58 protein-coding genes and 2 pseudogenes (1 of these 60 only partly in view) are annotated in these 54,204 nt (G+C 63.4%); 18 read left to right on the forward strand and 42 right to left on the reverse strand.

The features are described 5' to 3' along the window. Nucleotides 1-363, forward strand: a 363-nt coding sequence (locus tag V6M61_RS19700; RefSeq protein WP_332778302.1) for a hypothetical protein, incomplete at its 5' end; no start/stop codon positions are given. Nucleotides 364-577: 214 nt separating this feature from the next. Here V6M61_RS19700 and V6M61_RS19705 read toward each other — a convergent pair. From V6M61_RS19705 to V6M61_RS19780, 17 genes and pseudogenes are all read right to left on the reverse strand, one after another. Next, the gene (locus V6M61_RS19705) at nt 578-2,008 is read right to left on the reverse strand and encodes a hypothetical protein (protein ID WP_332778303.1); all 1,431 of its coding nucleotides are present in this window, start codon (nt 2,006-2,008) and stop codon (nt 578-580) included. Between the two features lie 24 nt (nt 2,009-2,032). Further along, nucleotides 2,033-2,884, reverse strand: coding sequence for a hypothetical protein (locus V6M61_RS19710; protein WP_332778304.1), 852 nt, complete (start codon nt 2,882-2,884; stop codon nt 2,033-2,035). A 40-nt stretch (nt 2,885-2,924) separates the two neighbouring features. Next, the gene (locus tag V6M61_RS19715; RefSeq protein ID WP_332778305.1) at nt 2,925-3,395 is read right to left on the reverse strand and encodes a hypothetical protein; all 471 of its coding nucleotides are present in this window, start codon (nt 3,393-3,395) and stop codon (nt 2,925-2,927) included. 21 nt (nt 3,396-3,416) lie between these two features. Continuing rightward, nucleotides 3,417-4,046, reverse strand: a complete 630-nt coding sequence (locus V6M61_RS19720; protein ID WP_332778306.1) for a penicillin-binding protein activator LpoB — start codon at nt 4,044-4,046, stop codon at nt 3,417-3,419. Nucleotides 4,047-4,593: 547 nt separating this feature from the next. Then, nucleotides 4,594-5,244: a maleylacetoacetate isomerase gene (gene maiA, locus V6M61_RS19725; RefSeq protein ID WP_332778307.1), complete on the reverse strand. Its 651-nt coding sequence runs from the start codon at nt 5,242-5,244 to the stop codon at nt 4,594-4,596. After that, nucleotides 5,245-5,958: an ABC transporter ATP-binding protein gene (locus V6M61_RS19730; RefSeq protein WP_332778308.1), complete on the reverse strand. Its 714-nt coding sequence runs from the start codon at nt 5,956-5,958 to the stop codon at nt 5,245-5,247. A gap of 19 nt (nt 5,959-5,977) precedes the next feature. After that, a complete protein-coding gene (locus V6M61_RS21085; RefSeq protein WP_442957824.1) occupies nt 5,978-6,256 on the reverse strand; it encodes a hypothetical protein in 279 nt (92 codons plus the stop codon). A 9-nt stretch (nt 6,257-6,265) separates the two neighbouring features. Then, nucleotides 6,266-6,664, reverse strand: a pseudogene (locus V6M61_RS21090) (ATP-binding cassette domain-containing protein); the annotation flags it as partial. Nucleotides 6,665-6,732: 68 nt separating this feature from the next. Then, a complete protein-coding gene (locus tag V6M61_RS19740) occupies nt 6,733-7,785 on the reverse strand; it encodes a branched-chain amino acid ABC transporter permease (protein WP_332778363.1) in 1,053 nt (350 codons plus the stop codon). Between the two features lie 11 nt (nt 7,786-7,796). Continuing rightward, complete coding sequence (locus tag V6M61_RS19745) at nt 7,797-8,714, reverse strand: branched-chain amino acid ABC transporter permease (RefSeq protein WP_332778310.1); 918 nt, start codon at nt 8,712-8,714, stop codon at nt 7,797-7,799. Nucleotides 8,715-8,718: 4 nt separating this feature from the next. After that, nucleotides 8,719-9,903: an ABC transporter substrate-binding protein gene (locus V6M61_RS19750; protein WP_332778311.1), complete on the reverse strand. Its 1,185-nt coding sequence runs from the start codon at nt 9,901-9,903 to the stop codon at nt 8,719-8,721. 66 nt (nt 9,904-9,969) lie between these two features. Then, entirely contained in the window at nt 9,970-10,290 is a 321-nt protein-coding gene (locus V6M61_RS19755; protein WP_332778312.1) for a non-heme iron oxygenase ferredoxin subunit, read from the reverse strand. A gap of 3 nt (nt 10,291-10,293) precedes the next feature. Beyond that, nucleotides 10,294-10,782 carry an aromatic-ring-hydroxylating dioxygenase subunit beta gene (locus tag V6M61_RS19760; RefSeq protein WP_332778313.1) on the reverse strand — a complete coding sequence of 163 codons (489 nt, stop codon included), beginning with the start codon at nt 10,780-10,782 and terminating at the stop codon, nt 10,294-10,296. Continuing rightward, nucleotides 10,779-12,056 carry an aromatic ring-hydroxylating dioxygenase subunit alpha gene (locus V6M61_RS19765; RefSeq protein WP_332778314.1) on the reverse strand — a complete coding sequence of 426 codons (1,278 nt, stop codon included), beginning with the start codon at nt 12,054-12,056 and terminating at the stop codon, nt 10,779-10,781. Before V6M61_RS19765 ends, V6M61_RS19760 begins: the two co-directional genes overlap by 4 nt. A 57-nt stretch (nt 12,057-12,113) precedes the next feature. Beyond that, on the reverse strand, nt 12,114-12,809 hold the full coding sequence (locus V6M61_RS19770; RefSeq protein WP_332778315.1) for a fumarylacetoacetate hydrolase family protein: 696 nt from the start codon (nt 12,807-12,809) through the stop codon (nt 12,114-12,116). A 51-nt stretch (nt 12,810-12,860) separates the two neighbouring features. After that, the gene (gtdA, locus tag V6M61_RS19775; protein WP_332778316.1) at nt 12,861-13,907 is read right to left on the reverse strand and encodes a gentisate 1,2-dioxygenase; all 1,047 of its coding nucleotides are present in this window, start codon (nt 13,905-13,907) and stop codon (nt 12,861-12,863) included. A gap of 19 nt (nt 13,908-13,926) precedes the next feature. After that, the gene (locus V6M61_RS19780) at nt 13,927-14,910 is read right to left on the reverse strand and encodes a 2Fe-2S iron-sulfur cluster-binding protein (protein WP_332778317.1); all 984 of its coding nucleotides are present in this window, start codon (nt 14,908-14,910) and stop codon (nt 13,927-13,929) included. Between the two features lie 162 nt (nt 14,911-15,072). On the opposite strand from V6M61_RS19780, the gene V6M61_RS19785 reads away from it, so the two are divergent. Together V6M61_RS19785 and V6M61_RS19790 are read left to right on the forward strand one after the other, a co-directional pair. Then, entirely contained in the window at nt 15,073-15,978 is a 906-nt protein-coding gene (locus V6M61_RS19785) for a LysR family transcriptional regulator (protein ID WP_332778318.1), read from the forward strand. A 165-nt stretch (nt 15,979-16,143) separates the two neighbouring features. Continuing rightward, nucleotides 16,144-16,350 (forward strand): dodecin, encoded by a 207-nt coding sequence (locus V6M61_RS19790; RefSeq protein WP_332778319.1) that lies wholly within the window; start codon nt 16,144-16,146, stop codon nt 16,348-16,350. Between the two features lie 105 nt (nt 16,351-16,455). Here V6M61_RS19790 and V6M61_RS19795 read toward each other — a convergent pair whose 3' ends face one another. From V6M61_RS19795 to V6M61_RS19815, 5 genes are all read right to left on the reverse strand, one after another. After that, the gene (locus V6M61_RS19795; RefSeq protein WP_332778320.1) at nt 16,456-18,891 is read right to left on the reverse strand and encodes a spermidine synthase; all 2,436 of its coding nucleotides are present in this window, start codon (nt 18,889-18,891) and stop codon (nt 16,456-16,458) included. Between the two features lie 139 nt (nt 18,892-19,030). After that, on the reverse strand, nt 19,031-19,768 hold the full coding sequence (locus V6M61_RS19800; protein ID WP_332778321.1) for a protein-L-isoaspartate(D-aspartate) O-methyltransferase: 738 nt from the start codon (nt 19,766-19,768) through the stop codon (nt 19,031-19,033). Nucleotides 19,769-19,934: 166 nt separating this feature from the next. After that, on the reverse strand, nt 19,935-20,981 hold the full coding sequence (locus V6M61_RS19805) for an MBL fold metallo-hydrolase (RefSeq protein WP_332778322.1): 1,047 nt from the start codon (nt 20,979-20,981) through the stop codon (nt 19,935-19,937). A gap of 20 nt (nt 20,982-21,001) precedes the next feature. Further along, nucleotides 21,002-21,343 (reverse strand): zinc ribbon domain-containing protein YjdM, encoded by a 342-nt coding sequence (locus V6M61_RS19810; RefSeq protein WP_332778323.1) that lies wholly within the window; start codon nt 21,341-21,343, stop codon nt 21,002-21,004. Nucleotides 21,344-21,438: 95 nt separating this feature from the next. After that, entirely contained in the window at nt 21,439-21,912 is a 474-nt protein-coding gene (locus tag V6M61_RS19815; RefSeq protein ID WP_332778324.1) for an Lrp/AsnC family transcriptional regulator, read from the reverse strand. 180 nt (nt 21,913-22,092) lie between these two features. Here V6M61_RS19815 and V6M61_RS19820 point away from each other — a divergent pair, with 180 nt between their 5' ends. The 6 genes from V6M61_RS19820 (at nt 22,093) to V6M61_RS19845 (ending at nt 27,690) form a co-directional block, all read left to right on the forward strand. Beyond that, nucleotides 22,093-23,229 (forward strand): M20 aminoacylase family protein, encoded by a 1,137-nt coding sequence (locus tag V6M61_RS19820; protein ID WP_332778364.1) that lies wholly within the window; start codon nt 22,093-22,095, stop codon nt 23,227-23,229. Between the two features lie 23 nt (nt 23,230-23,252). Continuing rightward, nucleotides 23,253-24,491, forward strand: coding sequence for a diaminopropionate ammonia-lyase (locus V6M61_RS19825; RefSeq protein WP_332778325.1), 1,239 nt, complete (start codon nt 23,253-23,255; stop codon nt 24,489-24,491). A gap of 621 nt (nt 24,492-25,112) precedes the next feature. Next, entirely contained in the window at nt 25,113-25,781 is a 669-nt protein-coding gene (locus tag V6M61_RS19830) for a toll/interleukin-1 receptor domain-containing protein (protein ID WP_332778326.1), read from the forward strand. A 50-nt stretch (nt 25,782-25,831) separates the two neighbouring features. Beyond that, on the forward strand, nt 25,832-26,347 hold the full coding sequence (locus V6M61_RS19835) for a hypothetical protein (RefSeq protein ID WP_332778327.1): 516 nt from the start codon (nt 25,832-25,834) through the stop codon (nt 26,345-26,347). Between the two features lie 84 nt (nt 26,348-26,431). Beyond that, a complete protein-coding gene (locus tag V6M61_RS19840; protein ID WP_332778328.1) occupies nt 26,432-26,767 on the forward strand; it encodes a DUF6980 family protein in 336 nt (111 codons plus the stop codon). Nucleotides 26,768-26,865: 98 nt separating this feature from the next. Then, nucleotides 26,866-27,690, forward strand: a complete 825-nt coding sequence (locus V6M61_RS19845) for a hypothetical protein (RefSeq protein ID WP_332778329.1) — start codon at nt 26,866-26,868, stop codon at nt 27,688-27,690. A gap of 110 nt (nt 27,691-27,800) precedes the next feature. Here V6M61_RS19845 and V6M61_RS19850 read toward each other — a convergent pair whose 3' ends face one another. The 7 genes from V6M61_RS19850 to mnmG form a co-directional block, all read right to left on the reverse strand. Then, nucleotides 27,801-28,280 carry a BON domain-containing protein gene (locus V6M61_RS19850; RefSeq protein ID WP_332778330.1) on the reverse strand — a complete coding sequence of 160 codons (480 nt, stop codon included), beginning with the start codon at nt 28,278-28,280 and terminating at the stop codon, nt 27,801-27,803. 21 nt (nt 28,281-28,301) lie between these two features. Continuing rightward, entirely contained in the window at nt 28,302-29,237 is a 936-nt protein-coding gene (locus V6M61_RS19855) for a ParB/RepB/Spo0J family partition protein (RefSeq protein WP_332778331.1), read from the reverse strand. A gap of 40 nt (nt 29,238-29,277) precedes the next feature. Then, the gene (locus V6M61_RS19860) at nt 29,278-29,829 is read right to left on the reverse strand and encodes an RBBP9/YdeN family alpha/beta hydrolase (protein WP_332778332.1); all 552 of its coding nucleotides are present in this window, start codon (nt 29,827-29,829) and stop codon (nt 29,278-29,280) included. A 96-nt stretch (nt 29,830-29,925) separates the two neighbouring features. Continuing rightward, nucleotides 29,926-30,813: a ParA family protein gene (locus V6M61_RS19865; protein ID WP_332778333.1), complete on the reverse strand. Its 888-nt coding sequence runs from the start codon at nt 30,811-30,813 to the stop codon at nt 29,926-29,928. Next, nucleotides 30,810-31,436, reverse strand: a complete 627-nt coding sequence (locus V6M61_RS19870; protein WP_332778334.1) for a LysE family transporter — start codon at nt 31,434-31,436, stop codon at nt 30,810-30,812. The genes V6M61_RS19865 and V6M61_RS19870 overlap by 4 nt, the downstream gene beginning before the upstream one ends. Before the next feature lie 254 nt (nt 31,437-31,690). Further along, nucleotides 31,691-32,359, reverse strand: coding sequence for a 16S rRNA (guanine(527)-N(7))-methyltransferase RsmG (rsmG, locus tag V6M61_RS19875; protein WP_332778335.1), 669 nt, complete (start codon nt 32,357-32,359; stop codon nt 31,691-31,693). Continuing rightward, on the reverse strand, nt 32,356-34,389 hold the full coding sequence (gene mnmG, locus V6M61_RS19880) for a tRNA uridine-5-carboxymethylaminomethyl(34) synthesis enzyme MnmG (RefSeq protein WP_332778336.1): 2,034 nt from the start codon (nt 34,387-34,389) through the stop codon (nt 32,356-32,358). The genes rsmG and mnmG overlap by 4 nt, the downstream gene beginning before the upstream one ends. Before the next feature lie 463 nt (nt 34,390-34,852). On the opposite strand from mnmG, the gene V6M61_RS19885 reads away from it, so the two are divergent. After that, nucleotides 34,853-35,053 (forward strand): hypothetical protein, encoded by a 201-nt coding sequence (locus V6M61_RS19885; protein WP_332778337.1) that lies wholly within the window; start codon nt 34,853-34,855, stop codon nt 35,051-35,053. Nucleotides 35,054-35,083: 30 nt separating this feature from the next. Here the strand turns inward: V6M61_RS19885 and V6M61_RS19890 are convergent, their stop codons facing one another. Beyond that, complete coding sequence (locus V6M61_RS19890; protein ID WP_332778338.1) at nt 35,084-36,394, reverse strand: HipA domain-containing protein; 1,311 nt, start codon at nt 36,392-36,394, stop codon at nt 35,084-35,086. Nucleotides 36,395-36,414: 20 nt separating this feature from the next. After that, nucleotides 36,415-36,639 (reverse strand): helix-turn-helix domain-containing protein, encoded by a 225-nt coding sequence (locus V6M61_RS19895; RefSeq protein ID WP_332778339.1) that lies wholly within the window; start codon nt 36,637-36,639, stop codon nt 36,415-36,417. Nucleotides 36,640-36,820: 181 nt separating this feature from the next. On the opposite strand from V6M61_RS19895, the gene V6M61_RS19900 reads away from it, so the two are divergent. Further along, nucleotides 36,821-37,399 carry an NADPH-dependent FMN reductase gene (locus V6M61_RS19900; RefSeq protein ID WP_332778340.1) on the forward strand — a complete coding sequence of 193 codons (579 nt, stop codon included), beginning with the start codon at nt 36,821-36,823 and terminating at the stop codon, nt 37,397-37,399. Nucleotides 37,400-37,410: 11 nt separating this feature from the next. On the opposite strand, the gene V6M61_RS19905 is transcribed toward V6M61_RS19900, so the two are convergent. After that, nucleotides 37,411-37,731 (reverse strand): DMT family transporter, encoded by a 321-nt coding sequence (locus tag V6M61_RS19905; RefSeq protein WP_332778341.1) that lies wholly within the window; start codon nt 37,729-37,731, stop codon nt 37,411-37,413. 93 nt (nt 37,732-37,824) lie between these two features. Here V6M61_RS19905 and V6M61_RS19910 point away from each other — a divergent pair, with 93 nt between their 5' ends. Continuing rightward, nucleotides 37,825-38,211 (forward strand): winged helix-turn-helix transcriptional regulator, encoded by a 387-nt coding sequence (locus V6M61_RS19910; RefSeq protein ID WP_332778342.1) that lies wholly within the window; start codon nt 37,825-37,827, stop codon nt 38,209-38,211. On the opposite strand, the gene V6M61_RS19915 is transcribed toward V6M61_RS19910, so the two are convergent. The 4 genes from V6M61_RS19915 to V6M61_RS19930 all read right to left on the reverse strand — a co-directional run bounded on the left by V6M61_RS19915 (nt 38,208) and on the right by V6M61_RS19930 (nt 44,707). Beyond that, the gene (locus V6M61_RS19915) at nt 38,208-41,330 is read right to left on the reverse strand and encodes an efflux RND transporter permease subunit (RefSeq protein ID WP_332778343.1); all 3,123 of its coding nucleotides are present in this window, start codon (nt 41,328-41,330) and stop codon (nt 38,208-38,210) included. The two genes, V6M61_RS19910 and V6M61_RS19915, sit on opposite strands and share 4 nt — an antisense overlap. Continuing rightward, nucleotides 41,327-42,952, reverse strand: coding sequence for an efflux RND transporter periplasmic adaptor subunit (locus tag V6M61_RS19920; RefSeq protein ID WP_332778344.1), 1,626 nt, complete (start codon nt 42,950-42,952; stop codon nt 41,327-41,329). The genes V6M61_RS19915 and V6M61_RS19920 overlap by 4 nt, the downstream gene beginning before the upstream one ends. Next, entirely contained in the window at nt 42,949-44,235 is a 1,287-nt protein-coding gene (locus V6M61_RS19925) for a TolC family protein (protein WP_332778345.1), read from the reverse strand. The genes V6M61_RS19920 and V6M61_RS19925 overlap by 4 nt, the downstream gene beginning before the upstream one ends. Before the next feature lie 73 nt (nt 44,236-44,308). Then, nucleotides 44,309-44,707, reverse strand: coding sequence for a hypothetical protein (locus V6M61_RS19930; protein ID WP_332778346.1), 399 nt, complete (start codon nt 44,705-44,707; stop codon nt 44,309-44,311). Nucleotides 44,708-45,122: 415 nt separating this feature from the next. Between V6M61_RS19930 and V6M61_RS19935 the strand changes: the two genes are divergently transcribed. Continuing rightward, nucleotides 45,123-45,869 carry an NAD-dependent epimerase/dehydratase family protein gene (locus V6M61_RS19935; protein WP_332778347.1) on the forward strand — a complete coding sequence of 249 codons (747 nt, stop codon included), beginning with the start codon at nt 45,123-45,125 and terminating at the stop codon, nt 45,867-45,869. Here V6M61_RS19935 and V6M61_RS21095 read toward each other — a convergent pair. Continuing rightward, nucleotides 45,866-46,072 (reverse strand): DUF1127 domain-containing protein, encoded by a 207-nt coding sequence (locus tag V6M61_RS21095; RefSeq protein ID WP_442957823.1) that lies wholly within the window; start codon nt 46,070-46,072, stop codon nt 45,866-45,868. The two genes, V6M61_RS19935 and V6M61_RS21095, sit on opposite strands and share 4 nt — an antisense overlap. A gap of 93 nt (nt 46,073-46,165) precedes the next feature. Between V6M61_RS21095 and V6M61_RS19940 the strand changes: the two genes are divergently transcribed. The 3 genes from V6M61_RS19940 (at nt 46,166) to V6M61_RS19950 (ending at nt 49,055) form a co-directional block, all read left to right on the forward strand. Beyond that, nucleotides 46,166-47,056, forward strand: a complete 891-nt coding sequence (locus V6M61_RS19940) for a LysR family transcriptional regulator (protein ID WP_332778348.1) — start codon at nt 46,166-46,168, stop codon at nt 47,054-47,056. Nucleotides 47,057-47,217: 161 nt separating this feature from the next. Further along, a complete protein-coding gene (locus tag V6M61_RS19945; RefSeq protein WP_332778349.1) occupies nt 47,218-48,216 on the forward strand; it encodes a Gfo/Idh/MocA family protein in 999 nt (332 codons plus the stop codon). A gap of 68 nt (nt 48,217-48,284) precedes the next feature. Next, nucleotides 48,285-49,055, forward strand: a complete 771-nt coding sequence (locus V6M61_RS19950; protein WP_332778350.1) for a class II aldolase/adducin family protein — start codon at nt 48,285-48,287, stop codon at nt 49,053-49,055. 93 nt (nt 49,056-49,148) lie between these two features. Here V6M61_RS19950 and V6M61_RS19955 read toward each other — a convergent pair whose 3' ends face one another. The 3 genes from V6M61_RS19955 to V6M61_RS19965 form a co-directional block, all read right to left on the reverse strand. Then, nucleotides 49,149-49,388 (reverse strand): hypothetical protein, encoded by a 240-nt coding sequence (locus V6M61_RS19955; RefSeq protein WP_332778351.1) that lies wholly within the window; start codon nt 49,386-49,388, stop codon nt 49,149-49,151. Further along, nucleotides 49,389-49,574, reverse strand: coding sequence for a DUF1328 domain-containing protein (locus tag V6M61_RS19960; protein ID WP_332778365.1), 186 nt, complete (start codon nt 49,572-49,574; stop codon nt 49,389-49,391). A 207-nt stretch (nt 49,575-49,781) separates the two neighbouring features. Continuing rightward, complete coding sequence (locus V6M61_RS19965) at nt 49,782-51,101, reverse strand: hypothetical protein (protein WP_332778352.1); 1,320 nt, start codon at nt 51,099-51,101, stop codon at nt 49,782-49,784. Between the two features lie 129 nt (nt 51,102-51,230). Between V6M61_RS19965 and gstA the strand changes: the two genes are divergently transcribed. Beyond that, complete coding sequence (gene gstA, locus V6M61_RS19970) at nt 51,231-51,839, forward strand: glutathione transferase GstA (protein ID WP_332778353.1); 609 nt, start codon at nt 51,231-51,233, stop codon at nt 51,837-51,839. Nucleotides 51,840-51,901: 62 nt separating this feature from the next. On the opposite strand, the gene V6M61_RS19975 is transcribed toward gstA, so the two are convergent. Continuing rightward, the gene (locus tag V6M61_RS19975; protein WP_332778354.1) at nt 51,902-52,375 is read right to left on the reverse strand and encodes a cytochrome C; all 474 of its coding nucleotides are present in this window, start codon (nt 52,373-52,375) and stop codon (nt 51,902-51,904) included. Between the two features lie 251 nt (nt 52,376-52,626). Here V6M61_RS19975 and V6M61_RS19980 point away from each other — a divergent pair. After that, nucleotides 52,627-52,869, forward strand: a pseudogene (locus V6M61_RS19980) (alkene reductase); the annotation flags it as partial. A 24-nt stretch (nt 52,870-52,893) separates the two neighbouring features. On the opposite strand, the gene V6M61_RS19985 reads toward V6M61_RS19980, so the two are convergent. Continuing rightward, nucleotides 52,894-54,204, reverse strand: the 3' portion of a protein-coding gene (locus V6M61_RS19985) for a heavy metal translocating P-type ATPase (protein ID WP_332778355.1). Its footprint extends 1,119 nt past the window's final position; only the last 1,311 of its 2,430 coding nucleotides appear in the window; the start codon falls outside the window, past its right edge; its stop codon occupies nt 52,894-52,896.

Raw genomic sequence — 54,204 nt, forward strand, 5'->3', positions numbered from 1 at the left:
TACGCGCGTGGCGGCGCGTGGGCCTATTTGGCGGCGGTGGATGTGCACCGCGCCAAGGTGTTCGGCCGGTGCGAAGCGACCACCGGCATTGAGCCGTTCGAGCGCCTGGTTAACCAGGTCATGAGCCAATGGCCGTACAACCAGATCGAGATCTACTTCTCCATCGTGCAGTGCAAGGCGCTCACGCCCAACGATTTCACTTGCCTGCAGGCGGTTGCTGATCGGCTGGAAAACTTCGAGCGCTACTACGAGAGCATTGCCCATCCGTTCGAGTGGAAGTTCACCCGAGCCGACCTCAATGCCCTGATGGCGCGCATGCGCTCACGCTATGCTGAAACCCAACACCTGAAGCTCGCGGCCTGAACAATACGTGTGCGAACTTCTGAAGTGGACTACTAAGCGCCGCTAACAAAACCCTCCTGGCGTCGTTGTGCCGCCTTGGCCGTTACAGCACTGTCTGCGGCGGCACGCCTAGCCAGGACCGCTGCGCTGGATTTTGTTAGCGGCTCTAAGGCCTGCGCCTACCCCCATTAAAAAAGGCCAGCGTTGCTGGCCTTTTTTTCCGCCTATCAGCGCATCAACTGGCGAACGCCGTCGCAATCTCCTGACGGAACACGGGATCGCGCGGATTCGCGCCGGGCTCCAAAGGGCCGGCCTCAGGGAGCAAGGACAGCGGGGCCAGCGAGCGGCCCCAGTACAGCTGGCATGAGGGCGTGTCGACCAGGCGTGTCGCCGTGAGCTGGGACACGCGGCCCTCGGTGTCCAGCGCCACATTCAGGCTGCTGGCCGTCGCTTTTTTAGCCCCGGTGCCCAGCCAGACCGTCGCCGGCAACTGTTCCCATTCGCGGACGTCGGCCTGCGCCTGTGTTGCATTGGCCACACCCTGGGCCACCAACCCGGTGAACATGCCCAGCAGGCCCAGGCCGGCGGCGTCGCGGTCACCGGTTGCCAGGGCCGTTTGCAGGCCGATATCGCCGACCACGCCAGCCACCGATGCCACACCCTGCGCACCGTCCTTGAACGAGGCCTTGCCATTGAGGATGCCGTCTATGGGTCGCCCGCCACGGGTCGTGGCCTGAAAGCCAATGTCGGCCCCCTTCACAAAAGAGTTGACGGCGCAGCCCGTGTCGCTGCTCGACGTACAGGCGGTTTTCGCGGTTTGCAGCGGCATGTCGTGCGACTGCCACTTGAGGATTTCGCCCGACTTGCCGCTGCCGTACTTAAAGGGTGAACGCCCGCTTTCAAACAGCACCAGCACCGGCTGGTCGACCGGGACGGTGCTGTAGTTGCTGTCGCCCTTGATCGCCTGCTGCAAAAAGTCCTTGGCCATGGCGCTGTTGCCGTCGCAATAACTGGCCCATCCGGCCATGAAAGGCATCAGGCCAAAATCGCCGGCGTATTGTTCGGCCTCAGCCACCGTGTCCTGGTAGTCCGCCTGCTTGAACAGCGCACGCGCATTCTGGAAGTCGCCCTTGGCCGCATACACCAGGCCGCGGTAGAAATGCGCCATGGCGCGCTCGTAGGGCTCGCCTTTGTAGTCCTTGATCTTCTCGGCCGTCCAGAGCGACTTGGCCTTTTGGGCTTCGGGGTTGTCGGCATAAATGATTTCAATGCGCGTCACGGCCGCATCAAAAGCCTTCTCCGCCAGCGCTATGTCACCGAGCGACAAGGCCGCCATGCCGATGCGCTGAAAATTCAGCGTGGCATTGCGTTCGCCTTCGATATACAGGCGCTGAAACAACGGGCGCAGGGCGGCATTGGAGGTCTTTGCGGCAAACACCTCGGCGGCGGCCTGAGCGTCGGGCGGCACCGGCACGGCCGGCGCCCAGCGTTTGACGGGTTTTTGGCCCGCCTGTGCTGCGGCCTGCTGCGCGGGTGCCTGCATCAGGCTCTGGAGCAGGCCGCCAAACTGGGCATGGGCCGGAGCCAGTGCAGACAGCCAGACCATGGCGGCGGCCACGGCGGTACGTGAGGCAGGACGGCGCCTGAAGAATGAATGCTTCATCATCAAAAAACTCCTGTTTTGCTTGCGCTATCGGGCCAGTGCTTCGCCAAGCCGGGCCAGTGTCTGCTCCGCCACCAGCTTGCCGGTGTCACCCACGACGGTCGGCTTGACCACCTCACGAAAGCCGCCGCGCGGATCGGCTTCGAACTTCGGCACGGCTTTGGGCGTGTTCTCGGGCGGCTGGCCATTCATATACCCTTCGGCCAGCACCAGACCGTCGGCCAGCCGCTTGATGGCCACATAGGTGGCCCAGCCGGTCGGAGACGCCGCGTCGCGCGTATTGAGCACTTCCATCAGCAGCTTGGCATGCCGGGAAAGCGCGTTGGTTTCGACCTGCTGGGCGTCCAGGCTGTCGCCCTTTTGCCGGGCCGCAGTGGTGCGCATGACCAGGTTGCGATCCACCAGCTTGACGCCCGCCGAGGCGAGGGTTTGCATAAAGGCGCTGCGCATCTGCAGATCGACCCGCTCGACCGGTCCGGCACGCAGCGCCTGCTGGGTCTTGAGCTCTTGCGTGGTGATGGTGGTATTGGCCAGGGCGGCGCCGCTGCCCTGCACGGCGGCATAGCCGGGCAGGCGCACGGCTTCAGCACTGGCGGCACCGACGCGCAGCGTGTCTATGCTGACCTGCGATGCGTCACGCTGCTGCAACATGTCGGTGAATTCGCGGTTCCACAGCACGGCAATGGCGGGGCGGCCGGCGCGCGCGTAAGCGCTGCTGAAAGCCGAACGCGTAAACAGGGGTTCAGCGGGCGCGACGGCGGGCGGCGACGCCATCACCTCCGGCAGACCTTTGCGGTAAGCACTTTCGGGAATCGGGGCCTGCGCGAGCGCGCTTGCAGCCAGCATCGACAGGCCAAGGGACAGGACGGTACACCTCATGGGAAGCCTCTTTTTTTGTTCTGCTTCTGCGCAGACTGTTTTATTTGGCGGGCACCACGTAGCCCTGACCCGGCGCAAACTGCGACTGGCCACGGTTGCCGTCATTGATGTCCACCGACACCTTGCTGGTGATCTGGGAGATGGCCGACTCGCCGTAGGTGGCCTGGCCGCGCGGGCTCAGGAACACGGTTTTCCAGACGCTGGGCGGCTCGCTCTGGCCGCGGTCACCGGTAAAACGGGTGCGCATGCTGAGCACCACATCGACATCCGAGCAGTTATAGACCGTGGTCTGCACGGCGGCCATGCCGGTCCCGGTGCGCGAGGTAGAAACCTCCTGCACGCCGATGACTTTGGCAAGTTCAGGCGACAACACGGCCACCGAAGCCAGTTGCGGCGCACCGGCCTGCTGCTCCCAGGTTTTACAGCCGGCAAAAGTCGGTGGTGTGGACTGGGTGACGGCGCAGCCGGCCAGGACGGCAGCTGTGACAGCTGTGGCAAGAATTCGGATCATGAGCCTCCCTGTTGTTTTTGGTCAGCGGTAAATCACATCGTCGGCAGCGGCACGGGCAAATTCGTAAATGCCGGTCCAGACGATTTCGCCGGACTCCAGATCGGTCATCTCAAACGCGATCTGGGTATAGCGCTGGATCATGCCGGTCTTGGTATTGCGGCTGTCCAGCGAGCCGATTTTTCCGGAGAGCCGGTAGTCCGCACCTAGCTGCGCCTTGGTCAGGCCAGTGGTGCCGATGTCGGTCGTGCCGCTGCGCTTGAGCGCGCGCTCCTGCTCGATCATGGCAGTGTTCTGGCGGTTCACAAACTGCATGCGCGAGCGCGCTGCACGGTTAAGGTTGACCATCAGGCGCTGCGTGATCAGGTTCTTGTTGATCGCCTGTGAGCTTTCATTGACGAAGTACTGACTGTCGATGATGACGCGGGGACGTTTGCCGGTGTCGGCAAAAATCTGCTCGGCCAGCATGTCGCGCATCATCTGGTCCGTCATGGCCAGAATGTCCTGGCCTTCGACGCCGACGCCGGACACCGGCCCCTTGCGACCGGGATCCACCTCCATCGAGGCGACGCCTGTGGCGTTCTGGAGAGGAGGATTTGTCTGGCACCCGGCGAGAGCAGGAATAATCAGCAGCAGCGCTGTCGTTTTAAACATGAGGGGCGGCATGGAAAAATTCCTTAGAGACATTTCTAAAAACCCAGTGTTACCAAATGCATCCAAAAGATACATGCATAGCGCATTCCTTGGCATCCCCCATTTGGAGTATGGGCACGGCGAATCAGCCACCTCGGCCATCGACATGGCCGGCACTGGATCGGCCAGATTGAGCAGGTGCAGCAGGTTGCAGGCGGTGCTGCGTGGGCGCCCCCGCGGCTTGTGAGTGCACCTAGGCCTGCGCGGTGAAGACCTCGGTGTGGCGCGGTCGTTTTGTTTGCTACTTAATTAATAGCTACTCACGCCCACCATTTATGAGCCAGAGGCATTTTTTGCAATCATAAAAGCTGGGAAAACCGTCTTTGATTCGGTAGCGCTCACGCCGCCCTCATGCGGCGCCCAATTCGCCAATGCTCGGTATCGCCAAGAGCAGTCGTTGGAAGCTGACGCGAAGTTTGGTGGAGAGCGGACGTTCGGGCGGCTACCAGCCGGCCCGCGACGATGCCGTCGTAAACAATGTAGTTTGAGCTAGCGGACTTGCTATACCCTACTCCGCATCGGCTTGCCGCGAAGGAGCCGCCTTCGCAAAAGCAGGCAGAGCCTGGCAATTGTTGAATATCGCGGTCAATGTCGGGCAGCCCGACAAATCAACATTGAAACGCTGGGCACTGAAAATCTGCGGCACCAGGCAGCAGTCGGCCATTGTCGGCGTGTCGCCAAAACAGAAAGCGCCGCTGCGGCCGTGCTGCTGAATTTGCGCTTCGATCGCCTCCAGGCCCAAGGTGATCCAGTGCGCGATCCATTCGCTTTTCTTTTCTTCCGAAATCTCCATGGAGCCGGTCAGATATTTCAGCACCCGCAGGTTGTTGATCGGGTGGATGTCGCAAGCGATGCCCAGCGACAACTGGCGCACAAAAGCCCGGTCAGCCGGCGACGGCGGCAGCAGCGGCACCTGCGGATAAACCTCGTCGAGGTATTCCATGATCGCCAGCGACTGGCTGATTTGCACACCCTCTTCGCTCAGCACCGGCACCAAGGCCTGCGGGTTGATGGCGCGAAACGCTTCGCCAAACTGTTCGCCGCCATGGCGGTTGAGGTGGATGAACACATGCTCGGCCTGAAGACACTTGAGGTTCATCGCGATGCGCACGCGGTACGCAGCCGAGCTGCGAAAGTAGGTGTGAAGGATGCGGCCCATTCAGACTCCGAGGTATTGGTGCACGATTTCAGGCTGGCCGCGCAGGTCGTCCGAGGTTCCCTGCCAGACGACACAGCCCTTTTCAATCACGAAGTGCCGGTCAGCCAGCCCCATCAGCGCCTTCACGTTCTTGTCGATGACGATCTGCGACAGGCCGTCCTGTTTGAGCTCGGCCAGCGCGCGCCAGATCTCGTTGCGGATGACCGGCGCCAGCCCCTCGGTGGCCTCATCGAGCACCAGCAGGCGCGGATTCGTCATCAGCGCCCGGCCGATGGCCAGCATCTGCTGCTCGCCCCCCGACAGCTGCGATCCCAGGTTGCCGCGACGCTCTTTCAGCCGCGGGAAAAAGGCGTAGACGCGGCCCAGGTCCCAGGTCTTGCCGCGGCCTTTTTGGTCGTCGCGGGCGGTGGCGACCAGGTTTTCTTCCACCGTCAGGTTGGGGAAAACCTGCCGGCCTTCGGGTACCAGCGCCAGACCCTGGCGCGCGATGCGGTGGGGCGGCAACTGGTCGACGCGGTTGCCGGCCACGTGCACACTGCCTGCCCCCACCGGCAGCATGCCGAACAGGCACTTGACGGTGGTGGAGCGGCCCATGCCGTTGCGCCCGAGCAGCGTGACGACTTCGCCGGCGCCGACCTCAAAGGAGATATCGAACAGCGCCTGCGCATGGCCATAGGAAGCCTGCAGGCCTTTGACGGATAAAAACGGGTTCATGATGGGGTCCTCGCGCGCGTCATGCTTCGGCCTCTTCTTCGCCGAGGTACACCGCCCGCACTTCCGGGTGGTTGCGGATTTCATCGGGCGTTCCGGTGAACAGAATCTTGCCGTAGACCAGCACGCTGATGCGGTCGGCCAGCGCAAACACCGCGTCCATGTCGTGCTCGACCAGCAAGATGGTGTACTGGCGTTTCAGGCGCTGCAGCAGGGCGACGACGGCGGCGGATTCCTGCACGCTCATGCCGGCCATGGGCTCGTCGAGCAGCAGGAACTTCGGCCCCGCGGCCAGACTCATCGCGAGCTCCAGCTGGCGCCGCTCGCCATACCCCAGGTCGCCGGCCATCACGTGGAGCCGGTGCGTGAGGCCGCTCGCCTCCAGCGCTTCCTCGGCAAACCGGCGCGCTTCCTTGTCGGCCAGCATCGGCGCCCAGAACCTGAAGGCATGCTGGCGTGAACCGAGCGCCGCAAACGTTGCGTTCTCGAGCACGCTGAAGTCCTCAAAAATCGAGGTGATCTGGTAGGACCGCAGCAGGCCGCGCGCCGCGCGTTCGTGGATAGTCAGCGCGGACACATCGGCGCCGTTGAACCAGACGCTGCCGCTGTTCGGTGCAAGCTCGCCCGAGAGCTGGTTGATCAGCGTCGTCTTGCCGGCGCCATTGGGGCCGATGATGGCGTGGAGCTCGCCCTCGCCGATGTCCAGCGACACGGCGTCGGTGACCAGCAGCGCGCCGTAGCGCTTGGTGAGGGAGTCGGTGCGAAGTACGCTGGCCATCACAGGGCTCCCTTCGCCACACCCGTCGCCACACCCGTCGCCGCCATAGCCGCTGCGGGGGTAGTAGGGGTGGTGATCGTGGTGGTGACTTTGGCGGGCAGCTTTCCCCGCGAATCCAGGCGCTGCAGCAGGCCGATGATGCCGCGCTTGCCCAGGAGGGCGACGATGACAATGAGCGGGCCGAAGATGACCATCCAGTGATCGGTGAAGCCTTTCAGGATCTCTTCCAGACCCAGGAAGACCAGCGCCCCCATCAAGGGGCCGAACACCGTGCCCAGACCGCCGATCACCACGATGACGATCAGCTCGCCGGAGACAGACCAGGCCAGGGTGCTGGGCGAGGCAAAGGCATTGAGGTTGGCCAGCAGCAGACCCGCCACGCCGCACAACATGCCCGACATCACATAGGCCAGCAACTGGTAACGCAGCACCGGGATGCCGGCGGCATTGACGCGGCGCGCGTTCTGCCTGGCGCCACGGATCACCATGCCGAAGGGCGCGGTGCGCAGCCTGGCGAGCCACCAGATCGACAGCACCAGCAGGGCGAAGGCGACGACGTAGACACTGGTCGCGGACGACAGGTCGAGCGGGCCGAAGCGGCTGGTCTGCGCGATGGACATGCCGTCGTCACCGCCGTAGTGCTTCAGGCTGACGAAGAGAAAGTAGCCCATCTGCGCGAAGGCCAGCGTGATCATGATGAAGGCGATGCCGGTGGTGCGCAGGCTGATGGCGCCTGTGACCAGCGCGACCAGGCCGCACACGCCCAGGCACAGCGCCAGGTGCACCCAGCCGTTGCCGACCCCATGAAAGGAGGCCAGGCCGACGGCATAGCCCCCCAGTCCGAGGAAGAGCGAATGCCCGAAGCTGACCAGCCCGCCGTAACCCAGCGCGATGTTCAGCGCGCAGGCAGCAATCGCGTAGATGATGATGCGCGCGAAGAAGGCCACATAGAACTGCTGGCCGGTGGCCTGCGCCACCAAGGGAACGGTCGCCAGCAGCAGCAACACCAGCAGGGGAACCCAGGCGCTGGGCCGTGAATAAAGGGGAGTCATCGCCATCACCTTCACCTGTTCGCCGGAAAAAGACCTTGCGGCCGCCATGCCAGCACCACCGCCATCAGCAGGTACACCAGCATGGAGGCCAGCGCCGGGCCGGCCGCGTCGGCGAACGACCGCTCGGTGACCTGCCTCAGCACGAAGGGCAGAAATACGCGGCCCATGGTGTCGACAATGCCGACGATGAGCGCCGCATAAAACGCACCGCTGACCGAGCCGATGCCGCCGATCACGATGACGACCAGCGTGGTGATCAGCACCGACTCGCCCATGCCGGACTGCACCGACAGGATGGGGCCGGCCATCGCGCCCGCCAGGCCCGCGAGCATGGCGCCGACGGCAAACAGCATGGCGTTGAGCAGGCGAATGTTGACGCCCAGGGCGGCGACCATCGCCGGGTTGACGGCGCCGGCGCGGATCAGCATGCCCACGCGGGTCTTGTTGATCAGCAGCCAGGAACCGATTGCCACCGCCAGCCCGACGACGATGATGGCGAACCGGTAGGCCGGGTAGCTGAAGCCGCCGATGTCGATGGCGCCGCCGAGGAATTCCGGAACCTGCAGAAACACCGGCTGCGCGCCCCAGAGGAGGCGCACCAGTTCGTTGAAGAACAGCACCAGGCCGAAGGTGGCCAGCACGTGGTCGAGGTGGTCGCGGCGGTACAGGCGCGCAACGGCCACGAACTCCAGCGCCAGGCCCAGCAGCAGCGAGCCCAGCATGGCCACCAGCACGGCCAGCCCGAAGGAGCCGGTGTACTGGAAGGCCGTGGCCGCGAAGTACGCACCCACCATGTAGAGCGAGCCGTGCGCCAGGTTGACGAAGCTCATGATGCCGAAGACCAGCGTCAGGCCCGCAGCCAGCAGGAACAGCAAGACGCCGTACTGCAGGCCGTTGAGCAGCTGAGCGAAAACAATCGTGCTGTTCATGGCGTCACTTCAGCGCGCATTGCGCGTGGTAGGCATCGGTCTGTCGGGTCAGCGGCGTTGCCACGAGTTTTCCGACGACGCTGCTGCCGCTCTTGACGGTTTCGAACGCATAGTAGTTCTGCACCGGCAGGTTGTTGTTGTTGAACGCGAACGGGCCGCGTACCGACTTGAACTCACTGCCAGCCGCCTTGACCGCAACGGCAAGCGCCTTGGCATCGCCGGCCTTGGCCTTGCCGAGCGCGATGTTCAGAATATTGGCCGCATCGTAGGCCGTCGCCGCGTATTCGCTGGGAGTACGTTTGTACTTGCGCTCGAAGTCGGCGACGAATTTCTTGCTCTCCGGCGTGTCGAGCGCCGCGTCCCACATCGCACCGCTGACGCTGCCCACCGCCGCATCCTGCAGCCCCGGCAAGGTCGTGCCATCAACGGTGAAGACGGAATACAGGGGCACCTTGGCCATCAGGCCGGCCTGGCTCATCTGCTTGATGAAGTTGACGCCCATGCCGCCAGGGTAGAACACAAACACCGCATCGGGCTTGGCTGACTGCAGCTGCGCAAGCTCGGCCGAGTAGTCGGGCTGGTTCACCTGCGTGTAAACCTCGTCCACGATCTGGCCCTTGAAGTAGCGCTTGAAGCCGGTCATCATGTCCTTGCCAGCCTGGTAGTTGGGCGCCATCAGGTAGACCTTTTTCAGGCCCTTGTCCTGGGCAAACTTGCCCATGGCTTCGGCGGCGCCGTCGTTCTGCCAGGCGGCGGAAAACACATTGGCCTTGCAACCCGCACCGGCCAGCGGCGACGGGCCGGCATTGGTGGCGATGGCCACGGTGCCCGACTCGGCGATGCGCGGCAGGCTGGCCATCAGCACATTGGAAAAACTCAGGCCCACGATGGCATCGACCTTGTCCTTGTCGATGAACTTGCGCACGATCTGGCTGCCGATCTCCGGCTTGAGCTGGTCGTCTTCCTTCAGTATGGTGGCGGGTTGACCGCCGAGCTTGCCGCCCAGTTGCCCGACCGCCAGCATGAAGCCGTCGACCTGGTCCTGGCCCACGATGGCCTGCGGGCCCGACAACGGCGCCATGATGCCGATGGTGGCGGCCGCGGCGAGCTGGCTGGCGCCTGCAAGCGCCACACCCGCCAGGGCGGCGAGCGCGGTGCGGCGGAAGGAAGTCGTGGGTGTCGTAGTCATGTTCTCTTGTCTCATGTTGTGTGGATAGGGTGAGGGAGGGATGGGAAGAATGGGACGGTTGCGGGGTCAGTCAGACATCTGCAAAAATACGCGCCCGCCTTCGATGCGCACGGGGTAGCTGCGAATATCCTCCGTGACCGGTGCACAGGTGCCGCGGCCATTGCGCACGTCGAACTTGCCCTGGTGCAGCGGGCATTCAATTTCATAACCATCCAGAAAACCGTCGCACAGCCGCGCATGGCCGTGGGTACAGATGTTGTCGGTGGCAAAAATGCTGCCTTCGACTTTGTAGAGGGCAATGTCGCGGCCGCCGACCTGCAGGCCGATCACATCGTCTTCGGGCACACCGTCTTCTTCGGTGGCGTCAATCCAGTTGGAATTGCTCATGGTTTAAATCGGGTAGATGATGGAATTCGGGATCATTTCGCTGTCGTACACGCAGTAGCGCGACGAGAACTTCAGGCCTTCGGGCGTGCGCTCGATCACGTCGATGTAGCGGCCGACATTGAAGACCGTCGACTCCTGCGACAGCTTGGTGCGGAAGACGGCGTAGTTGGCTTCGGCCTCGAAACGGTTGTCGCCGGCCTTGTGGATCAGCGGCGCGCCGACGACGTGGCGCTGGTAGTAGGGGTCATGGAACAGCGTCTCGCGGATGCCATAAACGCGGTCTTTCAGCATGCCCTTGCTTTCAAAAAGCAGGGTTGCCAGCGGAAAGCCGCGTTCATGGTTTTCACGCGGGATCAGCTTGTAGGTGCAGTTTTCGGTGAAGAACTCGGGCCACAAATCCCAGTCGCCCGAATCGACTGCCCGGGCGTAATCGGCATACAGCTGCGCGATCTGCAGGTAGTCTTCGAAATTGAGGTTATCGGTGGTACTCATACCTCGGCCTCCATCACTTCGCGCCAGTATTGGTACATGCCGCGTATCAGTGTTTCGGTGACCATGTGGTCGGTGTCCTCGACCGTGCGCCCGCCCAGTTCGGCCAGCGTGCGGTGGAAGGGCTTCTGCTCGAAGCCTTGCTGCGAGAACTCGATCACCTCGCCGTCGTCGGCCGACACGAAGCCGGCCGGACCGAACAGGTTGGCCTGGCGCAAACGGCGCTGCGTCATCTCTTGCGTGTCGTCCGCGAAGCCGAAATGCGTCCACACGAAATCGAAGGAGCCGTGGCCGTCGGGCTGGATGTGGCGCGTCGATACGCTGTTGACCTGCTGCTGCAGGATGACGCTGGGGAAAAGCGTCATCATCACCGCGGTCGGGCCGCCCCACCAGGGCTCGGGCACGATGTCGAGGAAGCGCGGGTCGTTGAGCTCCATGCTCTCCTTGAAGCTGGACACCTGCGTAACCTGATCGGCCTTGCCCGACTGTCCACGCGTGGAAATCATGGCCGCATGGCGGTGGCGAGCATCCATTTTCAGTTCGGACTTGTTGTCAGCGCGCCAGAGACCGAAGGTGACAAACCAGGTGTGCAGCAGGCCGGGGTGGTACGGGTCCTTGATGTTCTCCTGCATCAGCTTCCAGTTGCCCGGAATGCGCTGGCGGTTGTAACCCAGGATCTTCAGCTCGCGGCCATCGAAAAGGCGGTCGAAATAGCCGAGGATGACCGGTCCGAGGAAGTCTTCGAGCGATTCAATGTCGTGGTCAAAGCTGGCAAACACCACGCCGCCGCGCGTCGCGACCTTGAGCTTGTTGAGGCCATGGTCGGTGGTCTTGAAGTCTGCGGGCATGCCGCCGTTGACCTTGCCGTCCTGCTTGACGCCGCGGCGAAACGGCACCCCCTGCAGATCGCCCTTCAGCGTGTAGCTCCACTGATGGTACGGGCAGACAAACTCTTTTTTGTTGCCATGGCGTTCGCGGCAGAACTGCATGCCCCGGTGGGCACAGACGTTCTCGACCACACTGACACCGCCGTCGGCATCGCGCACCATGATCACCGAGCGCTCTCCGACCACCGTGCGCTTGAAGTCGCCGGTGTTGGGGATTTCGGCATCAAGGCCGACGTAGTTCCAGTGTTTGGTGTAGAAGAAGCGTTCAAGCTCTTTCTTGTGCTGGTCCGGGTCGGTGTAAGCCATGAAGGGAATCCGGCTGGTGCCTTCGGATTCCCAATGGATCTTGATGGGAAAGGTTCCGGTGGATGCGGTGGTCGATGCAGTCATCGCTGTCTCCTTGGTTTCCGTTTTCCGTTTTTTGTTTGCCGTTTTTCGCGCTTGCGATCAGGCCTTCACCGTGACCGTGATGCCGGCCAGGCCCGCGATGTCGCCCTGCATCACATCGCCCGTCACCACGGCGTTCACGCCTTCGGGGGTGCCGGTCATGATGATGTCGCCGGGCTCCAGCGTTTCGTATTCGGACAGGTAGGCGATGCATTCCGAGACCGACCAGATCAGCTTGGCAATGTCCGACGACTGACGGGCGCCGCCATTGACGGTGACGCTGATGGCGCCTTCAGCCACGTGGCCGCCGTCGGCCACGCGGGACAGCGTGCCGACGGGTGCCGACAGTGCGAAGGACTTGCCGAATTCCCAGGGGCGGCCCTTGTCGCGCGCGTCGAGTTGCAGGTCGCGCCGTGTCATGTCCAGGCCGACGCCGTAGCCGTAAACGTGGTCCAGCGCATCGGCCACGGCGATGTCGCGGCCGCCCTTGCCGAGGGCGACGACGAGTTCAATTTCGTGGTGGAAGTTCTTCGTCTTTGGCGGATAGGGAATGCTGACAGGCGACGACGCATCGACTGCGGCGTTGGCCGGTTTCATGAAAAAGAACGGCGGGTCGCGGTCAGGGTCTTTGCCCATCTCGCGCGCATGCGCGGCGTAGTTTCGGCCCACGCAAAAGATCCGGTTGACGGGAAAGCGCTCGCTGATGCCTGCTACGGCGAGCGTGGGGATGATGGCGGGTTCGATGGCGTAGTTCATGTGATGGATGTGATGGAGGTGACGGTGTTTTGTCGCAGAGTTGAGGAGTTTTCAGGCGCGGTGTTCGCGCCACAGGCCGAGGGCCTGCTGCACGGGTCGGTCTGAATAGCTGAAGAGCACGGTCTCGGGACCGGCGCGGAACTGGTGGCTGTGCCAGGATGGCACCACCAGCACGTCGTTTTCATCGAGGCGAACGGTCTTGCCTTCGACGATCGCTTCGGCGCTGCCGCTGAGGCACACATACACCGTGCCGTCGGTGCAGCGGAAAGGCCGCGTCTCGAAACCTGCGGGAATCAGCTGGGAGAACGCCGCGATCGTCGGCATCGGCGAACGGCCGGTGGCCGGGTTGACGTAGCGCTGCTTGTGGCCGAAGTGCGCATCGGGCGTACCACCGGCGATGGTTTTCAGCGAGGCCAGCGTGCGTTCCCAGGGATAGACAAACACCTTGGTCGGCTCGGCCGGCTGCTGGTAGAAATCGACCGGGACCATGTTGGAGCCGTAACGCGCCAGCGCATCGCCTTCCGGCCGGACGACGGCCTGGTAGTCGCTGTCGCTTTTCTCCGCAAATCCGGCATCAAGGAAGCGCACGATGGGAATGTCCAGGCCGTCGAGCCATACCACCGGCTGGTCGCCCAGGTTGCCGTGGTCGTGCCAGGTCCAGGCCGGCGTGATGATGAAGTCGCCGCGGCGCATCGTGGTGCGCTCGCCATCCACCGCGGTGTAGGCGCCCTCGCCGTCCAGCACCAGCCGCAGCGCGGACTGTGTGTGGCGGTGCGCCGGCGCCACTTCGCCGGGCATGATGAGCTGCAGGCCGGCATACAGCGACTGCGTGATGCAGGACTGGCCGCGCAACGCGGGGTTTTCCAGGATCAGCACACGGCGTTCAGCCTCGGCCGCGCTGATCAGCGTGCCGGCTTCCATCACGCGGTCGCGCACGTCGGCGTACTTCCACAGATGCGAGACCGCCGGCGACTTGGGCGAGTGCGGCACCAGCGCGCCCAGCACTTCCCAGAGCGGCGTCATGTTGCCTGCGCCGATGCGGTCGTAATAGGCTTTGCGGCTCAGCTGGGATTCGAGGTCTAAATTCCTGGCGCTCATGAGGGCTCCTGTTGATTTTTCAAGTGCCGCTGGCATAAAACGCGTCGGCATAAATTTGTTCGGCAAGCACGCCCATCTGGCGCACCAGCAAGGTGGTGGCCTCAACCATGGGCGGCGCGCCGCAGAGGTAGGCGCGAACGCCTTCAAGGCTGGACCAGTCCTGGGCAATGGCTTCGGTGACCAGGCCGGTGCGGCATCCGGGCGCCTGGCCGGACGTGACCACGACGTGCACATTCAGTTGCGGATGTTGGCGCGCAAGCTCTGCCAGCCATTCGCGGCCGTAGATGTCGCGCTCCGAGCGAACACCAAAATAGAGGTGGATGCTGTTGCGCATGCCTTCGGCAATGACTCCGCGAATGATGGACAGGATAGGCGCGAGGCCTGTGCCGCCGGCCACACACAGCATCGGGCCCTCATGCTTACGGCGCAGGTAGGCCGAGCCCAGCGGACCGCTGACGCGCACCGCGTCGCCGACCTTCAGCGTGTTGGCGATGTAACCGGTGACCCGGCCATCGGGGACCAGGCGCACATGGAATTCCAGCTCATCCTCCGCACACAGGCCGGCCATCGAATAGGGCCGGATATGGTCAGGCGTGAACTGAAGCTGCGCATACTGGCCGGGTGAAAACGCCAGGGGCTTGGCGGGCTTCAGCCGGATCCGTTTGATGTCGTGGGTCTGGTCTTCTACCGCGACGACCGTGGCCTTGACGATTTTTGCCGCATGGACAACAACCTCGTCAGGTTCGGGGATTTCGACAGTGCAGGACTCCGTCAGAAAGGTCTGGCACGCCAGCACATAACGGTCTTCAGTCACCAGCGGGCGCTGCGCTTCCCGGCCCGACTCGAGCACATGCCCCTCGACAAGCTTGCAGCGGCAGGTGCCGCAACGCCCGGCCATGCAGCTGTACGACACCGGCACGTCGTTCGTGCGCAGGGCGTCCAGCAAATTGACGCCGGCGGCAACGCTCAGCGTACGCTGGAGGGGACGGATAAAAATTTCCATCTTGTTCTGTCTGGGTTGTCTCGTGGGAAAGCTGCCCTGTTGCCTGGTTTCTGGCGAACCACCGCAGCTATGTGAGCAATGATCGGACCCCCACTAAAATCAGTCAATACAATGACATCAATGTTTTGTATCACTGAAATCAATAATTGTCAGGAGACGTAGATGGAACTCAAGGACATCGACCTGAACCTGCTGGTTGTCTTTAACCAGCTGCTGACCGAAAGAAAAGTCTCCAAGGTTGCCGAGAACCTGGGCCTGGGGCAGCCCGCCGTCAGCAACGCATTGGCACGCCTGCGCAAGCTGTTTGGCGACGAACTTTTTTTACGCACGTCGAGCGGCATGCAACCCACGCCCTTTGCCGATCAGCTGGCCGAATCGATAGGCTACGCGCTAGGCATGATTCACGGCGCGATCAATGTGAAAAACTCATTCGAGCCTGCAACCAGCAAGCGGAGCTTTTCAATCGGCATGACCGACATCGGCGAAATCTACTTCCTGCCTCGCTTGATGGAGAAGATCCAAAAGGTGGCCCCGTCCGTTTCCATCAGCACCGTGCGCAACACAGCGATCAACCTGAAGGACTCCATGGAAGCAGGCCATGTCGATCTGGCCATAGGACTGCTACCCCAACTGAAGGCTGGCTTCTTCCAGAGGCGATTGTTCATGCAGCAATATGTCTGTATGTTCAAGAAGGGACACCGCCTGGACAAACAAAAAATCCTGCCATCGGATTTTTTCTCGGCAGACCACGTAGCCATTGTTTCGACAGGTACAGGTCACGGGAAAGTCGATGAAATACTTGACAGCTATTCGCCACAGCGAAAGGTGAAGCTGACCGTACCGCATTTTGTGGCGGTGGGTCACATTCTTCAGTCAACGGACCTGGTGGCAACCGTCCCGGAGCGCCTTGCCGAAAAGATGGCAAAACCTTTCAACCTCAAATACGTCGCTCACCCTATCAAGCTCCCGCAGATTGCCATCAATCTGTTCTGGCATGCCAAGTACCACAAGGACCCTGCCAATCAGTGGTTACGAGGTCTTATTTTCGACATGCATGCAGGCGGATAGTCGGCCGCCCATGTCAGCACCGAATGTTCGACATCACCTCGGCGAAGGCGACGCTCACCCAAAGGTCCGGCATCTTGCCCGTGCCTTTGTGTTTGTGTTTGTAGTTCCAACGCAAAACACGTAAGATTTCATCGGACAGACCGAACAACTCCCGGGAGCGATGCGATGAGCAACCATGTCTACAAGCTGCTTGAACTTACCGGTTCCTCCACCATCAGTATTGAAGAGGCTGTGAGCACCGCCATCGCCAAGGCGCATGAGACGGTACGGAACATCCAGTGGTTCACCATCACCGAGACCCGGGGCCATGTGGTCGATGGCAAGGTGGCGCACTGGCAGGTTTCCTTGAAGATCGGATTCACGCTGGAATAGCCGCCGGCGCAAGGGCTTGAAGGTACGCCAGGACGGTGTTCCTCAAGCTTCGTGAGATGCGCAACAGGTGGTGATGCGCCGATGACGCGCGGCGCGCATGAAGTGTCAAGGACGAGACGCAGCCGCAACCCCATACAAAACCAGCGCAGCCAGGACCACGGCGGTGAATCCGACATGGATCGCGAGCAGCGTGGCCAGCACCGCGCCGGTGACCGACGCACAGCCGTTGATGCCCCAGGCCCAGGCAATGAGCCGGGCATCTGTTGCCTCCACCCTCGCCAGCCCCAAGGGGAACGGCATGCCCATGAAAAACGCCAGCGGCGCGATGAGGGCGACCGAGATCAGGATCCTCGCCGCGTCCGGCAGCCCCATCGCATGCTGGAAGAGCCAGGAAAGCAGTGCCAGGCAAAGCGCCGCCGACAGGCAAATAGCGCCCACCACCGCCGCCACGGGGCGGCCCGAGAGGCGCGCGGAAACGCGGCTGCCGATTCCGGCGAACAGCAGGAACGCGAACAGCACGACCGCAACCGCGTAGAGCGGGTGGCTCAGAAACAGAACGAACTTCTGGATGAACGCAATCTCGATGAACATGAAGCCGAAACCGATCGCCAGAAAGTAGATGAGGACGCGGCCGCGCGATCCGGCGAGTGGCATGCTGTCGTTCTGCCGGGCGCCGACCCGTGCGACCCAGGCCAAAGGCAGGCCGATCAACAGCAGGCTCGCAACCACCGCCTGAACCAGCGTTGCCACGAGCACCGGATAGCCCCATTCCAGCAGCGGCAAGCCGCCCTGCCCCCTCAGCGACAAGAGCTCGGGCAGCGAGCGCCACTTGAAGAAGTGGAAGAAGTGCGGTTTGTCGTCGGTGGCCGGGGCAATGTGGAATTTGTAGCCCTGCAGGAATGCTTCCCTGCCCGGACTGAGCAGCGCCGCCGCACCGTCGAACAGGTCGGGACGCTCGACCACGTTGTAGCGGTTCGCTTCCTGTGGCCGCATGCCGGGATAGAACGCCAGATCGAAGGAGCGCTCGGCGCAGAAGGCCTTGATCGCCGCAATGTCCGCGCCGCCGAAGGCGCCGTTCTTGACGAGCAGCGTGCTGGTCTTCCAGCTGCGCACCAGGGCAAGCCGGGACCCGGGGTCGGCGACGCCCGATCGCTCCAGCGCCACCACGGCGGCGGCAAAGAGCTTGAGCGCATCGCGCGGCGGCAGCGTGACCCAGCGCGTGATCGCCAGCAGGCCGCCGGGCTGCAAATGCCTCAGATCGTCCTGCAGGGCTTCGACCGTGTAGAGGTAATTCTCGGACAGCGCGTAGAGGCCCGCAGAAGAAGCGCTGAAGGAATCGAGCAGCGCCACGTGGATGAGGTCGTAGCGTTCCTTGCTGGCCGCGACGAAGCCGCGCGCTTCGGCCACATGCACGCGCGCTGTTTGCCGATAGATGCCGCCCGCATAGTCCGCGAACCGGCGCCGCACCAGATCGACGACCTGGGGGTTCAGCTCCACCGCATCAATCTGTCTGGCGTCGTGGTAGTGGGCCTGCAGCACGTCCGCCCCGGCGCCGGCACCCAGCACCAGCACGCGCGGATGGCGTAGCAGGTGGTAGGGCAGTGCCGAGCTGATCTGGTCTAGATGGGCCAGGCTGCCCTGCCGGCCGTCGAACCGGGTCAGCGCGCTGAGGCCTTCGCCGTCGATGAAGACCCCCAACTGCGGCGGCGGCTCGATCGTTGCATTGAGGCTCAATCCCGGCGCGTGGCGCAGCGCAATGCGCGGACTCTCGACCACGCTGACGAGGCCCAGCGGGCTCGATCGTTGCGCCACCACCCGGGCTTCGGGAATGCGCAAGGTCTGCGACAGTTCCTTGTACGGCGACATGGCGGGCTCCACCCAGGCTTGCGGCAACAGCAGGGACAGGCCGGCCAAGGCCATCAGCAGCGCTGCGGGCCAGCGTCTCGGGCCGCATTCGAGCCACGCCACCGCCGCCGCGGCCCATCCCAGCGCCCCGATCAGCTTCAATGCGTCGGCCGGCGACAGCACGAACAGCAGGGCCACGACGCCAAGGCTTCCCGCCCCCGCGCCCAGGATGTCGAAGCTGTAGATGCGGGGCACCATGCCGCGAAAGCACGACAAGGCCATGCACACGCAGGCGCCGGCGCACAGGAAGGGCAGCAAAAGCAGCAGGTAGACCGCCAGCAGGTAGGCCGACTGGCGCGGATCCCAGAGGATTTCCAGCGGATTGAACGGCACGCGCTGCGCCAGCGCAAAGCAGACGATGGCGCTGACCCCGAACGCCGCGGCGGCCGCGCTGAACAGCGGCGCAAAGCGCTGCCGCACGGCGCCTTGCGCCAGGGTCAGCACGGCGCCGCTGGCGCCGTAGCCGAGCAGCGCCAGGCTGATGATCATGTAGGCGAAGTGGTGCCACAGGATGATGGAGAACAGCCGCATCAGCAGGATTTCGTAGGCCAGCGCGGCAGCCGAGATCAGGGCAATGGCAATCACCGGCGGAGCGGCCCCGCCAGCAGCAGCCACGCGTGTCCCGGTCATCGACATCTCAGTTGCTCCACCACCGCGCTTCGGCAGGCCTTTTCGGGGAACACCGCGGAACCGGCTCTGCCGGGCCGCTGGTGTTGCCCCCTCGAGGGGGGAGGCGGCTACACGCAGTGAGCCAGCAACGGGGGTGGATTTCATATCAACGCTTGCCGGTCAGCGGCACGAAGGCCACCGGCAGGATCTGCCGGGTCGAGACCGTCCCGTCCTGGTTCTTCTCAACCAGCATCAATTGCTGGGTCAGGAACGCCGCGCCCACCGGAATCACCATCCTGCCGCCGGCCTTGAGCTGGCGGATCAGCGGCGGCGGAATGTGGCTGGCCGCCGCGGTGACGAGGATGGCGTCGTACGGCGCATGCTCCTCCCAGCCGTGGTAGCCGTCGCCCAGGCGCACCTGGACGTTGTCGTAGCCCAGCCTCTGCAGGCGTCGCGTGGCCTGCAACCCCAGCGGCTCGATGATTTCGATGGTGTAGACGGCCTTGGCCAGATGCGCCATCACCGCCGCCTGATAGCCCGAGCCGGTACCGATCTCGAGCACCTTGTGGCCGGACTCCACCCTGGCCAGATCGGTCATCAGCGCGACGATGTAAGGTTGCGAGATGGTCTGCCCGTGGCCGATAGGCAGGGGCCGGTTCTGATAGGCACGGGGAAGCTGGTCAGCGGGAACGAACTCGTGTCGCGGCACCTTCCCCATGACAGCCATCACGCGCTCATCAAGGGCTGGCTTGCCGATCTCGTTGCGGGTCTGGCGAACGAGCGCCGTGATCTCCTCCATCATCCGCCGTCGCTCGGACGCGAAGTCTTCGGCTGCGACGGCCTGTGCCCCTGTGATGCTCAACAGGAGCGCTGCGGCAACAACGCGGACGGTGGGTGTGGCCATCGCTTCGGTTCGACGACGGGTTTGCGTTCGTCATGGGGGAGCGGAGATGTCCTGATCATGGCAGAGCGCGAGATCGCGGTCCAGCGTGTGGGGTATGCCCACAGCATGGAAGTGGTCCGGGGTGCGCTCAGGCGACTCAGACAGCCCATCAACGCGATCAGCAGCGTCAACGCGGCCTGAGCACGCGCGTTTCGCCAATCGCCATCACAAAAAACTCGTCCTCCGACAAGCCCTGGGCGCGGCGCTGGGCCGCCAAGGCTTTGGGCGGCTCATCCAGCGGTTCGTCCGTCAGCTCAAACGTTCCCCAATGCACGCCGAGTGACTGTTTCGCGCCGAGGTCGCGGTGAATCTTGACGGCCTCTTGCGCATTCACATGTTGCGTCGCCATGAACCAGCGCGGCTCATAGGCCCCGATGGGCAACAAGGCAATATCGAAGCCGCCCCCCTGCTCCGGCCTTTGCCGCGGCGCGAAGCGTGCGCGCATGTCGGTGAAGTCCCGCGAGTAACCCGTGTCACCCGCATAAAAGAGGTGGCAATCTGGCGCGAAGACGGCAAAGCCGCCCCACAGCGTCGTCATCCGATCCGTCAAGCCGCGCGCCGACCAATGTTGCGCCGGTACCAGCATGACCTCCACGTCGCCAGCTGGCGCCTGCAGCAGGTGGCTTTGCCACCAGTCCAGCTCCACGGCATGGCGGACCCCGCGCCCCGCCAGCCAGGACTTCAGACCCAGCGGCACGACGAACAGGGGCGGGCCGCCGCTCTGCCGGTTCAGCGCGTCCACCGACGCTTCGTCCAGGTGGTCATAGTGATTGTGCGAGGCCAGGACCAGATCCACATGGGGCAGGTCACGCGCCAGGATGCCGGGCGGCTGCTGGCGTTTCGGCCCCAGGAAGGAAACCGGTGAGGCACGCTCCGAGAAGATCGGGTCGGTCAGCAGCGTCAGCCCGCCCAGCTGCGCCATCACCGTCGCATGGCCTACCCAGGTGACCGTTGGCTGCATCCGTGCCGCCGCCCTGGCGTTGCGGTGCAGAAAGTCGAGGTCCGGCGCAAGCCTGGGAATGGGCGCCTGCGGCGGCGGCGGCAAACCCCGGCGCGACGCGTCCCAGCGCCAGCGCAGCACGTCCGCCAGGCTTTTCGGCGTGAATTCCGTGTGGACGTTCTGGAAGCCTTGCGGGCGGTGATGCGGCTTGGCGGGGTCGTAGCTGGGATTCATGTCAGTCAGAGTGCGGGCGTTCAGGCCTTCCTCAGGTAGCAGGCTTTCAGCATGAAGCTGCCGGCATCCATTTTGCAGTCCACCTCATGGTCGCCGCCGACCAGGCGAATGCTTTTGACCTTGGTCCCCATTTTGAGGGTGATGGACGAGCCCTTGACTTTCAGGTCCTTGATGAGCACCACGGCGTCGCCGTCGGCCAGCACGTTGCCATTGGCATCCTTGACCACGGCGTCTGCGCTGTCATCAGCGTCTGCGGCCTCCAGCATGGGCCATTCATGGCCGCAGTCGGCGCAAACATAGTTGTCGCCGTCCGGGTAGGTATTCTCCAAAGCGCATTGGGGGCAGGCTGGGATGGTGGGCATGGTTCTGTTCAGATCGCAAATAGTTGAGACACCCTGGAGTATCCATCACGGACCGACAGCGCCCTGCCGTGGCGAATGAAGGCCACATGCCACTATCACTGCGCCGGCGCTGCCAGCGGTATCTTCGTCTCGAACTTGGAGCAGTTCATGGCGAAGGTGCTTTTGAAATTGCGCACGTTGTTGTTTGATGAAAACACCTCACGCGTGAACGCGTGGTAGCGCTCCATGGACGCCGAGTTGACGATCAGCAGGAAGTCGAACTCGCCCGACACTTCATAGCACGCCATCACGTCACCCTCGGCGGCCATCTTCTTCTCGAAATTGCGCAGCAGCGCGTCGTTCTGCTTGTCCAGCTCGACCGAGACGAACACCGTCAAGGGCCGGCCGACGCGCAGACGGTCCACGATGGCCACCTCCTTGAGCAGCACCCCGTTTGCCTTGAGTTGGGCAATGCGCCGCTGGCAGGTGGCGGGCGAGGCGTGCACCTGTTCGGCCAGCGTGCGCAGCGGCACGGTTGCGTCCTGCTGCAGCAGGTTCAGGATCTGGGTGTCGAGCCGGTCCAGGGTCATGGAAAGCCTCACAAGCTGATTGATCGTGGGAAATTATTTCACCAGATTTGTATTAATGAGTCAAAGAACTCAAATCTCATCTGTGATTGATAAATCGTCTCAACCATGCTTCCTAAGATCAGTGCATGGATCACCCGACACTGGAGCCCGCCATGACCCCCCTCTGATTTCGAGCCGCAACTGGTTCGCTGGCGTCACCACCTGCACCGCCACCCCGAAACAGGGTTTGAAGAAGTACGCACCGCCGACTATGTGGCCAGCGTGCTCAAGGCGCTGGGCCTGGAGGTGCACCGCGGCATTGGCGGCACCGGCCTGGTGGCCAACCTGACGGTGGGCGACGGCAAGGGCGTGATTGGCCTGCGCGCCGACATGGACGCGCTGGCCATCACCGAGACGGCGCAAGGCCGGGCCCATGCCTCGCAGACGCCGGGCCGCATGCACGCCTGCGGCCACGACGGCCACATGGCCATGGTGCTGGGCGCGGCCCAGCTGCTGCGCGAGCGGCGCAACTTCAATGGCACGGTGCGCTTTATCTTCCAGCCGGCCGAGGAGCATGGGCGCGGCGCCAAGGCCATGATGGACGATGGCCTGTTCGAACGCTTCCCGGTGGACGAGATCTATGGGGCGCACAACATGCCAGGCCTGCCGGCCGGCCACTTTGCGACCCGCGCGGGCGGCATCATGGCCAGCGAGGACAACTTCGTCATCCACGTGAAAGGGCGCGGCACCCACGCCGCGCGCCCGCACATGGGCGTGGACCCCCTCGTGATTGCCGCCGAGATCGTGCTGGCGCTGCAGACCATCGTCTCGCGCTCGCTGGACCCGAGCCTGCCGGCGGTCATCTCCTGCACCGAGTTCATCACCGATGGCATCCGCAATGCCATTGCCTCCAACGTGATCATCAAGGGTGACACGCGCAGTTACGCGCCCGAGGTGCAGGCCTTGCTGGAACAACGCCTGCGCGAGGTCAGCGTTGGCATCTGCCGCACCCACGGCGCCGAATGCGCGTTTGAGTACACCCATGAGTTCGCACCCACCGTCAATTGGGACCAGTGTGTGCCCACGGCCCTGGCTGCGGCCACCGCCGTCGCCGGGGCCGACAAGGTGGATGGCAACGTGCAGCCCATGATGATCTCCGAGGACTTCGGCGCCTTTCTTCGCGTGGTACCGGGTGCCTTTGTGTTCATCGGCAATGGCGACAGCGGCGCCCCAGGCGCAACGCCGCTGCACAACGCGCGCTACGACTTCAATGACAGCGTGCTGCCCGTCGGCGCGCGCTACTTCGCCGAGCTTGCGCGCATCCGCTTGCCGCATTGATGCCCGCCTTGAAAGACCTTCTCATGCTGATCCCCAACCCACTCGTCCGGCGTGGCGCCTATGACGCCGCCCTGCATCAAGTCATGAACATAGCCCAGGCGCGCGAAAGCCGGCGCTGGCTGTCGCACTGGTCGGTCCTGAATCCCGGCGCCACGCCGGTCTGGCAACTGCCGCAACTGGCGCAGCGCCTGTCGGTCGGGCAGATCAGCGTCAAGGATGAATCAAGGCGCTCGCCGCTGGGCAGCTTCAAGGTACTGGGCGCGCCGATTGCCCTGCTGCGCCTGATCCAGCGCCGCTGGCCCGACAGAACCTTCAAGCCGGAGGACCTGCTGGCCGGCCGGCATGCGCAGGACTTGAAAGACTTGGTGGTCATCAGCGCCACCGACGGCAACCACGGCCGCGCGCTCGCGGCCGCGGCCAAGAGCCTGGGTTGCCGCTGCGTGATCGTGCTGCACGCCCAGGTGAGCGTTGAGCGCGAAGCACCGATCGCGGCCTTGGGCGCCGAGATCGTGCGCATCACCGGCAACTACGACGATTCCGTGCAGGAAGCCGCCCGCCTGGCAGCGGCCAAGGGCTGGCAGGTGGTGTCTGATACGTCCTATGAGGGCTACGAGGAGATTCCGCGCGACGTGATGCAGGGCTATGCCGCCATCGTGGATGAACTGCTGGAGTCCGAGGCCGCTGCCGCACCCTGCCCTTACACCCACGTAATCCTGCAGGGCGGCGTGGGCGGCCTGGCAGCAGGCATCGTCAGTTACCTCTGGGAACGCTACGGTGCCCGGCGGCCAACCTTCATCGTGGTCGAGCCACAGCAGGCCGACTGCCTGTACCAAAGCGCGCGGCTGGGTCGCCCGGCCACGGCCACCGGCTCGGTCGACTCCGTGATGGCAGGCCTGGCCTGCGGCGAAACCTCGCCGCTCGCATGGCGCTTTCTTCAGCCGGCCGTGGACTTCTTCATGACGGTCTCCGACGAACAGGCGGTGGACGCCATGCGCACGCTGGCTTCGGGCGAGGCCGGTGATGTCCCCGTGCTGAGCGGCGAATCAGGCGCTGCAGGGCTGGCGGCCCTGAAGGTTCTGGCGGGCTCGCCAGCGTTGCGCCAGCAAACCGGTCTGGGCCTCGATGCACGCGTGCTGCTCATCAGCACCGAGGGCGCCACGGCGCCTGCCGTGTATGCGCAGCTAACGGGCCGTTCCGCCCCCTCGGTGCTGGCGGCGCAGGCCGAGTGGCTGGCCAGGAACGCGAACTTACTGAGCCACTGAACCAGCAGCTGGTGGCGGGCGCCGCAGATTAGCTATTCTTTTGATAGCCGTCAACGCCTAATTGGCAAGGGCCAAGACCATTTTTCATCACAAGACCCGAACACGCCGTTCTTGATGCGGCCGCTCTCGCACTCGCATCACGCAGCGCCTGACCCGCCAACGCCCGGTACGGCCAGAAGCGGGCGGCCACGCCGGACACCACGCTCAAGGGGCCGGCGACTTTGCCAAATCCAATATACCGGTGCGTTTAACCTAGAAACGGCAGTTGAATGCGCCCGAGTGCGCCGTGATCGGCGTGCCAGGCAAGGCGAGACAACGCAGTGGGCTTCTGCCCACAAGGCGGAACAACGCAGCATGGCGCGTCGAGCACGGTGCAATCGGGCGCATAGCGCTATCACCCAGAAGGTGAACGCGATCGAAGGGCGAAAAGTCAATGTGCATGCGGCTTTCCTGAAGTTTGCGAGCGGTCAACTGCTGTTTCTAGGTTTACCCAGTCGATTGGTGTAACCTCTTGTCAATCATGAAGAAGCTCGAAAACTGCGCGCCATGTTATCCGGCAAGCTGCCGGTTATTTCCGCGGTTTTGCGGGAAACATCAAATTAGACCTCACAGGAGATCATCTTGGCCCGTACGAGCGACCGCGACCTGTTCTTGAAGCGACTTGCGAAGCTCGCGGGAAATGACGGAGGCTTCGTGAACAACGAGAGCCTTCGCACCGAGCTCAATTGGGAGAAAGCCAAATACCGGGCGATACACAGCTCACTCAGGCAAGAGGAGCAAATCGTCGTGAAGCGCGGGCGGGGCGGCTTGGTGGCACTCGCTGGGAACAAGAAGACAGAGCGGCTTCGGCTCTTCGTGTCCTACAGCCACATCGACAAGGACTTGAAAGATCGGCTCGTTCGCCACCTCCGTCCGCTTGAGCACGAGAACTTGGTTGAGGTTTGGGTGGATCATCAAGTCCAAGCTGGCGATGATTGGGACAAGGAGATCGCCAAGAAACTGTCTCAAGCGGACATCGTGCTGACACTTGTGAGCATCGATTTCATTAACTCGAAGTACTGCTACGACATCGAGCTTGAGAAGGCGCTTGAGCGCGAGGCGGACGGCGAAGCGAAGGTCATTCCCGTGATTCTTCGAAGTTGCCTCTGGACTAAGTCGCCGCTAGGTCGCCTCAAGGCGTTGCCTACCGACGGCAAAGCAGTGACGACGTGGCATGACATTGATGAAGCACTTACTGTGGTTGCCTCTGGTGTGCGTGACGCCGCGATCTTGCTATTGGAGAACGCATGAGGTCTAACCCCTCCATCGAGCGGACGTTATGCAGCACAAAGGCTCTCTCAATGATTAATCAGATTGCGCAAATAGCTGCCTTCGCAGTGCTGCTGGCGGGACCAGTTGCATTCGGATTGCTTGGTAAGCCAACCGAAATGAGTCTATGCATATTGGCAGCCGCCATCGGCTTAGCGTTTTCGAATATCGAAAAACTTAAGCGCTTCAAAGGCGCTGGCTTTGAGGCAGAGATGCTCGAGAAACGAGTGGAAGTCATGATGGCGAAGGAAGCGGAGCCAGCGCCTGAAGCAGCGAGCATTGGCATCACGGTCAAAGCCTATGGCCTTGACGAAGCGACACGCAGAGTCGTGAAAGCCCTTGGCAATTCGAAGTACACGTGGCGCACAGCTGGTGGAATAGCTCAAGAGACAGGTCAGACGACTAGCACTGTCAAGAAAGCTCTGGACTGGCTTAGTATCAATGATCTAACTGTTCAGGCAGGAGCTGGGAAGGTCGCAAACTGGGGACTGTCAGAAGAAGGCAGAAATCTCTATAACAGCATTTCGGCGTCTAGTGATGCTGCATAACTGGTCGCTCGACGCGGACACGCAACATCAGGAAGCCGCTTCGCGGCATGTCTTGCGTGCCGGTCAGCTCCAACGTTAAAGCTTATGACCTTCTCTCTCGTCCTGACCGAAGAGCGGCTATATGCCAAAGAACATTGTTGCTCGGAAATGTCTGAGCAGGTCAACATGTCCGCCCTGGATGCAAAAAGCCCCTTACTCGGATCGACAGACAAGCGGATTTATTGGTCGCCTGTCTTTAATGAATATGGGCTTATCTGTCAGCCTTCGGCCGAAGTTCTTCAAATTCAGCACTGTCCCTTCTGCGGCGTTCGTCTTCCTGAATCCCGACGTGACCAGTGGTTTGAACGGCTGGAGAGCAAAGGCTGGAAAACATGGGGTGACCCAATACCAAACGAGCTACTGTCACATGAGTGGAAGTAGCTTTAACCAGTTGCTCCATCGAATGGCTTCGCCGTCCGCTGAGCGCCAACGTTGATCCCTCATAAACACGCAACATAGCTGTTCGTTGAGCCTTGCAAATGTCGCCTGATCCGCTGAATCTCCACATTGACCTCGTCGCACTTCAGGCGACTTTCTTCCGGCGCCTTCAGCATCAACTTGACGTGACGAAGGTGCTTCAGGTCGGCTGTGATCAGGTAACTGCCGAGCAGATCGCGGAGCAACGCGAATTCGGAAGCTTTGTGCCCGCCAACGGGGCGCAACTCAAACACGAAGATGCCAAGGCAGAGGCTCAGGACTGGTTGCTAAGGGGGTTCCTCAGAGATGCAATCGAAGGAACGGGGCTCTTTCTCGACGAGTGCCTCCAAGTCTGCGAAGTATTGCCAGTCGCGGCAAAGGGGTCTGCTAACGGCGCTGAGCTTCACAGAATCTTCCATGAGCTCCCGCGCACGAACCACCGTCTCCACTTACCGCAGAAGCTTAAGAAGCTTGAACGGCAGTTTGGCGTTTCAACTCGCTTCAACGCGAACGTATTAAGCCTAAACAAGGCCCGAACTTGCGTCGTGCACCGACTTGGCACGGTCTCCACGCTAGACGTAGACGAAACGGGAACCCTCAAACTCTTTTTTCTACATGCCAAGCTCGTTGCACGAGGCCAAGAGACTGGTCAGGAACTCGTCATTGATCAGCCAGGGGTAGCGACCACGGAAGATTCCATGCTGGAGCTTCATTTCGTTGACAACGAGCGTACCTTTCAACTCGGTGAGCGGGTTCGGTTGCAGGCGCACGAACTGTACGACACGATCATCACTCTGTGGCGCTTCGGCTTGGCCGCCGCTCAGGCGCTGGAATCCTACGGGAGGTCACTTGGAATACAGTTCCCTTCGCCACCAAACAAGGTCTAACTGTCGTGTCGGTTCAACGCGGTCGGTTAACCTGGGCGTTATCGCGATTTCATGCGTTGGTACAAGAACAAGTACCCAGCTGACTATGCACTTCTCTTCTAGCGCGAAGGCTACTTGGCCAGCGGGTAGCGCGGCGCCTCACCGGGCACGCCCAGGTAGTTGATGACGCCCATCACGTCGTCCACCAGCCACACGGCTTTTTCCAGCGCATCGGCCTGTTCTTTGGATTGCACGCAGCCCAGCAGCGTGACCAGCCGGCGTTCGCCCACCACCCACACGCTGGTGTCGTTGAAGCGCCCGTCGAGCCGGATGTACTGCTCCACGCGCGGAATCATCTCCCTGTCGTACAGGTAGGAGTTGGGCAGGCGGCAGCGGCCCGAGCGGTAGCAGCTGGTGCCGTGGTGAGAGCGCACATGGGCCGCGTCGCGCGCCTCCTGTTCGGTGTACAGCGGGCCGGCGGGAACCGGGCAGGCCGCGATGGCCGAGGTGACCTGCACGAACGGGTCGTCAAACGCATTGCTGCGCTGCTGGGCCGCCGTGGGCAGCGCCACGGCCAGCGTGCAGGCCAGGACCCATGCCACAGGTTTCATGCGCCCTCCTTTAGAGCCTGTTCACGCTTTATTGGGGCCGCGCAGGCGATCGATCAGGCCGTTGAGTTCGTCCAGCGAGCCAAACTGGATCGCCAGCTCGCCCATGTCTTCGCGCCGGCCATTGCGCTTGACCTGTTTTTTGACGCGCACTTCCACCTCGGCCATCAGCAGATCGGCCAGTTCTTCTTCCACGCGGCGGATGTCGCGGGACTTCTCTTTGGTGGCTTTTTGCGGCTTGAGTGAAAACTCGGCGCCCAGTTTCTTGACTAGGCTCTCGGCCTCGCGCACCGACATTTTCTTGGCGGCAATCTGGTTGGCAGCGGTGATTTGCGTCGCCCTGTCCAGCACCAGCAGGGCCCGGGCGTGGCCCATGTCGAGGTCACCGGCCATCAGCATGGTCTGCACCGGGTCGGCCAGATTGAGCAGGCGCAGCAGGTTGCTGGCGGCGCTGCGGGAACGGCCCACGGCTTGCGCGGCCAACTCGTGAGTGAGCCCAAACTCCTTGGTCAGGCGTTGCAGGCCATAGGCTTCTTCGAGCGGATTAAGGTCTTCGCGCTGGATGTTTTCAATCAACGCCATGGCCGCGGCCGACTCGTCGGGCACGTCGCGCACCAGCACCGGCACGCTGTCCAGGCCGGCCAGCCTGGCCGCGCGGAAGCGCCGCTCGCCGGCGATGATTTCGTACTTGCCGTCGTGCGCGCCGCTGTTCAGGCGCCGCACCAGGATAGGCTGCATGATGCCCTGCATCTTGATGGACTCGGCCAGCTCGTACAAGGCGCCTTCGTCCATGCGGGTGCGCGGCTGGTACTGGCCGGCCACCATGTCGGTGAGCAGCAGTGAAGCCGGCAGGCCAGGGGCGCTGTCGGCGGCGCCGTCGGCGCCTGCCGACTCGCTGACCTTGGGGCCCAGCAAGGCTTCCAGTCCGCGGCCCAGGCCTTTTGGTTTTTTGGTGACCATACTCTTCTCGTCTTTCTCTTCAATCAAATTCAGGCGGGGCTTAAAGCTGCGTCAGCGCACGCAGCCGTGCATGGGCTTCGGGCCAGTCACCCAGGCCACTCTCGGCATTGAGGTGGCCGCGCGGGCCGGCATCTATCAGCTCGGCCCCCCAGGCCGCGGCGAACAGCAGTGCCCGCTCCGGCGCGCAGAAAGGGTCGTCGCTGCTGGCAAAGACGACGGTTTTAAAAGGCAGCAAGAGCCGCGGCACCGGGGCCCAGCCCGGCAGCATCTGGCGCACGTCGTCGCGCTCTACATCGGGCGGCGCCACCAGCAGCGCGCCCTTGACGCGGTGCGTATTTTTGGAATGGGAAGCCCATGCCGCAATGTGCATGCAGCCCAGGCTGTGCGCCACCAGCACGGCGGGCCCATCACGCTCGACATCGCAGGCCAGCAGCACGTCTTCAAGCCGCGCAATCCAGTCGCCGCGCAGCGGCCGCATCCAGTCGTGCTGCTCCACGCGCTGGTAGGCGTGCGTGCGCTCCCAGCGGCTTTGCCAATGGTCGGGGCCGCTGTTTTGCCAGCCGGGCAGGATCAGGACGTTGGATGCTTTCATGCTGGCGAGAAACTTATTTGCTATTATTTTGATAGCTGATTGCTCAGGTATTGCTTGGGCTAGGGCCAGATTTGGCATTGAACCCGCTTAGCATGCTCACATGGCCTTGATGCGCAGCACCATTTCTTCGGCAAACGTGACGAAGGCCTGCGCGCCTTTGGAGGACGGGTCGAACACCACGCCGGGCAGACCGTAGCTGGGCGCTTCGGCCAGGCGCACGTTGCGCGGGATCACGGTGTTGAACACCTTGTCGGAAAAATGCTCCTTGAGCTGGTCGCTGACCTGCTGCTGCAGGGTGATGCGCGGGTCGAACATCACCCGCAGCAGGCCGATGATCTGCAGGTCCTTGTTGAGGTTGGCATGCACCTGCTTGATGGTGTTGACCAGATCGGTCAGCCCCTCGAGCGCAAAGTACTCGCACTGCATGGGCACGATCACGCCGTGCGCGCAGCACAGGCCGTTGAGGGTCAGCATGGAGAGCGAGGGCGGACAGTCGATCAGCACGAAGTCGTAGTGGCTGCGGACTGCTTCGAGCGCCAGCTTGAGGCGCTTTTCGCGCCGCTCCACCTCGACCAGCTCGACCTCGGCGCCAGCCAGCTCGCGGTTGGCGCCCAGCACGTCGTAGCCGCACTTCTCGCTTTTCACCCGGGCCTCCATCACCGAGGCCGATTCGAGCAGAACGTCGTAGACCGTGAGCTCGAGCTTGCGCTTGTCCACGCCCGAACCCATGGTGGCGTTGCCCTGCGGATCGAGGTCAATCATCAGCACACGCTGGCCGACCTTGGCCAAGCCCGCTGCCAGATTGACTGTGGTGGTGGTCTTGCCCACCCCGCCCTTTTGGTTGGCAACGCAGAATATTTTGGCTTTCCTGGCCCCCACGCTTGTCACTTCGTGTACTGCGCTGCCCCCCGAGGGGGCTAATTTTTCTTGGGGCGGCCCTTCGAAAAATTGTTCATTGGGCGATTGCTTGAGTTCTGTGTTCATTTAGAGATCGCCAGTTTGATGCCGAAGCCGACCAAAAACACGCCCGCCAGCTTGCCCAGCGCAGACGAGATTTGCGGGTTGGCCTTGATGCGCTCGGCCAGAAAGTGGGTGAGCAGCACCGCCACCAGGCCGTAGAGAAAGGTCAAGAAGGCAATCGTCGCCGCCATCACGCCAAAGGTTTTCAGACCCTGGTGCTGGGCCGGATCGACAAACAGCGGGAAGAAGGCCATGTAAAACACAATCGCCTTGGGGTTGAGCAGGGTGATCAGCACAGCCTGGCGAAAGTAATGGCGCGGCCTGATTTGCAAAATCGGCGCGTCGCCGGGCTTGGCGATCAGCATCTTGATGCCCAGCCAGGCCAGGTAGGCAGCGCCCAGCCACTGCACGGCACTGAACGCGGTCGGATACGCCGCCATGACAGCCGACACGCCGGCCACGGCAGCCCAGAGCAAGACCTGGTCACCGGCTATGACACCCAGGGTCGCGCCCAGACCGCCAGCGATGCCGCCCTTGCTGGTGGAGGTAATCAGCGCCAGATTCCCGGGACCGGGAATGAGCAGAAAAATGATGATCGCAAAGACAAAAGCACCGTAATCGGCAACGCCGACAAATGAGCCCAACATGGAATTTCCCCTCGAGGTAGAGGGCTTGAGTTTACAGGGTGTGGCCCCCACGCTTTTGGCTTCGCCGCTCTTCGAGAACACTTCGTGTAATGCGCTGGACGTGCCACTGCGAGACGCAGCGGTTCTTCCGTCCGTCCAAGCCTGCGCAGGCAGGCTTGGAGCCGCGGACGTCAGCCCCTCGGGGGCCGTTGCACCTGCGGCCCGGCAAAGCCGGTTTCGCGGCCCCGGCTGGTGCAGACCCCCTTGTGCGCTATTTAAGAGAGTTGCAGGCTGGTTTTTTTCCGCAGCCAGACAATGCAGCGCTCGGCGCCCAGCCCCGGCACGGTCAGTTGTTCCACGTGAAACACTTCCACGTCCGGTGGCAAGACGGCCATCTCGTCCGCCGGGTGCTTGCCCTTCATGGCCAGCCAGACGCCCTGCGGCTTGAGTGCCTGACGCGACCAACGGGTGAAATCCGCCAGCGAGGCAAAGGCCCGCGAGCAGACCACGTCATAAGGTTCGGTGATGGCTTCTACCCGCGCATGCAGGCCGGCCAGGTTGGGCAGCTTGAGCGCCAGCGCCGCCTGCTTGATGAAGGCGGCTTTTTTGGCCACCGTATCGACGCAGGTCACGGCGACGGCCGGGCAGCAAATGGCGATCACCACACCCGGCAAGCCGGCACCCGAGCCCACGTCAAGCAGACGACTGCCCTGCTCCAGCCCGGCCTGTTGCAGATGGCGCTGCAAAGGCGCGACGGCCGCCAGGCTGTCCAGCAGGTGGTGCGTCAGCATTTCAGACGGGTCGCGCACCGCCGTCAGGTTGTAAACCTGGGTCCACTTGGCGATCAGGCCCTGGTAGTCCAGCAACTGGCCGACCTGTGCGTCGGTCAATGCCAGCCCCAGCGCGCCCAGTCCGGCGCGCAAGTCCTTCTCGGCCGCCGTCATCCCGCCACCGTCTGGTCAGCAGCTTGATCAGCGGTTTGGCTTTGCGCGGTGTTTTTCCAGAGGTTCTTTTTCAGGTGAATCAGCAGCAGCGAGATAGCGGCCGGTGTGATGCCGGAGATGCGCGAGGCCAGGCCCAGCGTCTCGGGCCGGTGCTTGGCCAGCTTTTGCCGCACCTCAAAACTCAGCGCCGAGACCTGCATGTAGTCCAGGTCGGCCGGCAGCTTGAGGTTTTCGTAAGTAGCAGCGCGCTCGACCTCGGTTTTTTGCAGGTCGATGTAGCCGGCGTACTTGGCGGTGATTTCGATCTGCTCGACCACACTTTTGACCAAGTCGGCCGACAGGGCCGTGGCCGAGGCGGTTTCACGTGAAACATCCACCGCGCCCACGGCAATGTCCGGGTTGGCATATTTGCCCCCATCCAGCGACATCAGCCCCGCGTAGTTCACGTCCGGGCGGCGCAGCAGATCGGCCAGGTTGTACTCGCGTTCAATCGCCTTGCCCAGCACCCGCTCGGCCTCGGCCGCCGGCAAGTTGTTGGGGTTGACCCACAGGGAACGCAGCCGTTCTGTTTCACGTGAAACAGCATCGCGCTTGCGGTTGAAGGCGTCCCAGCGGGCATCGTCGACCAGGCCCATCTTGCGCCCCGCTTCGGTCAGGCGCATGTCGGCGTTGTCTTCGCGCAGCTGCAGGCGGAACTCGGCCCGGCTGGTGAACATGCGGTAAGGCTCGGTCACCCCCTTGGTGATCAGGTCATCGACCAGCACGCCCAGGTAGGCCTCGTCGCGGCGCGGCAGCCAGGCGTCTTTACCCTGGCACTGCAGCGCGGCATTGATGCCGGCAAACATGCCCTGGGCCGCCGCCTCTTCATAGCCGGTGGTGCCGTTGATCTGCCCGGCAAAGAACAGGCCGCCGATGGCGCGGGTCTCAAACGTGGTTTTCAGCGAGCGCGGGTCGAAGTAGTCGTACTCGATGGCGTAGCCGGGCCGCAGAATGTGGGCGTTTTCCATGCCGGCCATGGAGCGCACCAGCTCGTACTGGATGTCGAAGGGCAGGCTGGTCGAGATGCCGTTGGGGTAGATCTCGTGCGTGGTCAGGCCTTCGGGCTCCAGGAAAATCTGGTGGCTTTCCTTGTCGGCAAAGCGGTTGATCTTGTCTTCCACGCTCGGGCAGTAGCGTGGGCCCACGCCGTCGATCTTGCCGGTGAACATGGGGCTGCGGTCAAAGCCGGAACGGATGATCTCGTGCGTGCGCTCATTGGTGTGGGTGATCCAGCAGGGCATTTGCTGCGGGTGCGGGATGCCCGCGCCCATGAAGCTGAATACCGGCACCGTGTTGCCGACGCCGCCGGGCATGCCGTCGCCGGGCTGCACCGTGCATTTGGAAAAATCGATGCTGCGGCCGTCGATGCGCGGCGGCGTGCCGGTTTTCAGACGACCCTGCGGCAGCTTGAGCTCTTTCAGCCGGCTGGAGAGCGACACGGCGGGCGGGTCCCCTGCCCGGCCGGCGGCATAGTTGTTCAGCCCGACGTGGATTTTGCCGTCCAGGAACGTGCCCGCCGTGAGCACCACCGTGCGCGAGCGAAACTTGATGCCGACCTGCGTGACGGCGCCCACCACGCGGTCGCCCTCCACCATCAGGTCATCGACGGCCTGCTGGAACAGCCACAAATTGGGCTGGTTTTCCAGCATGCGGCGGATCGCGGCCTTGTACAAAATGCGGTCGGCCTGCGCCCGGGTGGCACGCACGGCCGGCCCCTTGGAGCTGTTGAGAATGCGGAACTGGATGCCGCCTTCGTCGGTGGCCAACGCCATCGCGCCGCCCATGGCATCGACCTCCTTGACCAGGTGGCCCTTGCCAATTCCGCCAATCGAGGGGTTGCAGCTCATCTGGCCCAAGGTCTCGATGTTGTGCGAAAGCAGCAAGGTCTTGCAGCCCATGCGGGCAGCGGCCAACGCGGCCTCGGTGCCAGCATGACCGCCACCGACCACGATCACGTCAAACTCTTGCGGATAAATATAAGGCGATTGCATCACGCCTCCTTCAATAAAGCGGCCTTCAGGCCAGATGCCTGTACGCCATGGAGCTGCACTATGTCGGCGGCCACGTCGCCGCTCACGCCGGCTGCGGCTGGCGCGCCGACACGCCAGGCCGCATGCAACAACGCACAGGCCTTGCCTGTCCCGAAAGGACCAAAGATCAATTTTATCAGGCAGGCCTTGTTTCGTGCCGCGTACGGACAATAGCGCCTCGCCACCCTGACGATGACCCAGGCCGGTCATTTTGCTATGAATTTTATAGCTATAACCACATATTCCACGCGGGCTCGATGCCAAAAAACCTTGAGAAATTCGTTGAAACCCGTGTTCACCGGTGCCGGCCAGGAACGGGCTTGCCAAATGCCGGCTTCTGTTGCCCAATCGGGTCCGGGTGCTCACCACTGCATATCGATCACAAGGATGCAGGAGAATGGGCCCCTTCAGAAAGGGATAAACCGTGACTGATACCCAGAAACTGATCCTCGTTCTCTTCGCCATCGGCGTGGTGCTGGCCCTGGTCAAACTGTTCCGCGTGTTCAACTCGCCCGACGGCGAGCGCTACCTGCGCATGCGCATGCAGGGGCCCTTCGTTCCGCTGGATCCGCAGGACCAGGAAAACGGCGGCAGCAAAAAAGCCAGTACCGCCACCAAATCCTAAAGCCTGGCATGGCCCGGCGGGCCGCCCCCATCAATTCGCCGGCCGCCCTCTTTTTGCCGCCAAATTGAGTTGCAGCCGGTCGCAATGCTCCGCGACCAGGGCATGAACCCGCTGTACAAGCTCTGCGCCAGTTTCCTCGGCCACGGCAGCCGCCACCCTGGGCAATGCTGCCATCATGCGCTTGAGCAGGTTTGCGGCCAGGCGCTGCAGCAGCACCTCGGGCACCGCGCAGTCTTTGGCCAGTTGTGCCCAGTGGCTGCGATCCAGCACGGCAAAGTTGCTCTCCCCTCCAATGGTTTGAGCCATGTCGTGGTAACCGTACACCGCACCGCAAACCAGGTCGTACAGCGGCGCCACACTCATACCCACCTCTAGCTCCAGCGCCTGATGCGTCTGGCGCAGCGGATTGACCAAGAACGAGATGTTTTTGGCATGCGCATCGCTGTTGCCAATGAGGTAATTGAACAGCACCCAGTTCAGAAGGGTGGTTTGCGCGCCAGCGGGGATACGGCACAGCTGTGCCAGCTTGACGATATCGGCCACGCTGGCACCAGGGGGCGCGTATTCGTAATGAGGCTCCTCATACTTTTGCTCCGGTGGCAGGTTCAAAGCCTGGCACCCGTCGATCTGATGAATGCGACGCAAGCCCCCCGAGATCGGCACATCCCATAGACGGTCATAGCGCTGGACCAGCAGCACCGGTTCCGGCAGTTTTTTGAACAGCGTATCGGGCACGTCCAAGCCGACGGCGCGGGCGAGTTGCATGCAGAAATACTCATTGGCAACAATATCCCCATGCTTCGGATCGCCCACCTTCAAAATGTGCGATGTGGGTGCCGCGTCGATGGGCAGCTCAAAGCCCTCGTCCAGCGTGAGGTAGATCCCCAGCTTGTTTTGCACGCCGGCCAAAGACATGCGGCGCTTGCCTTGCCAGAACATCAGCGGCACATCTTCGGCCCTGGCCTCGGTAATGCGCTGGTTCAGGTCCAGAGCGGAAACAGGCTGATAGGCCTGATCGGGCTTATCCGGCTGATCCGGGGTTTGCCCTTCTTCGGTCAGCACCAGCGCGCCGGCACAGTCCCGTCCTACTTTTTTCAGAATGCCAAAGACATCATGCTTGCTGACCTGGTGCGCGCGCGACAGACTTTCCAGTGCATGCCCTTCAGGCAGCAAATTGCTGAAGAAATTCCTGACAGCAGCACCGCGCGTGGCCTCGCCGAGCGGCAAATGTGGTGAAAAAGCATAACCCCCGTTGCCCTGCCACCAAGGCGTGTAGGTCAACTCAAACGCCTCATCAACATGGTGCAAGGTGGCGGCGTGCCCGCCTTCAACCCAAATCATCAAGCCATCGGCCGGCGCATTCACGGTGCAGCCCCGATGACCAGATGGATGCCAAACTGGCGCGCCACATGCACCGCCTTGTCAAATTGCACGGTCGGCTTGCCGGTTTCCAGCGCCTGCAAAAATTTGACACTAACGCCGCATGTCGGTGCAGCGACCGCCAAAGTCAGACGGGCCGCCATACGCCGCTCCCGGATGGCGGCACCCAGGTCTGCTGTAGAGCTAATGGGGATAAAGAGAGTCATTGAATTTCTCCGTTCGGTGGATATTTTTATGCCACATGGGAAAAGATCAAAAATATCCCCGATCGGAGAATTTTAATCGTGTTTTATAGTTAAAACACATAATAAACACCGATCGTACATAATTAACTCTGCTCATCTCAAGCTTGCACATTCACCTTGCTGCCCCGGCACAATAGCGGGCATGAAACTTCTCATCTTTGCCGGCAGCACTCGCCAGAACTCCTTCAACCGCAAACTGGCCCACGTCACGGCAGGGCTGGCGCGCGCCAGCGGCGCCGAGGTCACCCACATCGAGCTGGCTGACTTTGACATCCCGATGTACAACGCCGACCTCGAGGCCAAGGGCACGCCGCCCGACGTGATGAAGCTCAAGCAGATCATGTTCGAGCACCCGGCCTGGATCATCTGCTCGCCCGAGTACAACGCGAGCTACTCCGCCCTGCTCAAGAACACCATCGACTGGGCCTCCAGCCCGGTCAAGTCCGACCCGGCCTGGACCGACGAATTCAAGTTCTCGCGCGGCAAGGTGGTCGGCATCCTGAGCGCCTCGCCCGGCGCGCTGGGCGGCCTGCGCTCGCAAAGCCACCTCGCGCCGCTGCTGCTCAATGTGGAATGCTGGGTCGCCCCGCGCAACTTTGCGTTGGGCCGCGCCGGCGAGGCGTTTGACGCACAAGGCCAGCTGGTCAATGACGCACACCGCAAAAACGTGCAGGCGGTGATCGACCAGGTGCTGTTTGCCAGCCAGCGCCTGGCGGCGTAAGGCCGCGGTTTTCAGGCGCCATCCATCAGCCGCAGGCCGACCATGCCGGCCACGATGAGGGCAATGCAAAGCAGGCGCAGCGGCGAGGCGCCCTCGCCCATCCACAAGATGCCGATGGCCGTCACCCCGACCGAGCCAATCCCGGTCCAGATGGCATAGGCGGTGCCCACGGGCAGGGTTTTGACGGCATGCGTCAGGAAAAAGATGCTGGCCCCGGCCGCGGTGACACCCAGCACGCTGGGCCAGAGCCGGGTCCAGCCGTGGGACGATTTGAGGAGCAAGGCCATCGCGATTTCGACAATGCTTGCGGCGATTAAGGTGATCCAGGCCATCGTTAAATCCTTCTTTCTTCAGTCAAGTGAGTTGATGAGCCGCAAGCTTAGGTTTACGATTACTCGCAGGCAAGTACGCACCTTTTGGTAACCATGAAATTAAGCCCTGAGCCATCCACCCATGGCACAAATGTGTTTAGCCAGGCCTGCCCTTCCCGCCAGGCGCTGGAGCTGGTCGCCAGCAAATGGGCGCTGCTCATCATTCCCGCGCTGGCGGCCGGGCCGATGCGCAACAACGAGTTGCTGCGCAAGATTGAAGGCGTGTCGCAAAAAATGCTGACGCAAACCTTGAAGGAGCTGGTGCGCAACGGCCTGGTGCTGCGCACCGATCACCAGACGGTGCCGCCGCATGTGGAATACCAGCTGAGTGCACTGGGCATGTCCCTGAGCGAAACGCTGATTCCGCTCGACCACTGGGCCGAGCGCCACCACAAGGCCTTGCAGGCCGCCCGCAGCCGGTTCGACGCCTCGTTCAATTAAGGGCGCGGCCGGCGCATCAGCAAATACGCCGCCGGAATCACGAACATCGACAGCAGTGGCGCGGTGATCATGCCACCGACCATGGGCGCGGCGATGCGCTGCATCACTTCCGAGCCGGTCCCCGTGCCCCACATGATGGGAAACAAGCCGGCCAGGATCACCGCCACCGTCATGGCCTTGGGCCGCACGCGCAGCACGGCACCCTCCCGGATGGCATCGCGCAAATCGGCCTCGCGGGTCTTGTCCTGCTCGATCCGTTCCTCCCAGGCATTCTTCAGGTACAGCAGCATGATCACGCCGAATTCGGCCGAGACGCCGGCCAGCGCAATGAAGCCCACGGCCCCGGCCACCGACAGGTTGTAGCCCAGCAGGTACAGCAGCCAGATGCCGCCCACCAGCGCAAACGGCAAGGTGGCCATGATCAGCAGCGCCTCGCCGAAGCGCTTGAAGGTCAGGTACAGCAGCACGAAGATGATGAGCAGGGTGAAGGGCACCACCACCTTGAGCTTGGCCGTGGCGCGCTCCAGGAACTCGAACTGACCGGACCAGGAGATCGAGTAGCCCGGCGGCAGCTGGACCTTTTCGGCGACGGCTTTTTGCATGTCCCGGACCGCCGAGCGCAAGTCGCGCCCGCGAATGTCCACATAGACCCAGCCCGACAGCCGGGCGTTCTCGCTGCGCAGCATGGGCGGGCCATCGGTGATGCGGATGTCGGCCACATCCGACAGCAGCAGCCGCGCGCCGCGCTCGGTGACGATGGGCAGGCTGCGCAGTTTTTCCAATGAATCGCGGATCTCGCGCGGATAACGCACATTGATCGGGAAGCGCTGCAGGCCTTCGACGGTCTCGCCGATGTTCTCGCCGCCCACCGCCGAGCTGATCACCGACTGCACGTCGGCGATGTTCAGGCCGAAGCGGGCGGCGGCATCGCGGCGGATGTTGACGTCCACATAGCGCCCACCGGTCAGGCGCTCGGCCAGCGCACTGCTGACACCCGGCACGTCTTTCAGCGCGCGCTCGATCTCGCCGGTCAGCCGATCAATCGTGACAAGGTCGGTGCCGGCCACCTTCACGCCCACCGGGCTCTTGATGCCGGTGGCCAGCATGTCGATGCGGTTGCGGATGGGCGGCACCCAGATATTGGCCAGGCCCGGCACCTTGACGATGCGGTCGAGCTCTTCCACCAGCTTGTCTTGCGTCATGCCCGGGCGCCATTGCTCGCGCGGCTTGAACTGGATGGTGGTCTCGAACATCTCCATGGGCGCGGGGTCGGTGGCGGTTTCGGCGCGGCCGGCTTTGCCGTAGACGCTGGCCACTTCGGGCACGGTCTTGATCAGGCGATCGGTCTGCTGCAGCAGCTCGGCCGCCTTGCCAGCCGAGAGTCCCGGCAAGGCCGAGGGCATGTAGAGCAAGTCGCCTTCGTCCAGCCGCGGCATGAACTCGCCGCCGATGCGCTGCAGCGGCCAGAGGCTGGTCAGCAAAATGACGCCGGCGGCCAACAAGGTGAGTTTCGGCGCACGCAGCACCACGTCCAGCAGAGGCCGATAGAGCGCGATCAGGAAGCGGTTCAGCGGGTTGCTCTTTTCATCGGGAATTCGCCCGCGGATCAAGTAGCCCATCAGCACCGGGATCAGCGTGACCGACAAACCGGCCGCCGCCGCCATGGCATAGGTCTTGGTGAAGGCCAGCGGCGAGAACAGGCGGCCTTCCTGGGCTTCCAGCGTGAACACCGGGATGAAGGACAGCGTGATGATCAGCAGCGAGAAGAACAGCGCCGGCCCGACTTCCGCCGCCGCGTCACCGATGACCCGCCAGCGCGCCTCGCCCCGCAGCGTTTCGCCCGGATGGTCGTGGCTCCAATGCTCCAGGTGCTTGTGGGCGTTCTCGATCATCACCACCGCCGCATCGACCATGGCACCGATGGCGATCGCAATACCGCCCAGCGACATGATGTTGGCGTTCACCCCCTGGTAGTACATGACGACGAAGGCGGCCAGAATGCCCAGCGGCAGCGAGATGATGGCCACGAAGGCCGAACGCAGGTGGAACAGGAAGAGGAAGCACACCACGGCCACAACCAGGAACTCCTCGAACAGCTTGTGCGTCAGGTTGTCCACGGCGCGTTCGATCAGGCCGGAGCGGTCGTACACCGGCACGATCTCCACGCCTTTGGGCAGGCTGGCCTGCAACGACGCGAGCTTGGCCTTCACGGCGGCAATGGTTTCCAGCGCGTTCTTGCCGGAACGCATCACGATGATGCCGCCCGTTGCTTCGCCTTCACCGTCAAGTTCGCCGATGCCGCGCCGCATTTCCGGGCCCAGTTGGATGCGAGCCACGTCACCCAGACGCACCGAGACGCCGGCCGGCGTGGTCATCAGCGGGACAGAGCGGAAATCGTCCAGGCTCTGCAGATAGCCCGAGGCCCGCACCATGTACTCGGCCTCACCCAGTTCCAGCACCGAACCGCCGGCCTCCTGATTCGCCTTCTGCAGCGCCTCCACGATCCGGGTATGCGGGATCGCGTAGGCAGCCAGCTTGTCGGGATCGAGCACGATCTGGTACTGGCGCACCATGCCGCCCACCGAGGCGACCTCGGCCACGTTCGGCACCGTCTTCAGCTCGTACTTGAGAAACCAGTCCTGCAGCGCGCGCAGCTGCGAGGCGTCCTGCGTGCCGCTGCGGTCGACCAGCGCGTACTGGTAAATCCAGCCCACGCCCGTCGCATCCGGCCCGAGCGAGGCCTTGGCTGCCGCCGGCAGGCGCGACTGCACCTGGTTCAGGTACTCCAGCACCCGCGAGCGGGCCCAGTAGAGGTCGGTGCCGTCCTCGAACAGCACGTAAACGAAGGAGTCGCCGAAGAAGGAGTAGCCGCGTACCGTCTTGGCGCCGGGCACCGACAGCATGGTCGTGGTCAGCGGGTAGGTGACCTGGTTTTCGACAATGCGCGGGGCCTGCCCGGGGTAGGTGGTGCGGATGATGACCTGCACGTCGGACAGGTCGGGCAAGGCGTCCAGCGGCGTCCTGAGCACCGAGTACACGCCCCAGGCACTCACCATGAGGGTGGCCAGCAGCACCAGGAAGCGATTGGCGATGGACCAGTGGATGAGACGGGCAATCACTTTTTACCCCCTGCGGTCCCTGGCGCAAAAGCCATGGGAGAGACGCGGGTCAACTGAGGCAGTCCGTCCGCATCCATGTAGAACTCAAACGTGACCCGATCTCCTGCCTCCAGCTTGCGCGGCAGCGCCCCGGCCGGCGGCAGCTTGAAGTCCATGGTCATGGGCCCCCACTTGAGCGAGGGGATGGCGCCATGGGACAGTGTGATGGCGTCTTTGGCTATGGCCTCCACCTTCGCTTCGCCTTCGTGGCGCGCGGCGGTGTTGGCCGCAGCCGGCTTGGGCGCCTCGTTCAGCCGGGCTTCCACGCCCCTGAGGCTGGCCTCGGAGTCGATCAGGAACTGCGACGACACCACGACACGCTGGCCGGCCTGCAGACCGCGCTTGATCTCGGTCTGGCCGCCGCTTTCAATGCCCGCTTCCACCTCGACCGGCCGGAAGCGGCCGTTGTCTTCCGCCAGCATCACCACCGTGCGCTTGCCGGTCTGGATCACCGCCTCGGTCGGAACCAGCAGGGCTTTTTCGGCGCGCATGTCCATGAACTGCATCTGCACGAACATGCCAGGCACCAGGCGTGCGCCTGGGTTGGCCAGCTCCAGACGGGCCTTGAGCGTGCGCGTGGCCGGGTTGACCTCGGGCAGGATGGCCTGCACCTTGCCGTCGAAGGTCGTGCCAGGCAGCGCCGGGCTGCGGGCCTGCACCTTGGCGCCCGGGCGCAGCAGGGCCGACTGGCTCTCGGGCACCTCGGCGTTGGCCCACACGGTGGACAAGCCGTTGATGCGAAACAGCGTGGTCCCGGCCGTCACGGTCATGCCTTCGCGCGCCAGCAGTTCCACCACCACGCCGCCCAGCGGCGCCGTCACCGTGACGCGCGCCTGCGCCCTGCCACTGGCTTCCACGTGGGCGATCTGCGCGTCGCTCATGCCCGCCTGGCGCATGCGCTGGCGGGCCCCATCGACCAGCGGCGCCAGGTCCTTGCCCTGCATGCTGCGCAGCGACAAAAACTCCTCCTGCGCTGCCACCCAGTCGGGCACATACAAATCCACCAGCGGCTGGCCCTTGGCCACGCGGTCCAGCGTGGCACGCACATGCAGCCGTTCCACATAGCCCGTGGCGCGCGCCTGCACGATGGCCTGGTCGCGTTCGTTGAAGGCAATGCTGCCCACGGCAGCAAGCTGCGGCGACAACATGCCTTCGGTCACTGCGGCCGTGCGCACGCCCAGGTTCTGCTGGATGCGCGGGCTGACGGTGACCTGGCCCTGGTCGGCGTCACCCCCGCCATAGACCGGCACCAGCATCATGTCCATGAAGGGCGACTTGGCCGGCTTGTCGAACTTGTTGCCCGGCACCATGGGGTCGTGGTAGTAAAGAATCTTGCGGCCGCTGACCGGATCGGTGTCGCCCGCCTTGAGGCCGGCGCTGATGTGGCGGCGGGTCGCTTCTTCGCCCTCAGCGGTGCTCTGGGGGCCAGCCGAGGGCGCAACACTCTGGCTACCGGTGTTGGCGGGCGCACTGGTGGCAGCCATGGTGCTGCCGCGTTTCATGCCCAGGCTGTAAAGGCCGTAACCGGCCGCGACTAGCAAGCCGGCCGCAATCAGTGCGGCAATGAGGAACTTCTTGTTCATGGTTGGTCCTTGGCGGGCGTTGCAGTGCCGTGGTCGGGAATCAGAAAATTGAGCTGGGCCCAGGAGCGCGCCGTTTCCATTTCAAGCGTCAGGGCCTGCAGGTGGGCATCAATCTCGTCGCGGCGCGCGGCCAGCGCACCGGCCAGGTCGCCCTTGCCGGTGCGGTAGGCCGTGAGGGCCGCCTCGGCGCGCTGCCGGGCCGTGGGGACCAGTTCGTCACGGTAGCGGGCCACCCGGTCCTTGCCGGTTTGCCAGTCGTTGAGCAGGCCGCGCACCTCGGCTTCACGGCTGCGCAGCATGTCTTCGTAGCGCGCCTTGGCCTCATTGACCATGGCCAGCTTGGCGGCCACCTCACGGTTCTGGCGCTTTTGCTGATCCCATTGCAGCGGGATCGATACGCCGATCGAGAGCATGTTGGAGTAGGCCGAGCCGCGCTGGCTGTAGCTGGCCTCGACACTCCAGTCGGACCGCTTGTTGGCCTGAGCGAGCCGTGCTTCGGTGTCAAAGGCATCCATCTCGGCGCTGATGGCCAGCAGATCAGGGTGCTGCTTGAGGTGCTCGCTCGAAACCTCGCCCCGCAGCGGCGTGCTTTGCCACGGCGGCGGCCCGGCGGGCGATCGCTCGGCGGCGGCAGCGCCCACCCATCGGGCCAGCATCAGGCCGGCACTGCGCAACTGGCGATCGACCTGGCTGAGACGGTCCTGCAACCCGATCACGGCGGCGCGGGCCGCGAACACGTCAGCCTGGCTGCCCCGGCCGCTGCGAAAGGCAATGTCGGCGGACTGCACCTGCAGCCGGGTTTCCTCGATCTGCTGCCCAACCAGTTCGCGCATGGCCTGGGTGTAGTAGCGGTCCAGCCAGGCCAGCGCCGTGTCGCGCTGCACATTGGCCAGCGTCCGCTGCCGCTCTGCCTGCACCCGTTGCGCGTCACGTTCAAACCGCTCGGCCCTGAGCTGGCGTTTTTCGGCGCGCGGAATCTCCTGCATGACGCCAATGCGGCGCATGGTCATGAAGTCGCGCGTCAGGCTAAGGCGGTCCGCGCCGTTGAGCGGCAGGTTGTCGACGCCCAGCTTGAGCACGGGGTCAGGCAGCTGGCCGGCCGCCACGGCCTGCTCGCGGGCGGCCGTGGTGAGCGCATCCTGGGCCACCAATTGCTGGGACTGGCCCACGGCAATGCGCTGCGCCTCCACCAGGGTCAAGGGGTCGGCAGACCATGAGGGCGGCCCCATGGCAATCATCAGGGCGGCAAGAGCGGCCCGGTCAATCGGAAACGAAATAGACATAAAACCTCCAGGGCACGAATAACGTCCTGTCGATGCATCAGAAATGCATTAAACAGGGGCTAGACGAGAGAGGTCAAATGCGCAAGCAGCAGTTCCTGATGGCCACAGGCGGGGCTGTGGTGCGCTCCAGATGGGGCGCCTGCAGTGGCGCCCCGGAAAACACCGGGACAGTGACCGGCGATGTGAAATCGGCAGGCAGCGCACTGAAGGCCACCGGGGACGGCAACTCGTATTTGTCGGCGCTTTGCTGGCCAGTCTGGCAGTGGGCATTGCACAGGCTGGGCTGCGCGTCGTCCATGTTCAGCGACATGGATTTGACGTAGGGCACGCCGGCCTCGGCCATCGCGGCGACTTCGGCCACCTTTGACGCAGCACCCGGGCACGCGTAGCTGGCCACCGCCATCTGCATGAACAGCAGGGCGACCAGAGCGAAGAGCGCTGTGATCAGGCGGGTGCGGCGACGGGTGAGCATGATGGAACTGGGGCTATTGTAGAGTAGACGTTTTGCCGCGCATTGGGGGTGTTGTCACTGATCACTTGTCGAGCCTGAAAGTTCCGCACCCCGGACAATTATCCAGCAGTCCGTAGCGAAGGCGGTGCCGCCCATGCTGTCATTCTGAGCGCGGCGAAGAATCTTGCCAGCATACCGAGATCCTTCGCGGCGCCTGTCCTGAGCGCGGGCTAAGGGCTCAGGATGACAACGCATGTCGCACTACTTTCGGACTGCTGAATAATGCGCCATCACGAGCCGGCTGCGGTGCGATTTAGCCAGTAGCTTGGTGTAACCTCTTGTCAATCGCCAAGAATCCCGAAAACTGCGCGCAACGTCATTTGGCAGGCCGCCGGTTATTTCCGCAGTTCTGCGGGGTACATCAAAGTTAACCATCATGAGCAAACGCAAGCTACTCGTCACCGGTGCCGCTGGCCGCATTGGCACGGCGTTCATCCGTGCGCAGCGTGAAAGATTCGATCTGCGTCTTGCAGACATTGACATCTCACGCCTTTCAGACTCGACATGCGAGATCGTCAAGTTGGATGTCACCGATGCGGCCTCCTGCTTGCGTGCATGCGAGGGAGTCGACACGGTCCTGCACCTCGCGGCCGATGCCTCACCGCATGCCGACTTCACAACATCGCTCCTGCCTACCAACATAATTGGCACCTACAACCTATTCGTGGCAGCCAAGGCACAAGGTTGCCGGCGTGTTGTCTTCGCCAGCAGCGCGCAGGCTATTGAGGGCCACCCCCTTGATGTTCAGGTCCAGGAGGACATGCCCACCCGGCCCAAGAATCTCTATGGCGTCAGCAAAGCCTTTGGAGAGGCTCTCGCATTCTTCTTTGCGCATGAATCGAACCTTACCACCGTCGCGGTGCGCATCGCCAATGTTGCCGAGTTTCAAGCGGGTGAACGGCATAGCGCGCGCGACGTCGCTGCATTCATCAGCGAGCGGGATGTCGTTCACTTGCTGACAAGGTGTGTTGAGGCCGATCTGTCCGGATACAACGTTGTTCACGGCGTGTCAGACAACAGATACAAACGACTCGCCATTGATCAAACACGAAAGATTCTCGGATACGAGCCAGCCGATGACTCATTTGTCATTCTGGAAGGCAGTGTTGAGAATGCCGGCTAACCATCCCCGCAGCCCGGCCCCCGGCTCAGCAACAAATACGGTATCTCCCCGCGCCCTATCCCCAAATCATTGAGTTCCCGCGCACTCATGCCCTGCAGTTCGGCCGCTTGCCGCCGGTCATGACGGGCTACCCAGCAACGCACGCGCCGCTGCAAGCGGGTCAGCGCTTGACTCAACACAACAAAAAGCGGTCTTGGCAGCATGGCAGCAACTCCTGTGATCGAAGTGCCTTATGGTCCGCTGTATCGTGCTATTGTGGAAGTTGAATTTTCTGATGCACCTTATCAGGATTAATGATGCGTGAACTCAATCTGGACCAGCTGCGCACCCTCGTCGCCATCGCAGACCTGGGCACCTTCTCCGCCGCGGCGCGGGCGCTGCACCTGGCGCAGCCCACGGTCAGCCTGCACATCAGCGAGCTGGAAGCCCGGCTGGGCGCGCAGCTGGTGCTGCGCGGGGGCCGCAGCGTGGCGCCCACGGCGGCCGGTGCCGTGCTGGTCGAGCGGGCGCGGCGCCTGCTGCGTGATGCCGACGACGCCACCGATGCCGTCAAGCGCCATGTGGAGGGGCGGATGGGTCGCGTGCGGCTGGGCACCTCCACCGGCATCGTGGTGCATTTGCTGCCCCGGGTGCTGGAGCGCATGGCGCAGGCGCACCCCGAGATCGATGTGGAGGTCAGCATCCTCGGTTCCGGCGAAACCATGGAGCGCCTGGGCCAGGGCACGCTGGATGTCGGGCTGGTGGCCACGCCCCAGCCGGCGCGGCGCGACCTGTTAATGAGCCACTGGCGCAGCGACTCGATGATGGCCTTCCTCCCCGCCGGCTGGAAAGCGCCCAAGCGCATCACGCCACCCTGGCTGATGGAAAAACCGCTGATCTTCAACGACTCGACCACCCATATGTACCGCCTGACCATGGAGTGGTTTGCCGCGGCCGGCCATACGCCCCGGGCCCGCATTGAGATCAATTTCACCGAAGCCATGAAAAGCCTGGTGGTCGCGGGATATGGCGCGGCCCTGCTGCCGCTGGAGCAAGCTGGCACGGCCGGCATTCCCCCCGGCGTGCAGGTGCTGCCGCTCAAGCCCGCATTGACCCGCCATACCGCCGTGGTGCACAGGCCGCTGGCAGCCCTCGACGGAGCCACGCGCAACCTGCTGCAGACGCTGACGCAGTTCCGGCAGGCCTGAGCCAGATCAGAAGGCGGTTCGAAAACTTGCGGCAATCGTGCAAAAATCTGCACATTCCCTTGTCGGGCGGCCGGATCACGCGTCACGATCATCGCGTCACTGCAAAATGAGCCGGCTGACCGACAGACCAACAGGCCTGTAATGGCCGAAGGAGAGCGCCGATGACACACAAACTGGGTTGGGGGCTGGTGGGCGCGAGCACGATCGCGCGTGAATGGATGATCGGGGCCATGCGCGCTCAACCGGGCAACGAGGTCGTCGCGGTGTTGAGCAGCGACGCGCAGCGTGGTGCGGCCTACGCGGCCGAACATGGCATCGCAAAGTCCTGCACCTCGATTGCCGGTCTGCTCGCCGACCCCGCCGTCGATGCCGTCTACATCAGCACCACCAACGAGTTGCACGCAGCGCAGGCCATCGCCGCCGCCGCGGCGGGCAAGCATGTGCTGTGCGAAAAACCGCTGGCAATGAATCTGGCCGATGCGCACGCCATCGTCGAGGCGTGCAATCGGGCCGGCGTTGTGCTCGCCACCAACCACCACCTGCGCAGTGCCGCGTCGCACCAGGCGATCCGCCAGCTGGTGCAGGGCGGGGCGATCGGCAGGCCACTGTTCGCACGCGTCTTCCACGCCGTGCGCCTGCCAGCGCACCTTCAGGGCTGGCGCGTCCACAAGCCCGAGGCCGGCGGCGGCGTCGTGCTCGACATCACCGTGCACGATGCCGACACGCTACGCTTCATACTCGATGCCGAACCCGTCGAGGCAGTGGCCATGACGCAAGCCGATGGTCCGGTGGAAGATGGCGTGATGGCAGTGCTGCGCTTCGACAACGGCGTGCTCGCACAACTGCACGACGCCTTCAACGTCGCGCATGCAGGCACCGGTATCGAGATCCACGGCAGCGCCGGCTCCATCATCGGCCGCGACGTGATGACGCAGCATCCCGTCGGCGAAGTGCGACTGCGCAATGCCGACGGCGAGCGCGTGATCCCGCTGCAGCCTCACAACCTGTACGCCCACTCGCTGGCGGCGTTCAATCGCGCGGTGCAAGGGCTCGGTGCGCCATCTGCCAGCGGTAAAGACGGTGTGCGGTCACTGGCGGCCGCGCTGGCGGTGCTCGAAGCCGCGCGCACCGGACAGCGCACGCCGGTGCGAGCCGACTGAAGCCGTGGCCATCGCCATCATCGACTCGGGCATCGGTGCAGGTATTCATTCATAAAACGGAGACAAACATGAACATCCCATCCCTGAAAGACGTCGTCAGTGCCGAGGAATGGCAGCTGCGCTGCGACCTCGCCGCCTGCTACCGGCTGGTGGCCCTGTACGGCTGGAGCGATCTGGTGTTCACCCACATCAGTGCCAAGCTGCCCGAGGAGGTATCAGGCCCCGGCGCGCACCACTTCCTGATCAACCCCTACGGCCTGATGTTTGACGAAATCACCGCGTCCAGCCTGGTCAAGATCGACGGGCAGTGCAACAAGGTGATCGAGTCGCCGTTTCCGGTCAACCCCGCCGGCTTTGTGATTCACAGCGCCGTGCACGAGGCGCGTCCCGACGCCGGCTGCGTGCTGCACACGCACACGCGCGCGGGGGTGGCCGTCAGCGCGCAAAAGTGCGGCGTGCTGCCGATCAGCCAGCAGTCCACCTTTGTGCTGGCCTCGCTGGCCTACCACGCCTACGAAGGCGTGGCCTTCCGCGACGACGAGAAGCCGCGCCTGCAGGCCGACCTGGGATCGGCCAACTTTTTAATGCTGCGCAACCACGGCCTGCTGACCGTGGGCAAGACCATTGCCGATGCGTTTTTAAGCATGTACACCTTTGAGAACACCTGCCGCATCCAGCTGGATGCCCAGGCGGGCGGCGAGCTCACGCAGGTCAACCCGCTGATCGTCAAGGGCGTGGCTGAGGCCATGCGCGTGCAGACCGGCGGCCTGGGCGGCGCCTTTGTCTGGCCTTCGCTGATCCGCAAGCTGGACCGGCTTGATGAAGGCTATAAGTCATGACAGCTTAATTGTGCCCCCACGCTTTTCACTTTGTGTAATGCGCTGCCCCCCAAGGGGGTTGTGCTTGCTCGGGGCGGCCCTTCGCGGCGCACCTTAATCTGCTCCCGTTCGCTGCTTGTCCACACCTTCGTGCGCAAACCAGTGCTTGCAGGTCACATCGATCACCTGGGCGGCGTGCTCCAGCGTGTCAACGGCCAGGTCGCGGCGCGTGCGGGCCCGCAAACGGTTGAGCAGCATCAGCTCGGCAATCTTGGCGGGCAGGCGCGGCGCCAGCAACCGCTGCCTGAGCCGCGACATCAGGGGCAGGCCTGCGGCAGGTTGGGGCTCTGACATTTATTCGGGCTCCTTTTTGGTCGCGCCGACGCCGAGTGCCGCCAGCACCATGAACACGACCACCAGAATCAGGAACAGGCCGCAAAAGATCTTGGCAAGGGCCGCAGCACCAGCGGCCAGCACCCCGAAACCCAGGGCACCGGTGATCAGGGAGAGCACCGCAAAAATAATCGCGTACTTCAGCATCACACGCTCCTGAAGGCGGCAGCCTTGCCACCACACTTTGAGGTGTTCCATGTTAGGCGCCAGGCCGCCACCGGTTCATCAGCAGCGCCCGCACATGGCTGTAGGACAAGGCCGACAGCCCATCATTTGCTCTGTTTTTGATAGCTGTTAACGCATATTACATGCGGGCCAGCAGATAAAAAGGCTAAGTATTCGGGCTTGCAGGCACTACTTGCCAAACAGCTTGCCCAAGCCCTCGCCCATCCGGTCACCGAGCTTGGCGCCTGCGCCCGTGCCCACGCCGGGCATGATCGCCGTGCCGATGGCCGCGCCCAGCAGTGCGCCGCGTGTCAGCGTGACCTCGGGCGCATCGAGCGTGCCGCCCACCAGCAGGGGCACCCCCACCGCACCGCCGGCCAGGTCCACCGTGACGCGCCCACTCAGGGCTTTGGCCGGCGACACCGCCACGTTGCCGTTGGCACTCAGCGCGCCGGAGCTGGCCACCAGGTTGTTGAGCTGCACCGCGCGCCCCTGCGAATGCACCTGCCCGGCCAGCGTGTCCAACCCTGTCTGGCCGCCGCGATTCAGGCCAATGGTCTGCACGGCCTTGACCAGATCAAGGCCATGGAGCGTGGCATTGCGCACGGTGAAGGTGGTGTGGGTCTGCAAAACATCGGCCAGCGCGCTGAGGGTGGCGGCACGCCCGCTCAGGGTGGTCGAGGCTTCGAGCAAACCGCTCAGCGGCTTGTTGGGAGCGGTCAGGGCGGCCACCTCCACACCCTTGGTTTGCAACTGGCCCTGCAGCACCACGTCATGCCCGCCCTGCCCCGCCCGCGCCGGGGCCACCCGCCGGGTGCCGAGCTGGCCCTGTACCGTGCCGCCGCCCACGTCGATGCGCAGGCGCCACTGGTTGCCCTTCTCGATGCCCTTATCGCTTCCGGTGCTGCTGCCGTCGTCCTGGCTCTCGCGCTTGAGTTGGCCCTGCATGCCCTGCAAGGCGCCCTTGCGCAGCGTGATGGTGGCCGTGTCGGGCAGACCATCGTCACCCAGCTGGGCCTGCGCATCAAAGGTGGTGCGCGTTCCCGCCCCGCTGACCCAGGTCACGTCGTCGAGCACGGTGCGGCGCGGCAGCCAGTTCAGGCTAGCCTCTTTCCCGGTGGGCGCAGGCTGCTTCTTTTTTTGCAGCGACAGCATCAGCGCATCCACCCCTTGCTGCGGCACCACGGCCTGGTGCACCAGCAGCGTGGCCACGGCCAGCCGCCCCAGCAACAGGGCGTGCCACTCGGGGCGCACCTCAAGGCGCTCCAGCGTGAACGCCGGCCGGGTCTGGACCGTCAGCCCGCCCAGCGCCACCGCGGGCAGCGGCCACACATCCACCGCGATGCTGCCCAGCTTGACCGGCACGCCCAGTGCCGCCGTCGCCTCGTGCTCCATGCGCGCGCGAAAATCATCGGTACTGACCCAGCGGTGCAGCGCAAACGCCACCAGCCCCAATAGCAACAGCAGGGCCAACGCCAGCAACGCCACGACTTTGAAAATTCTTGTCATACCCCTATTGTGGCAACTTCACAATCTGCCGGCGCTGCAGAAAAAGCGCCATCCGGCTAGCATGGCGGATCGCAGCCAGGCGCCTTGCCCTGTCTTGTCCTGATTTCAACCACTCCCCAAAGGAAAACCATGAAGCTTTATTACTCCCCCGGCGCCTGCTCGCTGTCTCCCCACATCGCCCTGAACGAGTCGGGCCTGCAGTTTGAGCGCGTGCTGGCCAGCACCAAAACCCACCAGCTGGAGGACGGCACCGACTACTACGGCATCAATCCGCTGGGCTATGTGCCGCTGCTCGAACTCGACGACGGCACGCGCCTGACCGAAGGCCCGGCCATCGTGCAGTACATCGCCGACCAGGTGCCCGCCAAAAACCTGGCCCCCGCCAACGGCACCCTGGCACGCTACCAGCTGCAATCCTGGCTCACGCTGATAGGCACCGAGCTGCACAAGGGCTTCAGCCCGCTGTTCAACCCGGCCACGCCGGAGGCGTACAAGACCATTGCCAGGGAAAAAGTGCTGTCACGCCTGCAGTGGGTGGACGGCCAGCTGGCCGGCAAGCAGTACCTGATGGGCGACGCCTTCAGCGTGGCCGACCCCTATCTGTTTACCGTCACCAACTGGGCCCCGCGTGTCGGCGTCGACATTGCGCACCTGGCCAACCTCGCCGCTTTCCGCCAGCGCATGGCCGCCCGTCCGGCGGTGCAGGCCGCCATGAAGCACGAAGGCCTGCTCAAGTAAGTCGAGATCGGCAAGCGGGTTGCAAGGCCAAGCTGGGCTTGGCCTTGCCGCGACGGGCTGGCTCAATACTTCAACTTGATCTTGTCGAGTTGCTCTTTGCTGACCATAGGCACGTCTCCCCGCTTGTTCCAGCGATTGAGATTCCATGCACCGTCGCCAACCCACGCCTTGAGCAGTTTAAGATTCGCAGCCCGCTCTTCATCCGTCGACCCGAGATACTGATACATGTTGCCGGGTTTGCCTCCGGCATATTGGCTGCTTCCATCGTCCAGCCTGCGCATGAATGCACCGGTGTCGGGCCAGGCGATAAACGCAATCAGTCGCTCGTACGAATCCATGCGCGGCCCTTGTGATTTTTCCGCGTACCCCTTCTCGTCCAGCAGAAAATCAGCCCGCTCAGGCGATTGCGCTCCGTGGCAGGCAGCACATCTGGATTTCCAGAGTGGAGCGATGTGAGTGCGGTAGGTAACTTCTTGTGCCATGACAGCACCGGCGCCCAGAAGAAAAATCAGGGTCGCCGCCAATTTCTTCAACATAAAGACCTCCTGCTTGGAGTTTGTCGAAATTACCGTCCTATCGGCCAGTTTCCGAAATATAGCCTGTAAATCACGGATTGGGTTGATTTAAGCCAATCAATCACCAATCACAGCCCTTGCGAACAATGTTGGCATTAGCACGAATCCAGCAGCCTGTGTTGCACAAGCCAATTCACATCGGCCGACACTGGACAACTGTTTCAATTGATCCGCCGGAAAGAACCATGCCCTCTTTATTCGAACCCACCCAGGCCGTACACCAGGCCGGCGGCAAGGGCGCCTGGATGGTCAACAACGGTTACGACAAATCGCTGGCCGAACAGGCCGTGGCCGCAGGCGCCGACCTCGTGGCCTTTGGCACGCCCTACATCGCCAATCCGGATCTGGTCTACCGCCTGCGCCAGGATGCGCCGCTGAACCAGCCGGACAAGACGACCTTTTATGGCGGCGGCGCCAAAGGCTACACCGACCACCATTCGCTATCAAAACAATAGCTATCTACGCACATTTTGCAAGGGCTAGTGCCGGATTTCATCCGATACCCGGGATGAAGCCGGCATGGACCGCCAGCGCTTGAGCAGCAGCGCATTGCCCATCACGCTGACCGAGCTCAGCGCCATGGCCGCGCCGGCCAGCACCGGGTTCAGGTAGCCCAGCGCGGCCAGCGGGATGCCGGCCACGTTGTAGGCAAAGGCCCAGAACAGGTTTTGCCGGATCTTGAGCACGGTGCGGTGCGAAATATCCAGCGCCGCCGCCACCAGGGCCACGTCACCGCGCATCAGCGTGATGCCCGCCGCATGCATGGCGACATCGGTGCCGCTGCCCATGGCCAGGCCCACATCGGCCGCAGCCAGCGCCGGTGCGTCGTTCACGCCATCGCCCACCATGGCCACCACGATAGGACCCCCACGCTTGTCGCTTCGCGTACTGCGCTGCCCCCCGAGGGGGCTATTTTCCCTAGGGGCGGCCCGTCGGGAAAATGCTTGACCCCCACGCTGGCCATATTCCGATGGCCCTGAGCCTGTCAAAGGGTCGTCCTGAGGTATCGAAGGATGCCGCCCCGCCTTGAGGGCGCTCACCGCCGCCGCCTTGTCGCCCGGCAGCACCTCGGCCATGACATCGCCGGGCTCCAGACCCAGGCGGCGCGCCATGGCCTCGGCGGCGCCCCGGTTGTCGCCGGAAATCATCACGGTCTGGATGCCCCGTGCCCGCAGCGCCGCCAGCGCCTCTTTGGCGCCGGCCTTCGGTTCATCGGCAAACGCCATCAGCGCCCGCAGCACCAGGCCGTCGGCCGTGCGCTCGGCCATCGCAGACACCGTGGCGCCCTGCTGCTGCAGCGCCGCCGCACGAGGCGCCAGCGCCCCCAGCCCCAGCTGCAGCTCGTCCATCCAGCGCAGGCTGCCGATCAAATAACGCCTCGGCCCTACGTCGCCTTCACTGCCGCGTCCGGGCACGGCGCGCACCTCGGCAGGCGGCGCGATCACCAGGCCGCGTTCCTGCGCGGCGGCCACCACCGCACGCGCCAGCGGGTGCTCGCTGCCGCTTTGCAGGCTGGCCGCGGCGCTCAGGAGTTCGGTGTCGCCACTCCCGTCGGCCGTTACAAAGGCGGTTAACCGAGGCCGCCCCACCGTCAACGTGCCGGTCTTGTCAAACGCCACCACCCTCACCCGGTGCGCCAGTTCCAGCGCCTGCGCGTCCTTGATCAGAATGCCGCTCTTCGCCGCCTCGCCGGTCCCCGCCATGATGGCCACCGGCGTGGCCAGCCCCAGCGCACAGGGGCAGGCAATCACCAGCACCGTCACCGCATAAATCATGGACAGCTCCAGGCC

The organism is Polaromonas sp. (genome assembly GCF_036676035.1).
Classification (GTDB): domain Bacteria; phylum Pseudomonadota; class Gammaproteobacteria; order Burkholderiales; family Burkholderiaceae_C; genus Polaromonas.

Excerpts from the sequence above, each read along its gene's own strand:
- V6M61_RS21095 (WP_442957823.1), bottom strand. The coding sequence starts at position 46,072 with ATGCTGCCAAGACCGCTTTTTGTTGTGTTGAGTCAAGCGCTGACCCGC.
- V6M61_RS19930 (WP_332778346.1), bottom strand. The coding sequence starts at position 44,707 with ATGCTCACCCGTCGCCGCACCCGCCTGATCACAGCGCTCTTCGCTCTG.
- V6M61_RS19730 (WP_332778308.1), bottom strand. The coding sequence starts at position 5,958 with ATGAACCCGTTTTTATCCGTCAAAGGCCTGCAGGCTTCCTATGGCCAT.
- V6M61_RS19860 (WP_332778332.1), bottom strand. The coding sequence starts at position 29,829 with ATGAAAGCATCCAACGTCCTGATCCTGCCCGGCTGGCAAAACAGCGGC.
- V6M61_RS19910 (WP_332778342.1), top strand. The coding sequence starts at position 37,825 with ATGAAATTAAGCCCTGAGCCATCCACCCATGGCACAAATGTGTTTAGC.
- V6M61_RS19865 (WP_332778333.1), bottom strand. The coding sequence starts at position 30,813 with ATGAACACAGAACTCAAGCAATCGCCCAATGAACAATTTTTCGAAGGG.
- V6M61_RS19935 (WP_332778347.1), top strand. The coding sequence starts at position 45,123 with ATGAGCAAACGCAAGCTACTCGTCACCGGTGCCGCTGGCCGCATTGGC.
- V6M61_RS21085 (WP_442957824.1), bottom strand. The coding sequence starts at position 6,256 with ATGAGTCTGGCCGCGGGGCCGAAGTTCCTGCTGCTCGACGAGCCCATG.
- V6M61_RS19855 (WP_332778331.1), bottom strand. The coding sequence starts at position 29,237 with ATGGTCACCAAAAAACCAAAAGGCCTGGGCCGCGGACTGGAAGCCTTG.
- V6M61_RS19900 (WP_332778340.1), top strand. The coding sequence starts at position 36,821 with ATGAAACTTCTCATCTTTGCCGGCAGCACTCGCCAGAACTCCTTCAAC.
- V6M61_RS19840 (WP_332778328.1), top strand. The coding sequence starts at position 26,432 with ATGACCTTCTCTCTCGTCCTGACCGAAGAGCGGCTATATGCCAAAGAA.
- rsmG (WP_332778335.1), bottom strand. The coding sequence starts at position 32,359 with ATGACGGCGGCCGAGAAGGACTTGCGCGCCGGACTGGGCGCGCTGGGG.
- V6M61_RS19950 (WP_332778350.1), top strand. The coding sequence starts at position 48,285 with ATGAACATCCCATCCCTGAAAGACGTCGTCAGTGCCGAGGAATGGCAG.
- V6M61_RS19815 (WP_332778324.1), bottom strand. The coding sequence starts at position 21,912 with ATGACCCTGGACCGGCTCGACACCCAGATCCTGAACCTGCTGCAGCAG.
- V6M61_RS19805 (WP_332778322.1), bottom strand. The coding sequence starts at position 20,981 with ATGAATCCCAGCTACGACCCCGCCAAGCCGCATCACCGCCCGCAAGGC.
- V6M61_RS19870 (WP_332778334.1), bottom strand. The coding sequence starts at position 31,436 with ATGTTGGGCTCATTTGTCGGCGTTGCCGATTACGGTGCTTTTGTCTTT.
- V6M61_RS19755 (WP_332778312.1), bottom strand. The coding sequence starts at position 10,290 with ATGAGCAATTCCAACTGGATTGACGCCACCGAAGAAGACGGTGTGCCC.
- V6M61_RS19715 (WP_332778305.1), bottom strand. The coding sequence starts at position 3,395 with ATGATCCGAATTCTTGCCACAGCTGTCACAGCTGCCGTCCTGGCCGGC.
- mnmG (WP_332778336.1), bottom strand. The coding sequence starts at position 34,389 with ATGCAATCGCCTTATATTTATCCGCAAGAGTTTGACGTGATCGTGGTC.
- V6M61_RS19760 (WP_332778313.1), bottom strand. The coding sequence starts at position 10,782 with ATGAGTACCACCGATAACCTCAATTTCGAAGACTACCTGCAGATCGCG.
- V6M61_RS19800 (WP_332778321.1), bottom strand. The coding sequence starts at position 19,768 with ATGGCCACACCCACCGTCCGCGTTGTTGCCGCAGCGCTCCTGTTGAGC.
- V6M61_RS19940 (WP_332778348.1), top strand. The coding sequence starts at position 46,166 with ATGCGTGAACTCAATCTGGACCAGCTGCGCACCCTCGTCGCCATCGCA.
- V6M61_RS19835 (WP_332778327.1), top strand. The coding sequence starts at position 25,832 with ATGATTAATCAGATTGCGCAAATAGCTGCCTTCGCAGTGCTGCTGGCG.
- V6M61_RS19825 (WP_332778325.1), top strand. The coding sequence starts at position 23,253 with ATGCTGATCCCCAACCCACTCGTCCGGCGTGGCGCCTATGACGCCGCC.
- V6M61_RS19945 (WP_332778349.1), top strand. The coding sequence starts at position 47,218 with ATGACACACAAACTGGGTTGGGGGCTGGTGGGCGCGAGCACGATCGCG.
- V6M61_RS19905 (WP_332778341.1), bottom strand. The coding sequence starts at position 37,731 with ATGGCCTGGATCACCTTAATCGCCGCAAGCATTGTCGAAATCGCGATG.
- V6M61_RS19790 (WP_332778319.1), top strand. The coding sequence starts at position 16,144 with ATGAGCAACCATGTCTACAAGCTGCTTGAACTTACCGGTTCCTCCACC.
- V6M61_RS19925 (WP_332778345.1), bottom strand. The coding sequence starts at position 44,235 with ATGTCTATTTCGTTTCCGATTGACCGGGCCGCTCTTGCCGCCCTGATG.
- V6M61_RS19785 (WP_332778318.1), top strand. The coding sequence starts at position 15,073 with ATGGAACTCAAGGACATCGACCTGAACCTGCTGGTTGTCTTTAACCAG.
- V6M61_RS19850 (WP_332778330.1), bottom strand. The coding sequence starts at position 28,280 with ATGAAACCTGTGGCATGGGTCCTGGCCTGCACGCTGGCCGTGGCGCTG.
- V6M61_RS19960 (WP_332778365.1), bottom strand. The coding sequence starts at position 49,574 with ATGCTGAAGTACGCGATTATTTTTGCGGTGCTCTCCCTGATCACCGGT.
- V6M61_RS19845 (WP_332778329.1), top strand. The coding sequence starts at position 26,866 with ATGTCGCCTGATCCGCTGAATCTCCACATTGACCTCGTCGCACTTCAG.
- V6M61_RS19795 (WP_332778320.1), bottom strand. The coding sequence starts at position 18,891 with ATGTCGATGACCGGGACACGCGTGGCTGCTGCTGGCGGGGCCGCTCCG.
- V6M61_RS19740 (WP_332778363.1), bottom strand. The coding sequence starts at position 7,785 with ATGACTCCCCTTTATTCACGGCCCAGCGCCTGGGTTCCCCTGCTGGTG.
- V6M61_RS19975 (WP_332778354.1), bottom strand. The coding sequence starts at position 52,375 with ATGTTGAAGAAATTGGCGGCGACCCTGATTTTTCTTCTGGGCGCCGGT.
- gtdA (WP_332778316.1), bottom strand. The coding sequence starts at position 13,907 with ATGAGCGCCAGGAATTTAGACCTCGAATCCCAGCTGAGCCGCAAAGCC.
- V6M61_RS19750 (WP_332778311.1), bottom strand. The coding sequence starts at position 9,903 with ATGACTACGACACCCACGACTTCCTTCCGCCGCACCGCGCTCGCCGCC.
- V6M61_RS19920 (WP_332778344.1), bottom strand. The coding sequence starts at position 42,952 with ATGAACAAGAAGTTCCTCATTGCCGCACTGATTGCGGCCGGCTTGCTA.
- V6M61_RS19895 (WP_332778339.1), bottom strand. The coding sequence starts at position 36,639 with ATGACTCTCTTTATCCCCATTAGCTCTACAGCAGACCTGGGTGCCGCC.
- V6M61_RS19705 (WP_332778303.1), bottom strand. The coding sequence starts at position 2,008 with ATGATGAAGCATTCATTCTTCAGGCGCCGTCCTGCCTCACGTACCGCC.
- V6M61_RS19810 (WP_332778323.1), bottom strand. The coding sequence starts at position 21,343 with ATGCCCACCATCCCAGCCTGCCCCCAATGCGCTTTGGAGAATACCTAC.
- gstA (WP_332778353.1), top strand. The coding sequence starts at position 51,231 with ATGAAGCTTTATTACTCCCCCGGCGCCTGCTCGCTGTCTCCCCACATC.
- V6M61_RS19710 (WP_332778304.1), bottom strand. The coding sequence starts at position 2,884 with ATGAGGTGTACCGTCCTGTCCCTTGGCCTGTCGATGCTGGCTGCAAGC.
- V6M61_RS19720 (WP_332778306.1), bottom strand. The coding sequence starts at position 4,046 with ATGTTTAAAACGACAGCGCTGCTGCTGATTATTCCTGCTCTCGCCGGG.
- V6M61_RS19770 (WP_332778315.1), bottom strand. The coding sequence starts at position 12,809 with ATGAACTACGCCATCGAACCCGCCATCATCCCCACGCTCGCCGTAGCA.
- V6M61_RS19765 (WP_332778314.1), bottom strand. The coding sequence starts at position 12,056 with ATGACTGCATCGACCACCGCATCCACCGGAACCTTTCCCATCAAGATC.
- V6M61_RS19965 (WP_332778352.1), bottom strand. The coding sequence starts at position 51,101 with ATGACAAGAATTTTCAAAGTCGTGGCGTTGCTGGCGTTGGCCCTGCTG.
- V6M61_RS19955 (WP_332778351.1), bottom strand. The coding sequence starts at position 49,388 with ATGTCAGAGCCCCAACCTGCCGCAGGCCTGCCCCTGATGTCGCGGCTC.
- V6M61_RS19780 (WP_332778317.1), bottom strand. The coding sequence starts at position 14,910 with ATGGAAATTTTTATCCGTCCCCTCCAGCGTACGCTGAGCGTTGCCGCC.
- V6M61_RS19745 (WP_332778310.1), bottom strand. The coding sequence starts at position 8,714 with ATGAACAGCACGATTGTTTTCGCTCAGCTGCTCAACGGCCTGCAGTAC.
- V6M61_RS19890 (WP_332778338.1), bottom strand. The coding sequence starts at position 36,394 with ATGATTTGGGTTGAAGGCGGGCACGCCGCCACCTTGCACCATGTTGAT.
- maiA (WP_332778307.1), bottom strand. The coding sequence starts at position 5,244 with ATGGGCCGCATCCTTCACACCTACTTTCGCAGCTCGGCTGCGTACCGC.